42 protein-coding genes, 1 rRNA gene, 1 pseudogene and 1 riboswitch are annotated in these 48,595 nt (G+C 70.2%); of the genes and pseudogenes, 22 read left to right on the top strand and 22 right to left on the bottom strand.

The features are described 5' to 3' along the window. Positions 1 to 104 precede the first annotated feature (104 nt). Complete coding sequence (locus ACIBLA_RS35110; protein ID WP_399200926.1) at positions 105 to 2,114, top strand: beta-galactosidase; 2,010 nt, start codon at positions 105 to 107, stop codon at positions 2,112 to 2,114. A gap of 27 nt (positions 2,115 to 2,141) precedes the next feature. On the opposite strand, the gene ACIBLA_RS35105 is transcribed toward ACIBLA_RS35110, so the two are convergent. Both ACIBLA_RS35105 and ACIBLA_RS35100 read right to left on the bottom strand, forming a co-directional pair. Next, a complete protein-coding gene (locus ACIBLA_RS35105) occupies positions 2,142 to 6,041 on the bottom strand; it encodes an NACHT and WD repeat domain-containing protein (RefSeq protein ID WP_399200925.1) in 3,900 nt (1,299 codons plus the stop codon). Between the two features lie 3 nt (positions 6,042 to 6,044). After that, on the bottom strand, positions 6,045 to 6,458 hold the full coding sequence (locus ACIBLA_RS35100; protein ID WP_399200924.1) for a hypothetical protein: 414 nt from the start codon (positions 6,456 to 6,458) through the stop codon (positions 6,045 to 6,047). Positions 6,459 to 6,726: 268 nt separating this feature from the next. Here ACIBLA_RS35100 and ACIBLA_RS35095 point away from each other — a divergent pair, with 268 nt between their 5' ends. The 13 genes and pseudogenes from ACIBLA_RS35095 (at position 6,727) to ACIBLA_RS35035 (ending at position 19,846) form a co-directional block, all read left to right on the top strand. Further along, complete coding sequence (locus ACIBLA_RS35095) at positions 6,727 to 7,371, top strand: GntR family transcriptional regulator (protein ID WP_363244019.1); 645 nt, start codon at positions 6,727 to 6,729, stop codon at positions 7,369 to 7,371. Next, positions 7,368 to 8,291 carry a dihydrodipicolinate synthase family protein gene (locus ACIBLA_RS35090; RefSeq protein WP_399200923.1) on the top strand — a complete coding sequence of 308 codons (924 nt, stop codon included), beginning with the start codon at positions 7,368 to 7,370 and terminating at the stop codon, positions 8,289 to 8,291. The genes ACIBLA_RS35095 and ACIBLA_RS35090 overlap by 4 nt, the downstream gene beginning before the upstream one ends. Continuing rightward, on the top strand, positions 8,288 to 10,048 hold the full coding sequence (gene araD, locus ACIBLA_RS35085; RefSeq protein WP_399200922.1) for an L-arabinonate dehydratase: 1,761 nt from the start codon (positions 8,288 to 8,290) through the stop codon (positions 10,046 to 10,048). The genes ACIBLA_RS35090 and araD overlap by 4 nt, the downstream gene beginning before the upstream one ends. An 86-nt stretch (positions 10,049 to 10,134) precedes the next feature. After that, on the top strand, positions 10,135 to 11,082 hold the full coding sequence (locus tag ACIBLA_RS35080; protein WP_399200929.1) for a carbohydrate ABC transporter permease: 948 nt from the start codon (positions 10,135 to 10,137) through the stop codon (positions 11,080 to 11,082). Next, entirely contained in the window at positions 11,079 to 11,987 is a 909-nt protein-coding gene (locus ACIBLA_RS35075) for a carbohydrate ABC transporter permease (RefSeq protein WP_363244023.1), read from the top strand. Before ACIBLA_RS35080 ends, ACIBLA_RS35075 begins: the two co-directional genes overlap by 4 nt. Further along, positions 11,984 to 13,168 (top strand): annotated as a pseudogene (locus ACIBLA_RS35070) (Gfo/Idh/MocA family protein); the annotation flags it as partial. The gene ACIBLA_RS35075 and the pseudogene ACIBLA_RS35070, both read left to right, overlap by 4 nt. A 24-nt stretch (positions 13,169 to 13,192) precedes the next feature. After that, positions 13,193 to 14,080 (top strand): PmoA family protein, encoded by an 888-nt coding sequence (locus tag ACIBLA_RS35065; protein WP_399200928.1) that lies wholly within the window; start codon positions 13,193 to 13,195, stop codon positions 14,078 to 14,080. A 28-nt stretch (positions 14,081 to 14,108) separates the two neighbouring features. After that, entirely contained in the window at positions 14,109 to 15,446 is a 1,338-nt protein-coding gene (locus ACIBLA_RS35060; protein WP_363244024.1) for a sugar ABC transporter substrate-binding protein, read from the top strand. Positions 15,447 to 15,588: 142 nt separating this feature from the next. Then, entirely contained in the window at positions 15,589 to 15,924 is a 336-nt protein-coding gene (locus ACIBLA_RS35055) for a polyprenyl synthetase (protein ID WP_399200921.1), read from the top strand. Beyond that, positions 15,917 to 16,972, top strand: a complete 1,056-nt coding sequence (locus ACIBLA_RS35050) for a polyprenyl synthetase family protein (RefSeq protein ID WP_399200920.1) — start codon at positions 15,917 to 15,919, stop codon at positions 16,970 to 16,972. The genes ACIBLA_RS35055 and ACIBLA_RS35050 overlap by 8 nt, the downstream gene beginning before the upstream one ends. A 53-nt stretch (positions 16,973 to 17,025) precedes the next feature. Beyond that, positions 17,026 to 18,189, top strand: a complete 1,164-nt coding sequence (locus ACIBLA_RS35045; RefSeq protein ID WP_363244026.1) for an oxygenase MpaB family protein — start codon at positions 17,026 to 17,028, stop codon at positions 18,187 to 18,189. A 60-nt stretch (positions 18,190 to 18,249) separates the two neighbouring features. Then, positions 18,250 to 19,227 carry an endonuclease/exonuclease/phosphatase family protein gene (locus ACIBLA_RS35040; protein ID WP_399200919.1) on the top strand — a complete coding sequence of 326 codons (978 nt, stop codon included), beginning with the start codon at positions 18,250 to 18,252 and terminating at the stop codon, positions 19,225 to 19,227. Between the two features lie 154 nt (positions 19,228 to 19,381). Continuing rightward, positions 19,382 to 19,846, top strand: coding sequence for a Rieske (2Fe-2S) protein (locus ACIBLA_RS35035; protein ID WP_363244027.1), 465 nt, complete (start codon positions 19,382 to 19,384; stop codon positions 19,844 to 19,846). A gap of 7 nt (positions 19,847 to 19,853) precedes the next feature. Here ACIBLA_RS35035 and ACIBLA_RS35030 read toward each other — a convergent pair whose 3' ends face one another. Next, a complete protein-coding gene (locus ACIBLA_RS35030; RefSeq protein ID WP_363244028.1) occupies positions 19,854 to 20,777 on the bottom strand; it encodes a LysR substrate-binding domain-containing protein in 924 nt (307 codons plus the stop codon). A gap of 73 nt (positions 20,778 to 20,850) precedes the next feature. Between ACIBLA_RS35030 and ACIBLA_RS35025 the strand changes: the two genes are divergently transcribed. After that, positions 20,851 to 21,888, top strand: coding sequence for a DMT family transporter (locus tag ACIBLA_RS35025; protein ID WP_399200918.1), 1,038 nt, complete (start codon positions 20,851 to 20,853; stop codon positions 21,886 to 21,888). Here the strand turns inward: ACIBLA_RS35025 and ACIBLA_RS35020 are convergent. Continuing rightward, positions 21,879 to 23,210 carry an aminotransferase class I/II-fold pyridoxal phosphate-dependent enzyme gene (locus ACIBLA_RS35020; protein ID WP_399200917.1) on the bottom strand — a complete coding sequence of 444 codons (1,332 nt, stop codon included), beginning with the start codon at positions 23,208 to 23,210 and terminating at the stop codon, positions 21,879 to 21,881. The two genes, ACIBLA_RS35025 and ACIBLA_RS35020, sit on opposite strands and share 10 nt — an antisense overlap. Positions 23,211 to 23,245: 35 nt before the next feature. On the opposite strand from ACIBLA_RS35020, the gene ACIBLA_RS35015 reads away from it, so the two are divergent. Next, positions 23,246 to 23,935: a pyridoxamine 5'-phosphate oxidase family protein gene (locus ACIBLA_RS35015; protein WP_399200916.1), complete on the top strand. Its 690-nt coding sequence runs from the start codon at positions 23,246 to 23,248 to the stop codon at positions 23,933 to 23,935. Between the two features lies 1 nt (position 23,936). Here ACIBLA_RS35015 and ACIBLA_RS35010 read toward each other — a convergent pair whose 3' ends face one another. The 3 genes from ACIBLA_RS35010 to ACIBLA_RS35000 form a co-directional block, all read right to left on the bottom strand. After that, a complete protein-coding gene (locus ACIBLA_RS35010; RefSeq protein ID WP_363244032.1) occupies positions 23,937 to 24,920 on the bottom strand; it encodes an EamA family transporter in 984 nt (327 codons plus the stop codon). A 161-nt stretch (positions 24,921 to 25,081) separates the two neighbouring features. After that, the gene (locus ACIBLA_RS35005) at positions 25,082 to 26,065 is read right to left on the bottom strand and encodes an EamA family transporter (protein WP_363244033.1); all 984 of its coding nucleotides are present in this window, start codon (positions 26,063 to 26,065) and stop codon (positions 25,082 to 25,084) included. 84 nt (positions 26,066 to 26,149) lie between these two features. Continuing rightward, positions 26,150 to 26,644 carry a Clp protease N-terminal domain-containing protein gene (locus ACIBLA_RS35000; RefSeq protein WP_399200915.1) on the bottom strand — a complete coding sequence of 165 codons (495 nt, stop codon included), beginning with the start codon at positions 26,642 to 26,644 and terminating at the stop codon, positions 26,150 to 26,152. Between the two features lie 290 nt (positions 26,645 to 26,934). Here ACIBLA_RS35000 and ACIBLA_RS34995 point away from each other — a divergent pair, with 290 nt between their 5' ends. Beyond that, a complete protein-coding gene (locus ACIBLA_RS34995; RefSeq protein WP_363244035.1) occupies positions 26,935 to 27,129 on the top strand; it encodes a hypothetical protein in 195 nt (64 codons plus the stop codon). 64 nt (positions 27,130 to 27,193) lie between these two features. Here ACIBLA_RS34995 and ACIBLA_RS34990 read toward each other — a convergent pair whose 3' ends face one another. Further along, positions 27,194 to 27,796, bottom strand: a complete 603-nt coding sequence (locus ACIBLA_RS34990; RefSeq protein WP_363244036.1) for a PadR family transcriptional regulator — start codon at positions 27,794 to 27,796, stop codon at positions 27,194 to 27,196. Positions 27,797 to 27,946: 150 nt separating this feature from the next. On the opposite strand from ACIBLA_RS34990, the gene ACIBLA_RS34985 reads away from it, so the two are divergent. After that, positions 27,947 to 28,768, top strand: a complete 822-nt coding sequence (locus ACIBLA_RS34985; RefSeq protein WP_363244037.1) for a PhzF family phenazine biosynthesis protein — start codon at positions 27,947 to 27,949, stop codon at positions 28,766 to 28,768. Positions 28,769 to 28,797: 29 nt separating this feature from the next. Here the strand turns inward: ACIBLA_RS34985 and ACIBLA_RS34980 are convergent, their stop codons facing one another. Next, positions 28,798 to 29,538: a CPBP family intramembrane glutamic endopeptidase gene (locus ACIBLA_RS34980; protein ID WP_399200927.1), complete on the bottom strand. Its 741-nt coding sequence runs from the start codon at positions 29,536 to 29,538 to the stop codon at positions 28,798 to 28,800. Positions 29,539 to 29,766: 228 nt separating this feature from the next. On the opposite strand from ACIBLA_RS34980, the gene ACIBLA_RS34975 reads away from it, so the two are divergent. Then, positions 29,767 to 31,536: a substrate-binding domain-containing protein gene (locus ACIBLA_RS34975; protein ID WP_363244038.1), complete on the top strand. Its 1,770-nt coding sequence runs from the start codon at positions 29,767 to 29,769 to the stop codon at positions 31,534 to 31,536. Between the two features lie 34 nt (positions 31,537 to 31,570). On the opposite strand, the gene ACIBLA_RS34970 is transcribed toward ACIBLA_RS34975, so the two are convergent. Beyond that, positions 31,571 to 33,103, bottom strand: a complete 1,533-nt coding sequence (locus tag ACIBLA_RS34970) for a glutamate--cysteine ligase (RefSeq protein WP_363244039.1) — start codon at positions 33,101 to 33,103, stop codon at positions 31,571 to 31,573. Between the two features lie 512 nt (positions 33,104 to 33,615). On the opposite strand from ACIBLA_RS34970, the gene ACIBLA_RS34965 reads away from it, so the two are divergent. Then, a complete protein-coding gene (locus ACIBLA_RS34965) occupies positions 33,616 to 34,233 on the top strand; it encodes a hypothetical protein (protein ID WP_363244040.1) in 618 nt (205 codons plus the stop codon). Positions 34,234 to 34,586: 353 nt separating this feature from the next. Continuing rightward, positions 34,587 to 34,793, top strand: a complete 207-nt coding sequence (locus ACIBLA_RS34960; protein WP_363244053.1) for a DUF5999 family protein — start codon at positions 34,587 to 34,589, stop codon at positions 34,791 to 34,793. Positions 34,794 to 34,864: 71 nt separating this feature from the next. Here the strand turns inward: ACIBLA_RS34960 and gcvP are convergent, their stop codons facing one another. Then, a complete protein-coding gene (gene gcvP / locus ACIBLA_RS34955; RefSeq protein ID WP_363244041.1) occupies positions 34,865 to 37,750 on the bottom strand; it encodes an aminomethyl-transferring glycine dehydrogenase in 2,886 nt (961 codons plus the stop codon). A gap of 178 nt (positions 37,751 to 37,928) precedes the next feature. Continuing rightward, positions 37,929 to 38,026, bottom strand: a riboswitch (glycine riboswitch). A 112-nt stretch (positions 38,027 to 38,138) separates the two neighbouring features. Here gcvP and ACIBLA_RS34950 point away from each other — a divergent pair. Next, complete coding sequence (locus ACIBLA_RS34950) at positions 38,139 to 38,534, top strand: PRC-barrel domain-containing protein (RefSeq protein WP_363244042.1); 396 nt, start codon at positions 38,139 to 38,141, stop codon at positions 38,532 to 38,534. Here ACIBLA_RS34950 and ACIBLA_RS34945 read toward each other — a convergent pair. The 11 genes from ACIBLA_RS34945 to rrf all read right to left on the bottom strand — a co-directional run. Then, positions 38,531 to 39,937 carry a DNA polymerase IV gene (locus ACIBLA_RS34945; protein WP_363244043.1) on the bottom strand — a complete coding sequence of 469 codons (1,407 nt, stop codon included), beginning with the start codon at positions 39,935 to 39,937 and terminating at the stop codon, positions 38,531 to 38,533. The genes ACIBLA_RS34950 and ACIBLA_RS34945 overlap by 4 nt on opposite strands. 48 nt (positions 39,938 to 39,985) lie before the next feature. Further along, positions 39,986 to 40,552 (bottom strand): MerR family transcriptional regulator, encoded by a 567-nt coding sequence (locus tag ACIBLA_RS34940; RefSeq protein ID WP_399200914.1) that lies wholly within the window; start codon positions 40,550 to 40,552, stop codon positions 39,986 to 39,988. 185 nt (positions 40,553 to 40,737) lie between these two features. Then, positions 40,738 to 41,211 carry a bifunctional nuclease family protein gene (locus ACIBLA_RS34935; RefSeq protein WP_031232239.1) on the bottom strand — a complete coding sequence of 158 codons (474 nt, stop codon included), beginning with the start codon at positions 41,209 to 41,211 and terminating at the stop codon, positions 40,738 to 40,740. A 53-nt stretch (positions 41,212 to 41,264) separates the two neighbouring features. Further along, positions 41,265 to 42,017, bottom strand: a complete 753-nt coding sequence (locus tag ACIBLA_RS34930; RefSeq protein WP_363244044.1) for a MerR family transcriptional regulator — start codon at positions 42,015 to 42,017, stop codon at positions 41,265 to 41,267. Positions 42,018 to 42,034: 17 nt separating this feature from the next. Continuing rightward, the gene (locus ACIBLA_RS34925; protein ID WP_363244055.1) at positions 42,035 to 42,946 is read right to left on the bottom strand and encodes an FHA domain-containing protein; all 912 of its coding nucleotides are present in this window, start codon (positions 42,944 to 42,946) and stop codon (positions 42,035 to 42,037) included. A gap of 85 nt (positions 42,947 to 43,031) precedes the next feature. Next, the gene (locus ACIBLA_RS34920) at positions 43,032 to 43,796 is read right to left on the bottom strand and encodes a DUF881 domain-containing protein (protein ID WP_363244045.1); all 765 of its coding nucleotides are present in this window, start codon (positions 43,794 to 43,796) and stop codon (positions 43,032 to 43,034) included. A gap of 5 nt (positions 43,797 to 43,801) precedes the next feature. Further along, entirely contained in the window at positions 43,802 to 44,134 is a 333-nt protein-coding gene (locus ACIBLA_RS34915) for a small basic family protein (RefSeq protein WP_023543062.1), read from the bottom strand. Then, entirely contained in the window at positions 44,131 to 45,060 is a 930-nt protein-coding gene (locus ACIBLA_RS34910; RefSeq protein ID WP_399200913.1) for a DUF881 domain-containing protein, read from the bottom strand. The genes ACIBLA_RS34915 and ACIBLA_RS34910 overlap by 4 nt, the downstream gene beginning before the upstream one ends. A 97-nt stretch (positions 45,061 to 45,157) precedes the next feature. Beyond that, a complete protein-coding gene (locus tag ACIBLA_RS34905) occupies positions 45,158 to 47,653 on the bottom strand; it encodes a mannose-1-phosphate guanyltransferase (protein WP_363244047.1) in 2,496 nt (831 codons plus the stop codon). Between the two features lie 114 nt (positions 47,654 to 47,767). Continuing rightward, entirely contained in the window at positions 47,768 to 48,376 is a 609-nt protein-coding gene (locus ACIBLA_RS34900; RefSeq protein WP_363244048.1) for a CDP-alcohol phosphatidyltransferase family protein, read from the bottom strand. Positions 48,377 to 48,509: 133 nt separating this feature from the next. Next, positions 48,510 to 48,595 (bottom strand): 5S ribosomal RNA (gene rrf, locus ACIBLA_RS34895); the annotation flags it as partial.

Below are 48,595 nucleotides of genomic sequence, written 5' to 3'. Positions count from 1 at the left end.
CAGCCATCTGGCACAACCGCCGCACCAGAACACCGATCACCCGGTCACTGACCGCCTACGACCACTGACCAGCACATCGGACTTACTCATCTAGGAGCTTCGCCATGCCGCGATCCGACCACTCGCGCCTCACATGGAGCCGAATCCCCCGCCCCGCCTACGGCGCCGACTACAACCCCGAGCAGTGGGACAGAGCGACCTGGGAGGACGACGTCCGCCTGATGCGTGAGGCCGACGTCAATCTGGTGACTCTCGGTGTCTTCGCCTGGTCCATGATCGAGCCGAGCCCGGACACCTTCGACTTCTCCGGCCTCGACGAAGTCATGTCTCTCCTGCACGAGTCGGGCATCGCCGTCGACCTGGCCACACCGACCGCGGCACCCCCGCTGTGGTTCTCCCACGCGCACCCCGAATCGCTGCCGGTGACAGCCGACGGCCGACGGCTCGCGCCCGGTTCCCGTCAGGCGTACTGCCCGTCCTCACCCGCGTACCGGGAACGTGCCGCACTGGTCACCCGGCGACTCGCCGAACGCTACGGCGACCATCCGGCCGTGGTGATGTGGCACATCAACAACGAGTACGCCAACGCCAACGCCCACTGCTGGTGCGCTACTTCGGCCGACGCGTTCCGCGACTGGCTGCGCACCAGGTACGGAGACGACCTGGACGCCCTCAACGACCGTTGGGGAACGGCCCTTTGGGGGATGCACTACAGCGACTGGGCACAGGTCATCCCGCCGCGCACCAGCACCGGCCCCCTCTCGCCGGGCCGGTGGCTGGACTTCTACCGATTCAGCGACACCGAACATCTGGCCTGCTTCCGCGCGGAGCGGGACATCGTGCGCGCCCACTCCCCCGGCCGCCCCGTCACCACCAACTTCATGACCGGCGCGCTCCGCTGGACCGACTACTGGCGCTGGGCGCGCGAGGTCGACATCGTCTCGAACGACCACTACCTGATGTCCGAGGACCCCGACCGCGCCGCCGACCTCGCCTTCGCCGCCGACCTCGCCCGCGGTCTCGCGGACGGCCGGCCCTGGATGCTGATGGAGCACTCCACCTCCGGGGTGCAATGGCAAACTCGCAACGTCGCCAAACTCCCCGGCGAAATGACCCGCAACACGCTGACCCACCTCGCCCGCGGCGCGGACGCCGCCCTGTTCTTCCAGTGGCGCCAGTCCGCGTACGGCCCGGAGAAATGGCACTCGGCCATGGTGCCGCACGGCGGAGAGGACACCAGGATCTGGCGGGAGGCCAGAGCGCTGGGCAACACCGTGGCCGGCCTCGCCGACATCGCCGGCAGCATCTGCCCGCCCGCCGACATCGCCCTCCTGCTGGACTACGAGGCCATGTGGGCCCTGCAACTGCCCCACCGCCCCAGCAGCGACCTGACCTGCTCGGACGTTCTTCGTGACTGGCACCGCGCGCTGTGGAGCCTCGGGCTCGCCTGCGACCTGGTCCCCGCCCCCGGTGACCAGCGCCTCCTGCTGGTGCCCTCGCTCTACGCGCTGTCCACCGACACGGCGCGGGCGCTGGAGGAGTACGCGGCACGCGGCGGCCATCTGGTGGTCGGCCCGTTCAGCGGAGTGGTCGACCCGCACGACCGCGTCCACCCCGGACCGTACCCCGGCGCGCTGCGTGACCTGCTCGGCCTGCGGGTGGACGAGTACCTTCCGCTCGCCGCGGGCGAATCGGTCGCCCTGGACGACGACTCGACCGGCCGGCTGTGGGCCGAGCGCGTCCTGCCCGGCCCGGACACCGAGGTGGAGAGCCGCTTCACCGACGGGCCCGCGCGAGGCGGCCCGGCCGTCCTCCGTAACGGCGACACCCGCTATCTGGCCACCCGCCCGGACTTCCCCTCCCTCCTGCGGTTCCTGCCCCGGTGGGCGGCCGAGGCCGGCTGCGCGACTCCCGTCCAGGGGGCGGGCCACGGAGTGGAGGTCACCCGCCGGACCGCCCCCGACGGCAGGACCTGGCTCTTCGCCGTGAACCACACGGGTCACCCCGCCGAGGTGGCCACGACGGGGGTCGATGTCGTGTCGGGCATCCGTTCAGCGGGCGTGATCACGATTCCGCCGGGCGAAGTCGCCGTGGTGGCGGAGGATCCCCGATGACCGCCACCCGCGCGGCGGCGCGCGCCGTCAACAGGGGGAAGGGAAGGGGATGTCGCTGCTGATGTGGCGTCTCCATGCCTCGGCCGTCGGGGACTTACGCGTGCCGGCACAGATCCGCTCGATGTTCCGGCTCGCGTCCATCTCCCACAACTTGACCACCTGATCGCCTCCGCCACTGACCAGAGTGCGCCCGTCGGGGCTGAGGGCGAGCTTCTTGATGCTCTCGGTGTGACCGGTCAGCGGTTCACCGCGGGGCGCCGCCCGCTTGGGTACGGACACGTCCCACAGCTGGACGTTCGTGTTCGCACCGCCCACCAGCGTCCTTCCGTCCGGGGTGAACAGGAGGGAGCCGATGGACTTGGTGTCGAGGGCCAGCGTGCGCACCGCGCGCGCCTTGGCCGGGTCGGAGACGTCCCACAGCCGCACCGCGTCCGTCCCGCCGGTGGCCAGGGTGTGCCCGTCCGGGCTGAAACTGAGCGCGCCGACGCTCGCCGTGTGTGCGCTCAGCGGCTCTCCCAGCGGCGCTGCCTGGCTTCGTTCCGAGACGTCCCACAACCGCACTCGGGCATCACCGGCCCCGGCGGCCAATGTGCGTTCGTCCGGGCTGAATTCCAGCGCTTCGACAGGCCCGTCCACCTCTATCAGGGACCGCCCCAGGCTGCTGGGCCGTGCCGGGTCCGAGACGTCCCACAGGAACACGGACCCTGAACCGGTGCCGGTCGCCAGTGTGCGGCCGTCCTGGCTGAAGTCCAGAGCACAGGCGCCTTCGGTGTGACCGGTGAGTTTCCGCAAGGCCTTGGGCCGCTTCGGGTCGGAGATGTCCCAGAGCAGGACCGTCTCGTCGCGGCTGCCGGTGGCCAGCGTCTTCCGGTCGGGGCTGAAGGAGAGGGCACACACCGTGTAGGTGTGCGCCGTCAGCGGATCACCCAGGGGCACGGGCCGGGCGGGCTTGGAGACGTCCCACAGCCGGACCGACTTGTCGAAGTGCCCACTGGCCAGGGTGCGCCCGTCCGGGCTGTACGCCAGGGCGTCGACGGTGTTGGGCAGGGAGAATCCGACGGTACGGCCGGTCGGGATCTGCGGCGGGAGGCTCCACAGCCGGACCGTCCGTCCCTCGTCACCGGCGATGAGGGTCCTGCCGTCGGGAGCGAAGGCCAGGGCCTCGACCTTCCGGGTGTGGCCGGCCAGCGGAGCCCCGAGGGGTACGGGAGCGGTGGGATCCGAGAGGTTCCAGAGCTGGACGGAGCCGTCCTCGGACCCGGCGGCCACGGAGCGGCCGTCCTTTGCGAACGCCAACGACTCGATGCCATGGGCGAGTTCGGTGACGGGCTGCCCACGGGGCTTGATCCGCTCCGGTTCGGAGATGTCCCACACCCGCAACGTCTTGTCGGAACTCCCGGTGACAACGGTGCGCCCGTCCGGGCTCAGCGCCAGCGCGCTCACCATCCGCTCGTGCCCCTTCGGCGCGGTGCCCAGGATCTCCGGACGCTTCGGGTCGGAGATGTCCCACACCCGGAACCCCATGGCCGCCGGGCTGGTCACCAGCCTCCGTCCGTCGGGGGTGAACGCCAGATGATCGACGTCCATCGCGCCCTCGGCGGTCTCGCTGAGCAGCTCCGGGCCGGCCGGATCCGACACGTCCCACAGACGGAGTCCGGGGTCACCGCCGGACGGCAGCCGCACGGCGGGTTGGCTGCCCGTCGCCAGGACGCGCCCGTCCGGGCTGAAGGAGAGGGCCCGCACGCCCGCCGCGTTCTCGTAGCCGGGCAGGGGCGACCCGAGGGGCGCCGCACGCCCGGCCCGCGAGACGTCCCACAGTCGTACGGAACGGTCGTGGCTGCCGGTGGCGAGTGTGCGTCCGTCCGGGCTCAACGCCAGCGCGCACACGCCGCCGGCGAACCCGGTCAGCGGCTCGCCCCGTGGTCTCGGCCGGGTGCGGTCCGACATGTCCCACAGCCGGACCGTGTTGTCGTCGCTGCCGGTGACCAGGGTGCGCCCGTCCGGGCTGACCGCCACCGCGCAGACGGCGCCACGATGAGCGGCGAGGGGCGTGGACAGCGGCGCGTTGGCCGCCGCGGTCAGGCGGGAGTAGCTGTCCCCGATCGGGTTCATCCGGTGTGCGGCGACGGTGAGCTGCGCCGCGACGGACACGTCGGTGGTACGCAGCCGGTCGGCGGTGGCGAGAATCTGGTTGTAGAGGACGAGGTCCCGCTGGCGTTCCGCCGCCTGCTGCTGGGCGCGGGCCTCGCGCTGTTGGGTGAACGCCGAGACCGCGCCGATCCCGGCCAGCAGAGCGAACACGGCGAGGGCGGCGGTGACGCCGGCGCGCACCCTGCCGCTGCGACGCCGGGCCCGCACAGCCGCCGCCAGGAACTCCTTCGCCGTGCCGCTCGGTTCACCGGGCGGGGCGGTGGCGGCCCAGGACTCGGCACTCTCCAGCCGGCTTCCGCCGTAGAGCAGGGACGACTCGTGGCCGCCCTCGTGCCACGTTGCCGCGGCGTCCTCCAGACGCTGGAGGGTCAGCCGGCCGGCGCGGTCGTCGTCGATCCATCCCTTCAGCAGGGGCCAGCTGTGCAGCAGCACCTCGTGGGAGATCTCCACCGAGTCCAACTGCACCGTGAGCAGCCGGGCCTTGGTGAACGCCTCCAGCACCAGCGCCGCCCTCGGTCCGTCCCCGGTGGCACGGATCAGCCCTTCCCGGCCGACGCGCCGACGGGTGTCATCGGTCCCGTCACCGATGTTGACCAGGCGCAGCAGGAGTGAACGGGCGAGCCGGCGGTCGGTCTCGTCCAGCGCGCCGTACACGGCGTCGGCGGTCCTTGAGACCGCGTTCTTGATCCCGCCGGTGTCCACGTACCCCTGTACGGACAGAACGCGGCCGGTGCGCTGCTGCCAGCAGGAGCGCAGCGCGTGAGCCAGCAGCGGCAGTCGCCCCGCCTCGTAGCCGCCGGTGTCCTCGGCGCCGCCGCGCCACGATGCACCGAGGTCGCGCAGCAGCAGTTCCTCCAGTCCGGCTTCGATCTCCAGACCGACGTCCTCGGCGGGGTAGACGATCGCCTGACGCAGCTCGGCCTCCGACATCGGGCCGACGACGAGCGGGGCGTCCTCCAGGGCGGCGCGAAGCTGCGGCTGATCGACGCATCGCGGGTAGAAGTCCGCGCGGAGGCCGACGACGACCAGGGCGGCCGGAACGGCGGTGTCGGGGGCATCGGCGGCGTTGTCGGCGTGATCGGCGTGATCGGCGTCCCGGACTCCCGCGACCTGGTCGAGCAGTTCTATGAAGGTGCGTCGCCGCTGCTCGTCGGTGCAGACGGTGAACAGTTCCTCGAACTGGTCCACCACGATCACCACACCGTCGCCCGCACGCCCCGGTGACGACAGCCCTGCCAGCGCCGTGCGCGGATCCGCGACGAGGTCCCCGGCGATGGCCCCCGCCTCGCCCCCGGTCAGCGACGCGATACCGGTGGCCAGCGCGTGCAGTGGATCCGCTCCGGGCGTGAGGACGACCTTCGGCCAGCGCGCCGAGCCCGGCAGCGCTCCCCGGTCGAGCCGGGGCAGCAGCCCGGCCCGCAGCAGCGAGGTCTTCCCCGCCCCGGAAGGAGCCACGACCATCTGGATGCCGCCGGTGCGCAGGCGCCGGTCGAGCCGGGCGGTCAGCTCCGCCACGAGGTGGTCGCGCCCGAAGTACCACCGCGCGGAGTCCGCCTCGAAGGCGGCCAGGCCGGGGTAGGGGCACTCGCGGGACGGATCGCCCTTCTCGGAACGCCGCCGGCGCCGGGTGCCGTGCGTGTAGGTGACATACACGTCCCGCCCCGCCACGATCGCGGTGGCACCGCGGGACGCGTGGCCCTCGACATGGGTGCCCTCGCGCGCCCGGTCGGACGCGTTCCGCTCGGGGCTCGCGCCGTTGCCCGTGGGGGAACTCATCGCTCACTCACCGGTGACGTGCACGTCCCGGCCGCCCTGAATCACCCGGCTGCCACCGGACGCGGTCGCGTTCATCGTGATCACGTCGCCGGCCGCTGGTTCCGGCTGCTCGAACTCGTCCAGTACGCGGCGGAGTTCGGCGGCCAGGGACCCGTCAGCGGCGAGCAGCCTGCGCAGCCGCGACTGCCACTCCACGACCAGCCCCTGCTCGGCGTCGGCGTCCTCGGCGTCACGGGCGGCGATGAGGGCCGCGCGTGTCTCCTCCAGGTCGGCCTCCACGGTCCCTGCCCGGTCGGGGTAGACGCGGCGCCACAGGGTGCCGAGGGAGGTCTGCACCTTCTCCCATCCGGTGGTGGCCAGTTGCTGCACCACCACGGTGGCCGCCGACGAGGCGAGTGCCGCCAGCTCAGCTTCCATGACCGCCCCCAGTGAGTCGACCCGACGTCAGACTCCGTGTATAGCCCCATCGTTCGGGCCGCCGCCACCGGATTCACCGATCGCGCACACCGGGGGTGACCGGATTGGGGCCGGAACGATGGTCACGTTCCGTGACGGGCTGCCTCGCCCCTCGGCCTTAAGAACTTCTGCGCGAAGCATTGACGAAACATCCGGGCGGTCCTAGCTTCATCGCGTCGTACTTCGTACGTCATATATGAGACGCGATACGCGAGATGTGAGAGCGCCCATGGCCTTCGCTCCGAGTCCGATCCCCTCCCGCACCCAGTTCGTTCTGGAAGCGATCAAGCACGACATCCTGACCGGCGGTCTCAGCCCCGGTCAGGCCCTGGTCGAGACCGAACTGGCCGCGCGGTTCGGGGTGTCGAAGACTCCCGTCAGGGAAGCCCTCAAGACGCTCGCCGGTACCGGCCTGGTCGTGATGAGCCAGTTCAAGGGCGTCACCGTGCGCACCGTCGACGCGGCCATGGCCCATGAGGTCTACGACGTGCGGCTGCTGCTGGAGCCGGAGGCGCTACGGCGCTCCCTCGTCCGGCACGTCTCGCTGGACGCCGCCCGTGACGCCCTGCTCAGGGCCGACGAGGCGGTGGACCAGGCCGAACGGTCCCTCGCCAACCGGGCGTTCCACCGCGAGCTGTACCTCTCCTGCGGCAACCCGATGCTGACCCGGATGCTCGACGAGGTGCGCGACCAGGCCGCTCTCGTCTCCACCGTCGCCTGGGCCGCCGACCCGTCCTGGGAGCGGGAGGCCGACGAGCACCGGGAGATCCTGCGCCTCGCGCTGGCCGGTGACGCCGCCGGCGCCGCCCTCGCTCTGCACGACCACATCGCCTCCTTCGTACGGATGGCGTTCCCCGAGGGAGAGCACATATGACGAGCCGTACGACCGGTCAGGGTCTCGACGTGTCGCGGGACGCGCTCGCCGATGTCGTGGCGATCCCCGTCACGCCGTTCACCGCCGACGACACCCTCGACACCACGGCGCACCGCGCCCTGCTGCGCCGGCTGATCGACGGCGGGGTGCGCACCCTCACACCGAACGGCAACACCGGTGAGTACTACGCCCTCAGCCCCGACGAGCGCCGTGCGGTCACCGAGCTGACCATCGAGGAGACGGCCGGTCGGGCCGTGATCGTGGTGGGCATCGGACTTGAGGTGCCGACCGCCGTGGCCGCCGCCGAGCACGCCCGGCAGGCCGGGGCCGCGATGGTCATGGTGCACCAGCCGGTGCATCCGTATGTCTCCGAGGACGGCTGGATCGACTACCACCGCTCCATCGCCGAGGCCGTGCCGGAGCTGGGAGTCGTCCCGTACATCCGCGATCCCCGGCTGCGCGGCGCGAGCCTGGCCCAGCTGGGTGAGCTGTGCCCCAACGTGATCGGCGCCAAGTACGCCGTGCCGGACGCCGCGCGCTTCGCGGCCTTCGCGCGTGACGCGGGCCTGGAGCGGTTCGTCTGGGTGGCGGGACTCGCCGAGTTGTACGCGCCGTCGTACTTCGCGGGCGGCGCCACCGGCTTCACCTCGGGGCTCGTCAATGTCGCCCCGGCCGTCTCGCTGGGCATGCTGGAGGCGCTGCGCGCCGGGGACTTCGGCACGGCCATGAAGGTCTTCGAACGGATCCGGCCCTTCGAGGACCTGCGCGCGGCACGGCGGTCTGCCGACAACGTGACCGTCGTCAAGGAAGCGCTCGCCGCGCTGGGGCTCTGCCGACGCGACGTACGCCCGCCGAGCCGTGTCCTGCCCGAGCCGGCACGCGCCGAGGTCGCCGCACTGATCGCGGGCTGGCCGACATGACCACACCCGGCACCCCGGCCACGCCCGGCAGGATCGCCCCCGAAGACCTGCGCAGCCACCAGTGGTACGGCAGCGGCATCTCGTCGGGCCTGCGCTCCTTCAGCCACCGCGCCCGCACCCGCCAGCTCGGCTACCTCCCCGAGGAACACCTCGGCAAGCCGGTCATCGCGATCCTCAACACCTGGTCCGACATCAACCCCTGCCATGTCCATCTGCGCGAACGCGCCCAGGCCGTCAAGCGCGGCGTCTGGCAGGCGGGCGGATTCCCGCTGGAATTCCCGGTGTCCACGCTCTCCGAGACGTTCCAGAAGCCGACCCCGATGCTCTACCGCAACATGCTGGCGATGGAGACCGAGGAGTTGCTCCGCTCCTACCCCGTCGACGGCGCCGTCCTGATGGGCGGCTGCGACAAGTCGACACCGGCGCTGCTGATGGGCGCCGCGTCCGTGGACCTGCCGGCGGTCTTCCTGCCGGCCGGGCCGATGCTTCCCGGACACTGGCGTAACGAAGTGCTCGGCTCCGGCACCGACATGTGGAAGTACTGGGACGACAAACGCGCCGGTCTCATCGGCGACTGCGAGCTGGCCGCACTGGAGAACGGCCTCGCCCGCTCCCCCGGCCACTGCATGACCATGGGCACCGCCTCCACCCTGACCGCCGCCGCCGAGGCGCTGGGCGTCACGGTCCCCGGCGCCTCCTCGATCCCGGCCGTCGACTCCGGACACGAACGGATGGCGGCCGAGTCCGGACGGCGAATCGTGGACTTGGTCCGGCATGACCGCAGGCTCTCGAAGATCCTCACCCGCGAGGCCTACGAAGACGCCGTCGCCACCGTCCTCGCGCTCGGCGGCTCCACCAACGCCGTCATCCATCTGATCGCGATGGCCGGCCGCTCCGGCATCACCCTCACCCTCGACGACTTCGACCGGGTCGCCCGCACCGTGCCCGTACTCGCCAACCTCCGTCCCGGCGGCAAGTACCTCATGGAGGACTTCCACTTCGCCGGCGGACTGCCCGGCTTCCTGTCCCGGCTGACCGACGTCCTGCATCTGGACCGCCCCACCGTCGCGTACGACACCCTGCGCGAACAGCTCCACGGCGCCCTCGTCCACAACGACGACGTCATTCGCCCACGCGACAACCCCCTCGCCGACGAGGGCGGCGTCGCCGTGCTGCACGGCAACCTCTGCCCGGACGGCGCCGTCATCAAGCACATCGCCGCCGAGCCCCACCTGCTGCGCCACACCGGACCCGCCGTCGTCTTCGACGACTACCGGCAGCTCCAGCGCACCATCAACGACCCGGCGCTCGCGCTCACCCCGGACCATGTGCTGGTCCTGCGCAACTCCGGCCCCAAGGGCGGCCCCGGTATGCCCGAGTACGGCATGCTCCCCCTGCCCGACTATCTGCTCAGGCAGGGGGTACGGGACATGGTCCGGCTCTCCGACGCCCGTATGAGCGGCACCAGTTACGGCGCGTGCGTGCTGCACATCGCACCCGAGTCGTACGTCGGCGGGCCCCTGGCCCTCGTCCGCACCGGCGATCTCATCACCCTCGACGTCGAGGCGCGCAGCCTCCATCTCCAGGTGAGCGACGAGGAGTTGGCAAGGCGCCGGGCCGACTGGACACCGCCGCCCGCACGTTACGGACGCGGTTACGGCGCCCTCTACCAGGACCAGATCACCCAGGCCGACACCGGCTGCGACTTCGCCTTCCTGGCCAGGCCCGGGGACGTACCCGACCCGTACGTGAGCTGACACGGCACACACGCACGCCTCTTTCACCGCAGGACTTCACCGCTGGACTTCACCGAAGGAACGGAGAACCGGTCATGGCCTCAGCTGTGGCGCAGGACTCATCAGGCGCCCCGCCCGGGGCGCCGAAGAAGCCGGGGTCCCGCCGGACGGGCACAGGGCTCTCACCACACCGTCTCCCGTATCTGCTGATCGCCCCGGCCGTGCTGCTGATGGTGGGCTTCATCGCCTATCCGATGCTCAGCGTCTTCTACTACAGCCTGCAGAACTACAACGCCACCAAGCCCTGGCGGAACGGCTTCGCGGGCCTCGACAACTTCAAACGGATCTTCACCGAGGACCCGCTGTTCTGGGACAGCCTCGCCTTCTCCGCCAAGTGGGTCTTCACCGAGGTCAGCCTCCAGCTCGCCCTCGGTCTGATCCTCGCGCTCCTCGTCAACCAGACGTTCGTGGGCCGCGCCGCCGCCCGCGCGCTGGTCTTCTCGCCCTGGGCCGTCTCCGGCGTCCTGACCACCACCATCTGGCTGCTGCTGTACAACCCGTCGACGGGCGTGGGCCGTTATCTCGCCGACGCGGGCATCGGCACCTACGGCTCGTCGGTGCTCTCCGACACCGGGACCGTCTTCTGGGCCGCCGTACTGGCCGAACTCTGGCGCGGGGTGCCGTTCTTCGCGATTCTCATCCTCGCCGACCTCCAGTCCATCCCCGATGATCTGTACGAGGCGGCGTCGGTCGACGGGGCGAGCAGGTTCCGTCAGTTCTTCCACATCACCCTGCCCCATCTGCGGGACGCGATCGTCCTCTCCACGCTGCTGCGCGCCGTCTGGGAGTTCAACAACGTCGACCTGCTCCTCACTCTCACCGAGGGCGGTCCGGCGGGCGTCACCACCACACTGCCGCTGTACGTCGCGGTCACCGGGTTCGAGGCACACGACTTCGGCTACGCCACCGCGCTGACGACCGTCGCCTTCGGGATCCTCCTCTTCTGCTCGATTCTCTATCTGCGCCTGAGCAAGTTCGGAGGCGATCACAAGTGACCGCGGTCATGACCGAGAAGGGCACGTCCACGGTGCCCGCGGGCGGCGGCTCCAAGCCACCCGCCGTAAGAAGGAAGCGGCGGCGCGGGCGTGCCTTCGACGAGGTGCCCCGATGGCAGATCTATGTGCCGCTCGGGCTGTATCTCCTCTTCACCCTCATCCCCTTCTACTGGATGGTGCTGTTCTCGCTGCGGCCCGCGGGCTCCACGTCGCTGGTGCCGTGGCCGATGACCTTCGACCACTTCGAGAAGGTCTGGAACGACCGCAGTTTCTCCGTCTTCTTCCAGAACAGCGCGCTGATCGGCGTGTTCACCCTCATCTGTACGACGGGGGTCGCGCTGGCCGGCGGCTACGCTCTGGCACGCTTCAACTTCCGTATCAAACAGGGCTTCATGCTGGCGCTGCTGTGCTCGCAGTTCATCCCCGGCGCCCTGATGCTGGTGCCGCTCTTCCAGATCTTCAAGAATCTCTCGCTCATCAACTCCCCGCTGAGCGTGGTCATCGCGGAGACCGTCTTCCAACTCCCGCTCTCCATCATCTTGATCAGCGGCTTCATCAAGAACGTGCCGTACTCGCTGGAGGAGGCGGCCTGGGTGGACGGCTGTTCACGGCTCCAGGCCTTTCGCATCGTCGTGCTGCCGATGCTGCGGCCCGGTCTGATCGCCGTCGGCTCCTTCGCCTTCGTAGCCAGCTGGAACCACTTCCTCTTCGCCCTGATGTTCCTGATGGACCAGGACAAACAGACGATCCCGGTCGGTCTCTCCACCCTCATCGGGGCGGACAGCGTCGACTTCGGGGCGCTGGCGGCGGGCGGTGTGATCTCCGCGGTCCCGGTCGTCATCGTCTTCGCCTTCATCCAGAAGTGGCTGATCACCGGCTTCAGCGCGGGGGCGGTGAAGGGATGAGCCTGCCTGTCGTGCTTGCGGGGGCCCGTGGCCACGGCCGCTCGCATCTGCGCAACATCCACCGCCTCCAACAGGCGGGCCTGGTCCGGCTCGTGGGCGTCTGCGAGCTGACTCCGCTGACCCCGGCGGAGCTGGACGGCTTCGACGCCCCCGAGCAGTCCGGCGACCTCGGTGAACTGCTGGACCGTACGGGCGCGGAGGCGGCGGTCATCTGCACGCCCCTCCACACGCACACCGATCTCGCGCTCACCGCCGCCGCCCGTGGGGTGCACACCCTGCTGGAGAAGCCGACCACCGCCTCGTACGCGGAGTACGAGCGGCTGCTCGCCGGGCTTGCGGAGAGCGGCACGGTCTGCCAGGTCGGGTTCCAGTCGCTCGGGTCCCATGCCCTGGGCGCGATCAGGAAGTTGGTCCTGGCCGGCGCGATCGGGCGGCCGCGCGGGATCGGCGCGGCCGGGGCGTGGGTACGCGACGAGGCCTACTACCACCGTGTCCCCTGGGCCGGGCGCCGGGCGCTGGACGGCCGGGACGTCGTGGACGGAGTGCTCACCAATCCGCTCGCGCACGCGGTGGCGACGGCCCTGCGTGTCGACGGCAGCGACCTGGCCGAGGACATCGGCCGGATCGAGCTGGAGCAGTTCCGGGCCAATGACATCGAGGCGGACGACACGAGTTGTCTGCGGCTGACGACGGCACGGTCGACGCGGATCACGGTCGCGGTGACGCTGTGCGCGGAGCGGAACTCGGAGCCGTACGTCGTGGTCCACGGCACCGGTGGCCGCATCACCTTCTGGTACAAGCAGGACCGGGTGCGGGTGGAGCACACGGGAGGCGGGGAACCGGCCGAGACGGTGTACGGGCGCACCGACCTGCTGGAGAACCTGGTCGAGCATCTGCGCGGGGGCGCGGATCTGCTCGTACCGCCGCACCGCACCGGCGGCTTCATGCGGATCCTGGAGGCCGTCAGGACCGGTCCGCCGCCGACGCCACTGCCCGCGGACGCCTGGTACGGCGCGCAGGGCGTGAGCGGGGCGAGCGGGGCGAACGGGGCGAACGGGGCGAACGGGGCGAGCGGGGCGAACGGGCCGCGCCGGATCGTGAAGGGCATCGACGAGCTGGTCGCGGAGAGCGCCGCGACGCTGGCCACGTTCTCGGAGCTGGGCGCTGACTGGGCCACGCCCGAACCCGGGCCGGCGGACGCGACGGTGCTGCGCTGCGACGGCCGCGCGGTGGCGGACTACGTACACCGTCCGCGGCTGCCCTCGACGCTGTCCCCGCGCCCGTATCTGCATCCCGTACGGACCTTCGGCGGCCGGGTCGTCACCGAACTGCGGCCCGCCGACCACGCGCACCACCTCGGGGTCTCCATGGCCGTGCCGGACGTGTCGGGCGGCAACTTCTGGGGCGGACGCACCTACGTACGCGACCGGGGCCCGGTGGCGCTCGACAACCACGGCGCGCAGGAGCACACGCGCTGGCTGCGGCAGGACCCCGGCATCCGGGTGCAGGAGCTGTCCTGGACCCGGGAGGGACGCGAACTCCTCACGGAGCGGCGGGCGATCAGCACCTTCGCGCTCTCCGCCGACGCCTGGGTCCTCGACTTCACCTCGGTACTGACCAACGCGTCGGGCGAGGACCTGTCGATCGGCAGCCCGGCCACCAACGGGCGGCCGGGGGCCGGATACGGCGGGTTCTTCTGGCGCGCTCCCAAGGAGGACGCGGCGGACGAGCGGCCCGAGGTGTTCACGGCGACCGCGAGCGGCGAGGACGCGGTGCACGGGACCACCGCGCGGTGGCTGGCGCTGGCGGGCCGGGACTGGACGCTGGTCTTCGCCGGGGCGGACGACGAGACACGGCGGGACCCGTGGTTCGTACGCACCGGCCAGTACCCGGGCGTGGGCTCCTCGCTGGCCTGGGCACGGCGGCTGCCGCTGGCCGCGGGAGCCGACGTCTCGCGGCGCATCCTCACGGTCGTCGCGGACGGGCGGCTCGACCGCCCGTCCGCTGCGGACCTGGCTCGTAAGGCGATCGCCCACGACATCGGTGACATCCGTGATGTCCGTGACGTACCACCGGCTGACACGCAGTCATAGGAATGACCCTCAGAGAGAAGAGCCGATCATGACAGTCTCGAAGGCAAGCAGAGGGCGGACGGCCGCGGCCGTCTCCCTGACGACGGTGCTCGCCCTGGCGGCAACCGCGTGCGGTGACGACGGCAGCGGCGGAAGCGGCAGCGAAGGGTCCGGCAAGGGGGAGATCACCCTCTGGGACAACAACACAGGTGAGCGCAGGGACATCTGGGCGCAGATCATCAAGGACTTCGAGCAGCAGAACAAGGACATCAAGGTCAAGTACGTCGGTATCCCGATCGACCAGGTCCAGCAGAAGTACGACACGGCGATCGACGGCGGCGGGCTGCCGGACGTCGGCGGCGTCGGCACCGCCTATCTCTCCAACCTCGTGGTCCGGGAGGTGCTGGAGCCGGTCGGCGACCGTGTCGACGCCGGTCCGCTCAAGGGCAAGCTGGTCCCGTCGATGGTGGAGAGCGTGAAGGCGGCGGGCGGTCGCGGCGACGAGATGTACTCGGTGCCCAGCTCCACCAACAACGGCACGCTCTGGTACCGCACGGATCTGTTCGCGCAGGCGGGCCTTGAGCCGCCGACGACCTGGCCGGCCTTCTACGAGGCGGCGGAGAAGCTCACCAAGCCCGGTACGGACAAGTTCGGTTACACGATCCGCGGTGGGGCCGGGTCCATCGCGCCGGCGATGGACGCGATGTACGGGCAGTCCGGCATCACGTCCTTCTGGGACGGCGACAAGACGACGGTCAACGACCCGAAGAACGTGGCGGCGCTGGAGAAGTACGTCGCCCTCTACAAGAAGGTGACGCCGTCCGCCGACGTCAACAACGACTTCATCAAGATGGTCGCCCAGTACGACAACGGCACCATCGGCATGCTGACCCATAACCTCGCCTCGTACCAGGACCATGTGAAGTCGCTGGGCAACGAGAAGTTCAAAGGCCTGCCCTATCCGGCGCAGGAGAACGGCGAGCGCGTCCAGGTCTCCAACCCGGTGGACGGGCTCGGGCTGTTCAAGAACAGCAAGAACAAGGCGGCGGCCTGGAAGTTCATCGAGTTCGCGGCCTCCCACAAGTCCAACAGCGCGTGGAACGAGTCGGCGGGCTCCATACCGGCGAACACCGACGCCGCCTCCGACGCCTGGATCCAGAAGGCCGAGCCGACCGCGGCGGCGATGAAGGCGCTGAGCGACGGCTCGACGAAGATCGTCAACCTGCCGTACTACCTGCCCGACTGGAACACGATCAGCAAGTCCGGCAACGAGCCGAACTTCCAGAAGGTGCTCCTCGGTGAGATGTCCGCCAAGGAGTTCGCGGACAAGGTCGCCAAGGAGCTCAACGACGCCCAGGCGGAGTGGAACGAGCAGATGGCGAAGTGATCCGCACCGGGGAATCCGCCGCACACCCGAACGAGTGATCACCTGATGGGATATCCGGAGCACGGGGGCGCCGTCCACCAGGCACTCTGCTGTCAGGGCCGGGCACGAACGTGCCCGGCCGTGGGGCAGAGGGGTGGGGACCATGGACTTGCCACAGGACGTCGAACGGGACGGGAACAGCGGGGGCCGGCCGGTGCTGTTGCTGGCCGGCCTGGCGGATCTGGCGCTGAGTACGTGCGGTTCGGCGGTGCGGGCCGCCTGCGGTCTGCTGGGCCGCTCGGACATCGGCGCCCTGGCCGCGCAGGGCCGGCAGGACCTCCAGGCGCGCGGCCGGCTGGCCCTGGACCGCCTCGGCACGGACCCGCCGGGCGCCGGCCTCCTCGGCACCGGAGACGTCGCGCACATGGAAGTGCTCGCGCGCCACGCGCGACTCCGGCTCGACACGGCTGACGGAACGGTCGGCGGAACCGGTGCCTGAGGCGGCCCGCGAGCAGGCGTCGCTGAAGTCCCGCGTGGACCGGGAACTGGAACGGTTCGTGCGGGCGGAGAGCGAAGCGCTGCTCGCGCTGGACGATGAACTGGCGCCCCTCGTGGACGTCCTGACGACCGTCACCGCCCGCGGGAAGCGGCTGCGTTCGGCCTTCTGCTACTGGGGCTGGCGGGCCGCGGGGCAGCCGGACAGCGACGCGATGGTACGAGCGGCGGCGAGCATGGAGCTGGTCCACGCCGCCGCGGTCGTCCACGACGACATCATCGACGACAGCGGCCTGCGGCACGGTCTGCCGACCGCCCATGTGGCCCTGCGCGAGGCGTTCCTGGACGGCTCGCGCCCCAAAGCGCGGGCCAGGTCGCTGGCCATGCTGGCCGGAGACCTGCTGATGGCGTGGGCGGGCCAGATGTTCGCGGGATGCGGTCTGCCCGCGGCGTATCTGGGGCAGGCCCGTGATCTGTGGGCCGTGCTGGCCCGCGAGTTGATCGCCGGGGAGGCGCTGGAGATCCTGCACACCGGGGGCACGTCCGACGTACGGCGGTCGCTGAAGGTGATCCGCTACAAGACGGCCAAGTACACCGTCGAGCATCCGCTGCACATCGGTGCCGGACTCGCCGGTGCCGATCCCGCCCTGCGCGAGGTGTTCTCCGACTACGGGCTCCCGCTCGGCGAGGCGTTCCAGCTGCGGGACGACCTCATCGGACTGTTCGGCGACCCGGCGACCACGGGTAAGCCGAACACCGACGACATCTCCGGCGGCCGCCCCACCGCGCTCCTCGCCCTCACCCAGCAGGCGGCCGGCCCCGCCGAACGGCGGGAGTTGACGGCTCTCCTCGGCCGCCGGACCCTGACGTGCCCTCAGTTGAGCCGCGTACGCGCCGTCGTGGAGGGCACCGGTGCGCGCGACCGCGTCGAGTCCATGATCACCGAGCGGGTGACGCTCGCCGTCCGCGCGCTGGGCGGCGCCGGACTGCCCGATCTGGCGCACCGCTCCCTGACCCGACTGGCCACCGCGGCCACCAGCCGGCCGGACTGAACTCGCCGTCCGCCGCCGGCTCCCCCGCCCCCCACCTCTCGAAAGGGCCGACCGTGGCCTGCACCGAACAGTCCCTCAACTCCCTGCGCGAGTACGGTGACGAACTCGCCGACGCCACCGTCGCGACCCTCTTCGAGCGCGGCGAGGTGGGCACGTTCAACTCCCTCATGCGCTACGTCTCCACCGTCGGTCAGGAACTGCCCGACGGGCTGCCGGAGGTGGCCCGTGAGTATCTGAACGAGACCAGCGGGCCGCCGGCGTGGGTGGACTGGGACGAGATGGAGAAAGCGCGGCTGTTCTTCATCGACAACAACGTGCACATCTCCACCGCGCTGTCCTTCGCCTCCATGCCCGCCTGTTACGTCGTCCCGCACATCGCGAAGCTGCTGTCTGCGGCCCACTCGCTCAAGTACCCGTCGAAGCGCATGGCCGAGACGGGGCAGTTCACCGTCCATCTCATGCAGCCCAACGCCTTCGAGGCGGGCAGCCGGTTCATCCCCGCCGCCCAGAAGGTCCGGCTCCTGCACGCGTCCATCCGCCATCACCTGGGGCGCGAGGGGCGCTGGGACGTGGCGAGTCTCGGGATCCCGATCTGCCAGGAGGACATGATCGGCGGGCAGATGATGTTCTCCGTCCAGGTCCTGGACGCCCTGCACCGGCTGGGCATCCATATGAGCGTGGACGGCGCGGAGTCGTACTTCTACGCCTGGCGCGTGGTGGGCGCCATGCTCGGTGTCGACCAGACCCACGCGCCCGCCGACGTGGCCGCTGGGCGCCACTTCTCGGATCTGTACATGACGCGCCACATGGGCCCCAGCGAGGAGGGCGCCAACCTCATGCGGCAGTTGATCGACCTGTACGAGGAAGTGGTGCCCGGCACCCTCTTCGACCCCGTCGTGTCCGCGCTCATCCGCTATCTGATCGGGGACACGAGCGCCGACTGGCTGGAGGTGCCGCGCACCCGGTGGGACACGCTCGTGAAGGCCGCCCCCGCGCTGCTGAATGTGCTGGAGACCGTCGAGGACCGCTCACCGCTCGGCGCCTGGGCACTGGACCGCGTCGGCCACTTCACCACCCTGCTCGAACTCTCCTCCCTCACGCGCGGGCGCGTCATGCACTACGCCATCCCGGAGCAGCTCAAGAAGGACTACGGCCTCTCGTCAGCCGTCCCGCGCACCAGCCGCTGGACTCCCCCGGCCGCCACGGTGGGCATGTGAACGGCAACTGCTCCGCCTGCCCGTTCGTCTTGATGGACACGATCAAGCGGATGGGAAGCCATGGTGGAGGACATACGCGGGCACGACGGGCTCCGGTGGGCCGGGACACGGGGACGGGTGCTCGCCGCGCTCGCGGTGCTGACGGCCTTACTCCTGGCGTTCCACCGGGCGGTGCCCAACTCCGTCGGCCGCCTGGGCAGTGCGCTGGAGGCGTTCCTGCCGTGGCTCGGCCTGGTGGTCGTGGTGCTGCTCGTTCTGGGGCTGCTGCGCCGTTCGGCCGTCGCGCTCGTGGCCCTGCTGCTGCCGGTGGCGGCGTGGACGTATCTGTTCGGCGGGCTGTTCCTGCCGGGTGCGGAGGCCGACACGTACGACCTTGTCGTCGTGCAGCACAACGTGAGCGACGAGAACACCGACCCGGCGGGCACGGCCCGCGCGCTGGCCGGCGCCTCGCCCGATCTGATCGCGCTGGAGGAGCTGGTGCCCCCGGCGCTGACGGTCTACGAGAAGACTCTGGCCCCCGACTACCCGCACCACGAGGTCCGGGGCACCGTCGGGCTCTGGTCGAAGCATCCGCTCACCGCCACCCGTCCGCTGGACATCAGACCTCGGGGGATCCCGGAAGGGTGGAACCGCGGACTGCGGACCGTGGTCGACACGCCGCACGGTGATGTCGCGGCGTACGTCGCCCATCTCCCGTCGGTCCGGTTCGGGGCGAGCGGCCTCGCCTCGGCCGCGCGCGACGAGAGCGCTGCCCTGCTGGGCAGGGCCGTGGCCGCCGAGCGGACGGAGGCCGTGATCCTGTTGGGCGACCTCAACGGCACGGTGGACGACCGCGGGTTGGCCCCGCTGACCTCACGGCTGAATACGGCGGAGCGGGGCTTCGCCCTCAGCTTCCCCACGGCCTTCCCGCTGGCCCGGATCGACCAGGTCATGGCCCGCTCGGCGACCGTCGCCCATATCCGCACGCTGCCCGCGACCGGCAGCGACCATCTGCCGGTCGCCGCCGGGATCACGGGTCTCGACCGCGCCGATGGCTGACAGTGACGAGGAAGTCGGCCTGTTCCGGACGTCGGTCTCCACCAGAAGTCCTTGAAACTTTGAGAAAGTCTTCGAGGGCTTGAACACCGCGTCGCAGCGGTGCGTACCCCCTCAAGAGCCGGCCGCCGGAGCCGGCAACGGACAGGGAGCAGACATGACGGGAACGCAGGACACCGCACCGACGGCCACGGGCCGGACGGTGGCCCGCCGTACGGTCGTGGCGGCGGCGGGCGCCGTCGGCCTTGGCGCGGCGCTCGTCGCCTGCGGGTCGGACGACGGATCGGACTCCGTCGCGCAGGCTCCGGCGGACGACGGCGCGAACGGCGAGCAGGGAGAAGTGCTCGCCAGTACCTCCGAGATCCCGGAGGGTGGCGGCAAGGTCTTCGAGGCCCAGGGAGTGGTGGTCACCCAGCCGTCGGCGGGTCAGTTCAAGGCCTTCTCCTCGAAGTGCACGCACTCGGGGTGCGCGGTCGGGAGCATCGCGAAAGGCACCATCACCTGTCCCTGCCACGGCAGTCAGTTCGACGCGACGGACGGCAGCGTGAAGAAGGGCCCCGCCACCGAGCCGCTGGGTGCCAAAGAGATCACCGTCGAGGGGGACTCGATCTCACTCGCCTGACGGGCTGTCAACCCGCCGCCGGTTCCCCGGACTTCACCACTTGCGCCGCTTCCTCCAGCGCCTCGACCGCCGCCCTGATCGACGGGCGGCGGTCGGCGTCGGCGCGCCACACCGCGTACACGTGCCGGAACATCTTCTGCCGTACGGGCACCGCCACGACACCATCGGGCAGCCGCCCGCGCCCCAGCCGTGGCGCGACACAGACCCCCAACCCACCACGGATCAGCTCCAGTTGGGTGTGCTGCTCGCCCGCCAGGTGCTCGATCCTCGGCTCGATCCCCTTCGAACGCAGCGTGAACACCAGCCACTCGTGGCAGAACTCGCCCGTCGGCCACGACACCCACGAGTCGTGGGCGAACTCCTCCAGATCGACGTCCCGCCGCCCCGCCAGCGGGTGATCGGCCGGCATCGCCACATCCGCCGCGTCCTCCAGCAGCGACGCGGTCGCCAGCCCGCCGGGCACCGGCAGCCGCTTGTTGTTCCAGTCCAGTACGACGGCGAGATCGAGATCGCCCCGCAGAACCTGCCGGATCGCGCCGTCCGGCTCCAACTCCATTGACCGCACCCGCAGATCGGGATGCGCCTTGCGCAGCGACGCGAGCGCGACGGGGAACAGACCACGGGCCGCCGTGGGGAACGCGGAGATCCGTACCTCGCCGACCGCCTGCCCGCGCTGCGCCTCGATGTCCGACTGCGCGAGTTCCACCTGGGAGATGATCCGTGCGGCGTGGTCGGCGAGCAGCCGCCCCGCGTCGGTGAGCCGGACACCGCGCCCGCGCTTGGCGAGCAGTTGCTGGCCGACCTCCCGCTCCAGCTTGGCCATCTGCTGCGAGACGGCGGACGTGGTCACATGAAGCCCGTCGGCGGCGCCGCTCACCGAGCCGTGCCGGGCGAGGGCATCCAGGATCCGCAGCCTCTCCAGATTCAACATGTAAGCGATGCTACGTGAACGAGTCGAGTTATTCTCGCTTGTCCTAAGAGGTGCCGAGCGTCATCGTTGCCGTATGAGCACAGCGACCCCGCCCCGCACCGGGCCCGCCGGATCGTCCTCGGCCGCCACTCCCCGCCGTACCACGATCGACTGGCGCATCCGGTTCTGCGTGCTCTCGCTGATCTGGGGCTTCAGCTTCCTGCTCATCAAGGTCGGCACCCAGAGCTACGCGCCGTTCCAGGTGACCTTCGGCCGGCTGTTCTTCGGTACGGCCGTCCTGGCCGTCGCGATGGCCGTACGGCGCGAGCGGCTGCCACGGGGCCCGCGTACCTGGGGCCATCTCACGGTGGCCGCGTTCATCCTCAACGCCGTTCCGTTCTCCCTTTTCTCCTACGCGGAGCTGACCATCCCGTCGACCCTCGCGGGCATCTGCAACGCCACCTCTCCGCTGTGGGGCATGCTGCTGTCGCTCGTGGCGCTGTCCGAGGACCGCCCCACCCGGCGCCGGGTCGGTGGCCTGGGCCTCGGCTTCATCGGCGTACTGACCGTGCTCGGCGCCTGGCAGGGCTTCTCCGGGCTGGACTTCACCGGTACGGCGATGGCCCTGCTGGCCTCGCTCAGCTACGCCGTCGGCTGGGTCTACGTCCGCCGTACGCTCGCGGGCAACGGCAGCTCGCATCTCTCGCTCACCGGGGCGCAGTTGTTCATGGCGACGCTGCAACTGGGCGTCGTCACACCGCTGTTCACCGATCTTCCGACGTCCTTCCCGGTGCTGCCGCTCCTCGCCGTGGTGGCGCTCGGCAGCCTGGGGACGGGCCTGGCCCTGCTGATCCAGTACGGCCTCGTCGCCGAAGTGGGTCCGACGACCGGCCAGATGGTCACCTACTTCGTCCCCGTCATCGCGACGGCCGCCGGTGTGGCCGTCCTCGACGAGCCGCTGCACTGGAACACCCCGGTCGGCGCGGTCATCGTGCTCGTCGGCGCCGCGCTCACCCAGCACCGGGCCGACGGCTCCCGCGTCACACACGCCTCCGAACCGGCGCCCGCGCCCACACGAACGGCGTCGGCATCGGCTACGGCTACGGCCCCGCTCACCGCCGATCAGCCGTAGCTACGCGCCGGCGCGGCCCCCGCCGCGTCGGCCACCGCGTCCGCGACCGCCTCGATCTCGTCCCCCGTCATGGCCGACACCGTCAGCCGTACGCCGGGCCCCGCCGCCAGCCGGAAACGCGCGCCGGGCGCGACCGCCCATCCCGCGTGCAGCAGCCGCGCCACCGCGCCGGTCTCCTCGGCCACCGGCACCCACACGTTCATCCCGCTCCGCCCGTGCGCCTCGACGCCCCGCTCGGCCAGCGCCCGTACCAGCGCGTCCCGCCGCCGGCCGTACGCACCGGCGACCGTACGGGGGTCGACCGCGTCCGTCCGCCACAGCTCGACGACCGCCCGTTGCAGCAGTCTGCTCACCCAGCCCGGCCCCAGTTGCTGACGCCCCGTCACCCGGTCGACGGTCACGGTGTCCCCGGTCATCACGGCGAGCCGCAGATCGGGGCCGTACGCCTTCGCCGTGGACCGGACGAGCACCCAGCTGTCCGTGACGCCGGCCAGCGGACGGAGCGGCAGATCGACGATCCGATGCCCGTGGTCGTCCTCGATGAGAAGTACATGGGGATGCGCCGCCAGCACCGTACGCAGCTCCCGCGCGCGGGCCTCGCCCACCGCCGCCCCCGTCGGATTCTGCGCCCGGTCGGTGACGACGACCGCCCGCGCCCCGCCTCGTAGCGCCCGTTCCAGCTCCCCCGGCAGCGGCCCGTCGTCGTCCAGCGCCATCGGCACGGGCCGCAGCCCGAGCGCGGGCACCAGATCGAGCAGGCCGCCCCACCCCGGATCCTCGACGGCGACGGCGTCCCCCGGCCGCAGGTGGGCGGCCAGTACGCGCTCGATCGCGTCCAGCGAGCCGGAGGTGACGGCGATCGGACCGTCGGGCACGCCGTCCTCGTCCAGCCCGGCGCGGGCGAGACGGGCCAGCTCGGGGAGGACCGCAGCGTCCCCGTAGCGCCCCGGACGCTCCGCGTGATCACGCGCGGCGACCGCGAGCGCGTCGTGCAGCGGCGGCAGCAGGGCGGGGTCCGGATTGCCGTCCGACACCTCCCGTACACCCTCGGGCACATCGACCCGGATGGAGCCGCGCGACGTGCTCGACGGCCGCGCGCGCACGCGGCTGCCCCTGCGACCCGCCGTCTCGATCACGCCTCGGTCACGAAGCGTGCGGTACGCGGCGGCCACCGTATTGGGATTGACGGCCAGCTCCAGCGCCAACTCCCTTAGAGGCGGCAGCGGTTGGCCGGGCGCCAGATGTCCGGCACCGATCCCCCGCTCCACGCTCGCGGCGATCTCGGCAGCACGCCGACCTTCGATCCGATACTCTCCTAGCACAAAGACAACTATGCACTAGTACATAGGAGAACGCAATGCCGGAGCCCGCGTCCACCTCCCCATCGACCTCTGCCGCCTACCGCCCCACCGACCGCACCGTCCCCACCCGCTCCGCCGACCGCGCGTCGTACGACCGCGAGCTGGTGCACGGAATACTCGACGAGACCTACCTCTGCCATCTCGGATTCATCCGCGACGGCGCCCCCGTGGTCCTGCCCACCCTCTACGCCAGGGTCGGCGAGCGGCTGTACGTCCACGGGTCGACCGGCTCCCGGCCACTGCGGATGGCGGGCGACAAGGCGGACCCGGGGCTGGCGGTCTGTCTGACGGTCACCCATGTCGACGGTCTGGTGCTGGCCCGGTCGGCGTTCCACCACTCGATCAACTACCGCTCCGTCGTGGTGCACGGCACCGCGTACCAGGTGACGGACCTCGATGAGCGCCGCACGGCGCTGGACGCCGTGGTCGACCACGTGGTGCCGGGCCGCTCCCACGACTCGCGGCCCGCCAACGCGAAGGAACTGGCGGCGACCGCCGTGCTGAGCCTCGATCTGGCGGAGGTGTCCGCCAAGGTCCGCACCGGCGGCCCGAACGACGAGCCCGAGGACCTGTCGCTGCCCCACTGGACCGGTGTGGTGCCCGTCGTACGCGGACACGGCACACCGGTCCCGGCCGACGACCTGGACCCGGCCGTCGGCCTGCCGGACTATCTCTCGGTGCTCTGAGTCACGCGAGGACCGCCGCCTTCCGCCGGTCCGACGCGAGGCGCGCCTCGGCGGTGGCGAGCCCCACCACGGCGGCGAGCAGCAGCAGCGTCCCCACCACCGTCGCGGCGGTGAGCCGCTCGTCCAGCAGCGCCACCGCGATCACCGCCGCGCTCACCGGCTCCAGCAGCATGATCACGGAGACCGTCGCGGCGCGAACGACCGCCGCGCCCGCGAAGTACAGGGCGTACGCGAGGGCCGTCGGCACCGCCGCGACGTACAGCAACAGCCAGAGGACCTGGGCCGGTTCGGCGGTGTGGGGCAGCAGTCCTTCGCCGGCCGCGAGCGGCAGGACGCACAGCGCCGCGACGGCGAAGGCCCAGGCGGTGGTGGAGAGCGCGTCGGCCTTGCCGCCCTCCCGGCCGAGCCGACGGGTGACCAGGGTGATGGCCGCGTAACCGGCCGCCGCCAGGAGGGCGTACGCGATACCCAGGGGGCGTACCGTCGCCCCGTCGCCGCCGAGGACAAGGACGGCGAGGCCCGCGAGAGCGCCGACGACGGCGATCAGCCCGCTGCCGCCGAGCCGTTCGCCCATGGTCAGGCGCGCTCCGAGCGCGATGAGCACGGGTCCGGCGCCGAGGGTGACCACGGTGCCGACGGCGAGCCCGGTCTCCTCGACGGCGGCGAAGTAGGCGGTCTGGAAGACGGCGAGGCCCACGCCCGTGACGAGGACGCGGATCAGCCGGCGGCGGCGCGGCTCGACGGGGGTCTGCGACGTGGCAGCCGTCGCCTCGGGCCTGCGGCGCAGCGCCAGTGCGCCGAGCAGCAGCACGAGCCCGCCGACGCAGCGCCAGAAGGAGAGGGAGAGCGGGCCCATGTCGCTGACCCGGTAGACCAGCGAGGCGGCGGCGCCTGCGGTTCCCCAGGCGACACCGGCGACGACGAGATAGAACAGGCTGCGCCCGACCGACAGGCCGTGGACAGCTGCGGATGCGGAAATCGACACGTGACTTCTCCGTGTGAAGAACGGGTTGGTGGTCGCTCACTCCGTGTTGCGGGCAGCGACGAGCCGCTCGGGGACTGCCCGAGCCCGGTCTTCGTCAGCGGATGGCCGCCCGCGGTCAGGCGGCGGGAGGCGGAAGTACGGTCAGATGCATGATCGGCAGCCTACGTCGTGCTCCGCCCGGCGGACAACCCGTCCCCTTCGCCGACCACTTCAGCCACTGTCGACGTCGGTGTCGACGTCGCCGTCTGAGCGATGAACGCCCCCACGAGCACGACGAAACCACCGAGGATCTGCGGCGCCGAAAGGTGCTCGCCCAGCAGGATCCACGCCAGCACCGTGGCGACGACCGCCTCCAGACAGGCGACGACCCCGGCCACCTGCGGCGAGAGCCTTCGTACGCTGATCACGCCCGTGCCGTACGCGAGCACGGTCGCCAGGAGCACGAACCACGCGACCAGCAGCGGCGCGCCGACCCGCGACCCGCCCATGTCGACGTCACCGGCCAGCAGCGACCACTCCATGCCCCAGGGCCGGGCGACGACGGTGAGGACGACCGTGCCGATGAGCAGCCCGTACGCGATGACTCCCAGCGGGTCGACGGCATCCGCCGGGTCCGCGGGGTCGCCACCCTGGTCGGCGAGGAGAAAGTAGCCGACCTGGCAGCAGGCCGCGCAGAGCGCGAGCAGCAGGCCGACGGCGTCGAAGGAGAGCCCGGCCCACACCTCGACCACACAGGCGAGTCCACCGACGGCCAGGACGACGCCGACAGCGGCGGCGCGGCTGACGGGCCTGCGTCGGACGAAGCGCACCCAGAGCAGGAGCAGCGCCGGCGCCAGGTACTCGACGAGCAGCGCGACACCGACGGGGATACGGGAGAGGGAGGCGAAGTAGAAGGCCTGCACACCGGCCACGGCGAACACCCCGAAGCCCACCAACAGGGCGGGCCTGCGACGGACCAGATCGCGGTGGCGCCAGACGAGAGGCAGCATCACCAGCGCGGCTCCGGCGACCCGGAGCCAGACGGCATGGAGCGGATCGAGCCCCGCCTCGATCAGCGGCTTTGCCGCGACACCTGATCCACCGAACGCGAAGGCCGACAAGAGCGCGAGTCCCAGGCCGACGCTTCTCCCCTGAGACGCGTGCATGGACGCATCATGCCAGGAGGCGTCAGGAGCATCAGCACGTTCACGCCTGTCGAGACAGGTCATGACGGTGGGCTTGCCGGACGGTCACACTCCGTGAGTCGCGTCCGCTATCCGGCTGGTGAGCGCCCGTGCGTCCACTCCGGCCCGCCCAAGAACCTCGACCGCGCGGCACGCGGGGTCACACGCCAGCGCGGTGAGCAGATCGAGACCGCCGGCCTGCGGCTCGCCGCGCCGCCGGGCGCGTTCGACGGTGCCCGCCATCACGGCGACCGCCGACGGCGACCAGCCGGGGACTCCGGGCACCGACACGACGGGGACCGCACCCGAGTCCTCCACCGTCCCCTGCCAGCGCAGCCCGTAGCCGATGCTCCGCTGGACGAGATGGCCGAGGACACGGGCGACCTGCGGCCCGCCGTCGAACGCCGCGCGCACCTCGGAGTCCGATTCGAGGAGCGAATGGAGGAGATGGGCGGTGTCGATCTGCCGGTCTCCGTCGCGGTGCGCCCTTCTGCGGGCTCCCGACACGACGGCCGCGAGCGCGGCGGAGAGTCCGGCGTCGATGTCCGCGCGGATCGACACGGCTGAGACAACGGTCGAGTCGGACTGTCCGGGCAACCTGGGGGTAGGGCTCTGCACTCTCCCACCGCATCAGCCGATCGGCGGGCAGGACATCCCCGGCGGGGAGCATTCCGGCATCCCACGGAGGGTGGGCACAGGCACGCGGCCTCTCCTCCTTACGTAGGAGATCCGGCCGCGACGCACGACCGGGGCGCGCGCCGCCTTGCCCTACGCCTCGTACGCAACCGTCACACGGGACCGCTCGTCCCTCTCGTACAGAGATGTCGCGACGACCGCCGGGAGCAGATCCGATGTGCTGGATGGTGGCCCTGCTCGCCGTCGACGGTCAGCAGTACGTGTACCGCGTGTACGCCCCCGCCGACGCCCTGCGCGGTGATCTCTTCCGGGCGGCGTTCCACTGCCACGACGAGGGACCGCACCCCCGCGCGAGCGACCGTTTCGACTCGGCGCAGTTCTGGCGGCTCCTGCCGACGGCCCGGACATGACGAAGGGGCCCCGCGCCGATCTCGATGATCGTCACGGGGCCCCTCGCGGCTCGTGTCCTGTCGCTCAGTCGTCGTCGGCGAGGATCAGATAGAGCTTCTTGCGGGCCTCGTTGATGACGGCCAGGGCCTTCTGACGCTGGTCGGCGGAGCCGGTCTTCCAGACCTGCCCGAACGCCTCCATCAGACCGAAACCGGCCTGCCGGATCTCGTTCATGGTCTCCCAGTCGACTCCGCGCCCGGCCTCTTCCCACGGGGCGTCCGGGCCGGATTCGGCCTCGGCACGACCGGCGTCGGTCAGCGTGAAGAGGTTCTTGCCGCCCTCGCTCCGGCTGGCGATGAGACCTTCGTCCTCCAGCAGCTGGAGGGTCGGGTAGACCGAGCCGGGGCTGGGGCGCCAGGCGCCTCCGCTGCGCTCGCCGATCTCCTGGATCATCTCGTAGCCGTGCATCGGCCGGTCCTTCAGCAGCGCCAGGATCGACGCGCGCACATCGCCGCGCCGCGCCCTGCCCCTGCCTCCGCCGCGCCCCCGGCCGCCTCCGAACGGCGGTCCGAAGTTCGGCCCGAAGGGCCCGAAGGCCCCGCGTCGCCCTTCGGCATCACCCCGACCTCGATGGCCGGGCCCGCACTGCCCATGTCCGTGATCGTGTTCGTGTCCATGTGAACGCATCGCTACGCTCCTTCCATCAGTGATCAGTCGCGAATCAATCGCGATACCTCGACGATATATCGGAACAGTTCGTTAAGCAACACCCTTCGGTGCCAGCCGTCCCGAATTGGCCTTGGCCTGCGACTTCCGCCGTCTCCTACGGTCAGGGGCATGCGAATCCGAATCGTCGACGCGTTCACCGACCGCCCCTTCGCCGGCAATCCCGCGGGGGTGCTGATCCTGGAGTCCGGCCCGTTCCCCGACGACACATGGCTCCAGCGGGTGGCCAGGGAGGTGAACCTCTCGGAGACGGCGTTCGCCCACCCCCTGCCGCCCGGCGGCGAGGCGGACTGGGCCCTGCGCTGGTTCACCCCGGCGACCGAGGTCGACATGTGCGGGCACGCCACACTCGCCACCGCCCATGTGCTGCACACCAACGGACTGGCGACCGGCGCGATCCGCTTCTCCGCGCGCTGCGGATTCCTCGGCGCGACGGCGCACGACGACAGCAGCCTGACGCTCGACTTCCCGACGTCGCCGCTGACGCCGGTACCGATCCCGGACGGCGTCGAGGCGGCCCTGGGCGCCGTCCCGCTCTCGGTGCACGACACCGGGGCTCACATCGGGGACCTGGTGGTGGAGCTGGCCGACGAGCGGACCGTACGGGAACTGACCCCGGACCTCCGGTCGCTCGCCGTCCTCTCACGACGCGGCATCGTCGCCACGGCGGCGGCCGAGGACCCGGCCGGCGGCTACGACTTCGTGTCGCGCGGCTTCTTCCCCGGTGTCGGCATCGACGAGGACCCGGTCACGGGCAGCGCGCACACGGCGCTCGCCCCGTTCTGGTCGGCGCGGCTCGGCCGCACGGAACTGACCGGCCTCCAGGGATCCGCCCGCACCGGCCTCGTCCGTACATCACTGCGCGGTGGGCGGACGCTCCTCACCGGCCACGCCGTCACCGTCATCGACGGGGAACTTCTCGCGGCACCCTGAGACCCCCTGAGCGCCGCACGGGCTGCCCTCTACGGCGTGGGCAGCCACCCCACATGACCGGCGAGCAGCGCGTATCCGACGAACGCCACGATGTCGAGCAGGGCGTGCGCCACCACCAGTGGCCCGACCCGACCCCAGCGCCGGTAGGCCAGGACGAACACCACGCCCATCACCATGTTCCCGATGAAGCCGCCGATTCCCTGGTACAGGTGGTACGACCCGCGCAGCACCGAACTGGCCACCAGGGCGCCCATCGGCGTCCACCCCAACTGCCCGAGTCTGCGCAGCAGATACCCGACGACGATGACTTCTTCGAGTACGGAGTTCTGCACCGCGGACAGGATCAGTACCGGGAACTTCCACCACACCTCGGGCAGTGATTCCGGCACGACGGTCAGGTTGAACCCGGCCGCGCGTGAGCCGATGTAGAAGGCGAGTCCGGCGCTGCCGATGCCGGCGGCGAGCAGCGCACCGCGGCCGAGATCGAACACCGGCCGGCGCCGGTCGAACCCCAGATCGCGGAGACCGCTGCCCTCTCGGAGCAACAGGTGCGCCACCAGTACCACAGGCACCAGCGCGCTGGCGATGCCGAACAGTTGCCAGGCGAGATCCAGCCAGGGCCGTCCGGGTGCGTGCGAACCGTTGAGCGTGGCCGCCTGATCGCTCAGCCCGCCGGGCTTGGTCACCGATCCGACAAAGCTGATCAGCGCCGATACTCCGCTCGCGCCCAGCGAGAGCGCCAGGACGATCAGCACCTCCCACCGCAACATCCCGCGCGACAGGTCTTTTTGGGGAAGGAAATCGGCCACGCCGCCCGCCTCCGACTGCACAGCTGCCTCCGGTTGACTCATCGCGCCTCACCGCCCCTTCCCGTCCCGCTAGGGTCTCGAATGCGGGTACGAAGATCGCGCGCGACAGGCCGGGGGGCGGGCGTCATTCAGCTGGCCGAGGTCCCCCCTTTTTTTTCCTTGTTCAGGTCAAGGAGGGGCACCACCGCCATGGAACGTCACAGCTTGCCCGACGACGAAGCGCCGGACAGCGGCAGGGGCCGTCGTCCACGCCAACGCAACGTCCTGATCGCCACGACGCTCGTGCTGAGCCTGGCCGCGGGTACCGGGATCGCGGCGGGGAGCGGTCTGCTGCCCTTGGACGGCGGCTGCGAGGGCTCTGCCGTAAAGATCGATCTGGCGGCCTCGCCGGACATCGCCCCCGCCGTGCGGGCCGTCGCCGACAGCGCCCGCGAGGACGAGGTCACCTCCGCCGGCCGCTGTATCGACGTCCGGGTCAAGGCACGCGAGAACTACGAGATAGCCGACGACCTCGCCACCGGCACGGCCGCCCCGGACTACGAGGTCTGGCTGCCCGACTCCGACGTCTGGGTCGAGCGCGCGCTGGGCGCCGACGACGACATCGAGCTGACTCCGGCGGGCAGCGCCGCGACCACACCGGTGGCCCTGGCCGTGGTCCCGTCCGCCGGCACGACGCTCGGCTGGCCCGAGAAGACGTACACCTGGGCCGAGTTGACGGCGGCCTCCGCCGGCAAGGACGGGATACGGCTGGGAGCGGCCGACCCCGCGCGCAGCGCCACCGGTCTGCTGGCGTTCAGCAGCGTCGTCGCGTCCATGCGGCACGCCGACCCGGAAGGTGAGGCCAAGATCGCCATGACCGCCGAGGCGCTGGCCACGCGCGTGTCCGACTCCGACAGTCAGGTGGTCCGGTCCCTGGCGCGGGCCGGGTCGGACGGCGCCAAGGACAATGAGGCGGTCTTCCTGACCGAGCAGGCCGCGTTCGCCCACAACTCCGCCGACGACGACGCGCCGGACCTCCAGCTCCTCTATCCGAAGGACGAGGTCCCGACCCTGGACTACCCCATGAACCTCGTCAACGAGGCCGAGCTGACCACGGACGAGAGCCGCGCCGCGATGCGGTTCATCTCCCTCCTCAACGAGGAGGGGGCCCAGCGCACCATGTCGGAGCACGGTTTCCGTACGGCGCACTCCCAGGTGAAGGACGAACTGGTCCGGACGGCCGGTGGCAGCAAGCCTCAGCCGTACACCCTGAGGGTGACGCAACCGCCGGCGATGGACATGATCGAGGAGTCCCTCGGCATGTGGACGGTCACGGTGCAGGACGCCCGGCTGACCGTCGTCGTCGACGCGTCGGGCTCGATGGCCCAGCCCGTACCGGGACGCCCCGGTGAGTCGCGGATGGACGCCACGAAAGACTCGATGCACCAGACGCTCTCCCACTTCACACCGGCGGACGAGGTCGGTCTGTGGGACTTCGCGGCCGGCCTCGACGGCGGCAACAACTTCCGCAAGCTGGCCGAGACGGCGCCGCTCGGCGAGCGCGTCAAGGGCGGTGCCACCCACCGCGAAAGCGTCTCGGACGCCGTCTCCGGACTGGCTCCCGTGGGGACGGGGTCCGTCGGGGCGGCGGCCGGTATGTACGACACGACGCTGGCGGCCTTCAAGGAGGCCCAGTCGTCGTACGTGAGCGGCAAGTGCAACGCGGTCATCCTCCTCACGGGCGGGACGGACGCTGACGACGCGGCCCGCGCGGCCCTGGTGGACGAGCTGCGGAGGCTCGGCGACCCGAGGCGTCCGGTCCCACTGATCGCGATCGCCGTGGGCCCGGGGGCGGACCGGGACGAGATGCACGACGTCGCGAAGATCACCGGCGGCGCGGGTTACGAGGTGAGTGACCCGGCCCAGATCCAGGCGGTGATGATCGAGGCGATCCTGGCGGTGGGCGGAAACAAGGAGTAGGAGGCGGCCTCAGGTCCCCTCCGCTCCCCCGGCGTCAGACCCTCAGATCCGGCATCCGCGACGGCGCGGGGAAGCCCACCGGCCAGGTGTGCACCGGCTCCCCCTGGTGCATCAGCTCGGCATAGCGCCGGGTGGTGGCGGCGAGCGCCGCCTCCCGGCGGAGCCCGGCCTCCTGCGCCCGGTGGAAGGTGTCCACCTGCCACGAGGCCCCGTTCACACGGCGCGCGCAGCGCCCCTCGATCACCCCGAGGTAGAAGTCACGGTCGGCCGGCTCCACGTTCCACGCGTCGAGCCCGGCCGCCGCGAGCGGCAGCAGTTCGTCGCGGACGAGCTGGACCGCCGACACCTCGGCGACACCGTTGCCCGCCCGGCCGTTGCGCGGCCACCGCAGCCGCGCCTCGATCCCGTCGCGGCACGCGGTCTCGAAGTTCCGCTCGGCGGTGGCGAACGGCAGCCGGGTCCAGACGGGCCTGGCGTCCTCGGCGAGCGCGCGCACGAGCCCGTAGTAGAAGGCGGCGTTGGCGACGACATCGGTGACGGTCGGCCCGGCGGGCAGGACGCGGTTCTCGACCCGTAGATGGGGCTGTCCGTCGGCGACGTCGTACACGGGTCTGTTCCACCGGTAGACGGTGCCGTTGTGGAGAACCAGCTCCGCGAGGCGCGGCGTACCGCCCTCGTCCAGGACCTGGAGCGGATCCTCGTCGTCCCTCATCGGCAGCAGTGGCGGGAAATAACGCAGATTCTCCTCGAACAGGTCATAGGCGGAATCGATCCAGCGTTCGCCGAACCAGGTCCGGGGCCTTACTCCCTGCGCCTGGAGCTCCGGCGGCCGGGTGTCGGTCGCCTGGAGGAAGAGCGGCGGGCGGGACTCACGCCACAGCTCTTTTCCGAACAGGAAGGGCGCGTTGGCGCCGAGGGCGATCTGAACGGCGGCGACGCACTGCGCCGCGTTCCACACGTCGGCGAAGCGGTCGGGCGTGACCTGGAGATGCAATTGCACCGACGTACAGGCCGCTTCGGGCGCGATCGAGGGGGAACTGCAGGTGAGCCGCTCAACGCCCTCGATGTCGAGCGCGAAATCCTCACCACGCGCGGCCACCATCTCGTCGTTGAGAAGGGTGTAGCGGTCCGCGTCCGAGAGGTTCGTCGAGACCACGTCGTCGAGCGAGAGCGTCGGCAGAATGCCGATCATCATGATTCCCGCGTCGACCTCATTCGCTTTGCGATGGGCATATCCAAGACCCGTGCGCAGTTCTTCGGCGAGCTGGTCGAGAACGCGTCCGCCGAGTCGGTGCGGGGCGATATTCACTTCCAGGTTGAACATTCCGAGTTCCGTCTGAAAATCACGGCTCGCGATCCGTTCAAGGACTTCCGCATTCATCATCCGGGGCATCCCGTCGGAGCCGGCGAGATTCAGCTCGATCTCCAGACCCATAAGATTCCGGGGCCGGTCGAACCGCTTCTCCCCCAGGAGCCGCCCCAGCACCGACAGGCACTGCTGGAGCTTCCTGCGGTATTTCTGCCGATCGGACAGGCCGGTACCGCCCGATTCGACCTTCTCCCCCATCGGAGGGTCCCTCCTTCGCCTCGGCCTCCCGGCGGCACCGGGGATCGCTTCACGATCGATAGTGCCCAGACTGAGTGATCCATAACGCCCCCGTTTGCCTGCCGCGCCGGGTAGAGTGGACGGAACGGCCTGTCGGCACATTCCTTTGGCATGGGGCAGTGAGCAATTTCACTCGCCCACTCGCCCACGAAAAACGTCGACGACTTTCAGCCTACCGCTCCGGCCGAATAACCCCAGGCCACGAGCCCGCGTTCGCCGTTCATCTCGCGGTTCACCGACGCCGATTCCGTGCGAGATGGACCGGATTTCTCCTTGCGTGCAATACGGGCGACAGCTAGAAGAAACATTCTGTGAACACGTATCGTATAAAGTGTGTTCGAACGAGGCAGAGAGTCGGAGCCCGGCCACAGCCCAGGGCCCTCCTCTGACCACGTGCGCCGACAGCGACGTCTGCACCCGCATCCCGCACCACCGACGCTTCACTGTGCCTACTGAGCGAGAGGCAACCCACCATGCCGCTGCATGTCCCCCTGGCTCCAGCGCCCGCCCTGCGCAGCGTCCTCGCGGCACTCGGTTCTCCCACCGCCGTGCGCGAGGCCCGTACACCCGCTCTCCGGTCCGTCCAGGGACCGCTGAGCCCCGAACTGCCCCTTCCGGTACATGTACTGGACCAGATCGCCCCGAGCAGCGACGCGCCACAGACCCGGCTGGCCGGCTGGCGCTTCCTGATCCACACCGGCGATCGCGCCGTAGCGGCGGCCGACACGATGCTCACCGCGGACGGCTGGGCGTTCTCGCGCTTCTTCGAGGGCCCCTACATCTCCGCCACGGAACGGGCGGTGCGCCAGGCCGAAACGCTGAAGTCTCCGTACCAGCCGCGGCTGCTCTCGGTGCCGGGGCTGTACATGCTCACGCTCTGGCTGCACCAGGACACCGAGGCGGACGCATCGGCCGGCGCTCCCGCCCCGGCCGACCTGCTGATCCCGCTCGCTCCCGCGCCGCCGGGCATCGTGGCCCACCGGCCGCACCGGGTCGCCGACCTGCTCCCGATGATGGGTCTGCGGCTGACCTCGGGGCCCCCGCCGACGGCAGGCGCCGCGTCCGCGCCGCTGCTGAGCACCGCGGGCTGAGCGGAGCTCCGCCGGCCGCCCGTCATCGGACCGCCGACGTCCGGACCGGATCCCCACCACCCCACGCGCCATACACTGCCCCGTGACCGCTTTTCGGTCACGGGGCTCTGTGCGCTGGCCCTTCCGGACTAGTCCGGAAGGGCCACCCCGAACCACCCGAAGGGACAGCCAAGTTGGGCTGAACCGTCCGGGCGGGTGACACGTCCTTAAACAGAGACAAGCGCTGCCGCGAAATGCCTGCGGATCGACGCCCGTGGGGCAACACTGGGGTACGGACCAATAGAAAACGGGGGGCGGCCATGACCACATCGAGCCGCAGGACACTCACCACGACGCAGCGAAAGAACCCACCCATGTGCCAGCATCAGCCATCCTGCCCGACAGCCGAGTCAGCCGACCGGGAAGCCGCCCGTCTCGCGGCCCACCACCCGGAACAGGGCTGGAGCCTGCTGTGCAACGGCGTTCTCCTCTTCGAGGACACCGGTGAGCTGCTGCCCGACGGCCAGATCATCGCTCCGCACCGGCCGTCCGGGACCGGACAGGTGATGACGGCGGCCTGACGCCGTCCGTACGAAGGGGGCCGGCCCGGAGAGTTCACTCCGCACCGGCCCCGACGCAGTTACGCCGTCCGTCAGTTGTCGTACTCGTCCAGCGGCGGGCAGGAACACACCAGATTGCGGTCCCCGAACGCCCCGTCGATCCGGCGGACCGGCGGCCAGTACTTGTCGGCCGCCGAGACCCCGGTCGGGAAGACCGCCTCCTGACGGCTGTACGCGTGCTCCCACTCCCCGCCCAGCGCCGCGGCCGTGTGCGGAGCGTTGCGCAGCGGGTTGTCGTCCGCGGGCCACTGGCCCGACGCGACCTTCTCGATCTCGGCACGGATCGCGATCATCGTCTCGCAGAACCGGTCCAGTTCGGTCAGGTCTTCGCTCTCCGTCGGCTCGATCATCAGTGTCCCGGCCACCGGGAACGACATCGTCGGCGCGTGGAACCCGTAGTCGATGAGCCGCTTGGCGATGTCGTCGACGCTGACGCCGGTCGCCTTCGACAGCGGGCGCAGATCCACGATGCACTCGTGCGCCACGAGCCCGTGCGGCCCCGCGTACAGGACCGGGAAGTGCGGCTCCAGACGCTTGGCGATGTAGTTGGCGGCCAGTACGGCGACCTGCGTGGCACGCTTCAAGCCCTCGCCGCCCATCAGCCGGACGTACGCCCAGGAGATCGGCAGTATCCCCGCCGAGCCCCAGGGGGCCGCCGAGATCGGCCCGACACCCGTCTCGGGTCCCGCGGCGGGCTGGAGCGGGTGGTTGGGCAGGTACGGCGCGAGATGGGCGCGCACGCCGACCGGGCCGACACCAGGACCGCCACCGCCGTGCGGGATGCAGAAGGTCTTGTGCAGGTTCAGGTGCGACACGTCCGAGCCGAACCGGCCCGGCTTCGCCAGCCCCACCAGCGCGTTGAGGTTCGCGCCGTCGACGTACACCTGACCGCCGGCGTCATGCACGGCCGCGCAGATGTCGGTGATGTGCTCCTCGAACACCCCGTGCGTGGAGGGGTAGGTGACCATCAGGACGGCCAACTCGTCCCCGTACCGCTCGATCTTGGCGTGCAGGTCCTCGACGTCGACGTCGCCGTCCTCGCGGGTCTTCACGACGACGACCTTCATCCCGGCCATGACCGCGCTGGCGGCGTTCGTGCCGTGCGCGGACGACGGGATGAGGCAGACGGTGCGGCCGGTGTCGCCGTTCGCGCGGTGGTACGCCCGTACGGCCAGCAGCCCGGCGAGTTCGCCCTGGGAGCCCGCGTTGGGCTGGAGGGACACCGCGTCGTAACCGGTGACCTCCGCCAGGCGCTCCTCCAGCTCGCGGATCAGCGTGAGATAGCCCTGCGCCTGGGCGGCCGGCGCGAAGGGGTGCAGCCCGGCGAACTCGGGCCAGGTCACCGCCTCCATCTCGGTGGTGGCGTTGAGCTTCATGGTGCAGGAGCCGAGGGGGATCATGCCGCGGTCCAGCGCGTAGTCACGGTCGGCGAGCCTGCGCAGATAGCGCAGCATCGCGGTCTCGGAACGGTGCTGGTGGAAGACGGGGTGCGTGAGGTAGTCGCCGGTGCGCAGCAGGGCGTCCGGCAGAGCGTCGCGGGACGCGGCGTCCAGCGTCTCGATGTCGCCCTTGACGCCGAAGGCGGTCCACACGGCGGCCAGTTGGGCGCGCCCGGTGGTCTCGTCGCAGGCGAGCGAGACCAGGTCGGCGTCGACGAGGCGGAGGTTGACCCCACCTTCGCGGGCGGCGGCCACCACCTCGGCGGCGCGGCCCGGAACGCGTACGGTCAGGGTGTCGAAGTAGGCCTCGTGCACGATCTCGGCTCCGCCGGCGCGCAGGCCGTCGGCGAGGACGGTCGCGTAGCGGTGGGTGCGCTGGGCGATGGCGCGCAGCCCGTCGGGACCGTGGTAGACGGCGTACATTCCGGCCATCACGGCGAGCAGCACCTGCGCGGTGCAGATGTTGCTGGTGGCCTTCTCGCGCCGGATGTGCTGCTCACGGGTCTGCAGCGCCAGCCGGTACGCCTTGTTGCCGTCGGCGTCCACGGAGACCCCGACGAGCCGTCCGGGCAGGCTGCGGGCGAACTGCTCGCGTACGGCCATGAATCCGGCGTGCGGTCCGCCGAAGCCCATGGGGACGCCGAACCGCTGGCTGGTGCCGACGGCGATGTCCGCGCCCAGCTCACCGGGCGAGGTGAGCAGCGTGAGGGCGAGCAGGTCGGCGGCGACGGTGACGATCGCGCCGAGTTCGTGCGCCTGCTCGATGAGGGGCTTGATGTCCCGTACGGCTCCGGAGGCGCCCGGGTACTGGACGAGTACGCCGAAGACACCGCGCTCGGCGGCCTCGGCCGGGATCCCGTCGGTCAGATCGGCGACGACGACTTCGACACCGGCCGGTTCTGCCCGCGTGCGGATCACGGCGACGGTCTGCGGCAGCGCGTCGGCGTCGACCAGGAAGACGCCGCCCTTCACCTTGCCGACCCGGCGGGCGAGCGCCATGGCCTCGGCGGCGGCCGTGCCCTCGTCCAGCAGGGAGGCTCCCGACGTCGGCAGACCGGTCAGATCGGCCACCACGGTCTGGAAGTTGAGCAGCGCCTCCAGACGGCCCTGGGAGATCTCCGGCTGGTACGGCGTGTACGCCGTGTACCAGGCCGGATTCTCCAGCACGTTGCGCAGGATCACCGGCGGCGTGAACGTGCCGTAGTAGCCGAGACCGATCATCGGGGCGAGGACCTGGTTGCGGTCGGCCAGGGAGCGCAGCTCGGCCAGCACCTCGGCCTCGGTGCGCGCGTCGGGCAGCCGCAGGGCCTCGGCGCTCTTGATCACGTCGGGCACCGCGGCGGCGGTCAGCTCGTCGAGCGAGCCGTAGCCGACCTGGGCGAGCATCTTCGCCTGCGCGGCGGCGTCGGGGCCGACGTGGCGCCGCTCGAAGGGGATGCCTCGCTCCAACTGTGAGAGCGGTGTGCGGTGGGCTGTCATACGGGAGGCCTCCTGGTCTGGCGCGACCTGCGAGGGGCACCGTTACATGGGTGCCCGGACGGCCTCCCCCTCTGTCACATCAACCTGAGAGTTTCACCGGTCCGCCGCGAGGCGGGCCGACTTTCACCGTCGGTGAGAGCGAATGCCGTCCGACACTTGCTCTGCTTTCCAGAGTGACCTCGTCCATGCGGTACGGGGGCCTGAGAGTTTCCGGGGAGGATTTGCTCCTTCGGCGCCTCCGGCAGTCTCACCGGATGGCTCTCCCGCACGGGGTCGACAGCCACTGGCAAGCCTACCAGCGAGCTTTCGCGAGGGACTTCGAGTGGCCGATACCCCAGATGTGCCCTTTCGTAGGGTGAGGGAGCATGTGCGACCAGTTGGAGGGACCGTGCAGACCGACATCGATCCGCGCAGCCTGATCGGCCGCAAGGCGTACGACCGCGACGGGCACAAGATCGGAACCGTCGACGAGGTGTATCTGGACGACGCCACGGGCGTCCCCGAGTGGGCGGCGGTACGCACCGGGCTGTTCAGCCGGGACGCGTTCGTACCCCTGGCCCCCAGCACCTACCGCGACGATTCCCTGCACGTCCCGTACGAGCGCGGCCTGATCAAGGACGCCCCCGACTTCGGTGTCGGCCGCCATCTCTCCCCGGACCAGGAGATCCAGCTCTACCACCACTACCAGCTGGCCCTGCCGGAGCCCGCGGCCCCGGAACGCCCGCCCCGCCCGGCCGACCACGACTTCGGCCACGTGGCCGGCCAGGACGACTCGGCCGGCTAGGCACTGTCCGGCGGTGGCGCCACCAGGGGCAGCGGTTCCGACAGCTCCAGCTCGGGATCATCCGTACGGAACGTCCGCACCCGCCCAGGACCGGCCGACGTGGGCTCCTCGAACCGTACGGTGACCCGCCCCACGCCACTGCCCTGCACCCATCCCGCACCGAACTCCGCATGGCGCACGTCGTGCCCCGCCGGCCAGCGCCTCTCGGCGCCCACGTCGGCCTCCTGCTCCGCCGGTGACTGCTCGGGCTGCTCCGCTGCCACCGCGGCGTCCTCCGGCTCGTGGACGGCGTCCTCGCCGCCGTCGGCCCGCGCCACGTCCGCCGCGTCCGCCGCAGCCTGTGCGAACAGGTCCTCCTGCGTGTAGTCGGTCAGCCCTGTCACCCCCACCCCCAGCAGCCGCACCCCTCCCGTGGTGTCCAGGGACTCCAGCAGCCGCCCCGCGGCCTCCCGCACCACGCCCGGGTCGTCCGTGGGCCCGCGCAGCGTCTCGGAGCGGGTGAGCGTCGAGAAGTCGTACCGCCGCACCTTCAGGACGATGGTCCGGCCCGAGTGCCCGGACTCCCGCAGCCGCCGCACACACCGCTCCGCCAGCCGGTCGACCTCCGTCCTGACCCGGACACGGTCGTGGAGATCGACGTCGAAGGTGTCCTCGACGGAGACCGACTTGGTCTCGCGCTCGGCCACCACCGGCCGGTCGTCGTACCCGGACGCCATCCGGTACAGCGACGTGCCGTGTGCCTTCCCCACGAGCCGAACCAGTTCGTCCTCCCCGGCCTCCGTCAGATCCGCGATCGTGGTCATCCCGGCCCGGCGCAGATGCTCGCCGGTGGCGGGCCCGACGCCGGGCAGGGTCCGTACGCTCATCGGCCCCAGCAGCTCACGCTCCGTGCCCGGCTCGATCAGCACCAGACCGTCGGGTTTGGCCTGCTCGGAGGCGATCTTCGCGAGCATCTTGGACCCGGCGAGCCCCACCGAGCCGGTCAGCCCTGTCACCGCCCTGATGTCCTGCCGCAGCCGCTCGCCCGCCGCGCGGGCCGAGACCGAGTCGGAGGCCGAGCCGCCCGCCTCCAGATCGACGAACGCCTCGTCCAGACTCAGCGGCTCCACCAGCGGTGACAGCCGGCCCAGCAGCTCCATCACCTGCTCGCTGACCGTGCGGTAGAGCGCGAAGCGCGGCACCAGATACGCCGCGTTCGGCGCGAGCCGCCGGGCCTGCGCCATCGGCATGGCCGAGTGGACCCCGAACCGCCTCGCCTCGTACGACGCAGTGGCGACGACCCCGCGCGGACCGAGCCCGCCGACGACGACGGGCTTTCCACGCAGGCTCGGCTTCGCGGCCTGTTCAGCGGCGGCGAAGAAGGCATCCATGTCCAGATGCAGGATGGTCGGCGCGGGTCTCACCCCACCGATGCTCCCCTACGCCACTGACAATCGCCCCTGACCGAGGGGTCAGACGGCCCGGTCACGGCGTCGGCGGGCGAGTTCGTCGGCGGGGTTGTGGCCGATCAGGGTCTCGCCGGTGTCGACACGCTCCCCGTGCAGCTGGGAGAGCGCCGTCTCGACGTCCCGCCACACCACACCGACGGCGATCCCGAAGATGCCCTGACCGCCCTGGAGCAGGTCCACGACCTCGTCCGGCGACGAGCACTCGTACACCGTGGCGCCGTCGCTCATGAGGGTCATACGCTCCAGGTCACCCGCCCCGCGATCGCGCAGATGCTGGACCGCCGCCCGGATGTTCTGGAGAGCGACACCGGTGTCCAGGAAGCGCTTCACGATCTTGAGGAACACGACGTCGCGAAAGCTGTAGAGCCGCTGGGTCCCCGATCCCTTCGCGGGGCGCACACTCGGCTCGACCAGCCCGGTACGCGCCCAGTAGTCCAGCTGGCGGTAGGTGATACCCGCCGCCGCGCACGCGGTCGGTCCCCGGTAGCCGACCATGTCGGTCGTGGGATCGGACGTACTGCCGTGAAGCGGGTACGGGCCGTTCGCCGTACCGTCGCCGCTGCTTCTCACACCGACCTCCGTCCTTGACCTGCCCCGTCGACGGTAAGCAGTCCCTCCAGGTGCGTCAACGATCGCCACGCTAGGCACGCCGAGTGATAATCACCCTGAGGGTGGTTTACCGCGTCCCGCCACCGGGAACGGCTGGTCGAATGCGCGGACGGAGTCCGGTATGACGGTCTTCGGCCGTTCAGCGCTCACTGGCTGTTGGTCCCGAAATCCTCCGGAGAGATCTGGTCGAGGAATTCGCGGAACTTCTCCACCTCGTCCTCCTGCTCGTCGGGGATGGCGATGCCCGCATCGTCCAGCACCCCGTCGCTGCCGTAGATGGGCGTGCCCGTACGCAGCGCCAGCGCTATGGCGTCGGACGGCCGGGCACTCACCTCGACACCGCTCGCGAAGACCAGCTCCGCGTAGAAGACTCCTTCGCGCAGGTCGGTGATACGCACCTGCGTGAGTTCCTGGCCCACTGCCTCAAGGACATCCTTGAAGAGGTCATGGGTCAGTGGTCGGGCCGGTGCCATGCCCTGCTGGGCGAAGGCAATAGCGGTAGCTTCCCCAGGCCCGATCCAGATGGGAAGGTACCGGTCGCCTCCCACTTCACGCAGGAGCACGATCGGTTGGTTGGAGGGCATTTCCACCCGGACACCCACGACGTCGAGCTCGTTCACACAGCAACCCTAGGTCGTGCCCGGTCGGTTTGGGTAGTCGGACTCCCCCAAGATCAGGTAAGCCGGACTCCGAGAGCCGTCTGCACCAGTGCCGCGTGGAGCCGTACCGAGAGGGCGGCCAGCTCTTTCGTCGCGGCCTCGGCATGGGCCCTGGTCTGCGGATTGCGGTGTCGGCGCAGGGGCGCGACGACCTGCTCGACCAGTCCGGCCTCGCGGTCGGCGGCGGCTTTCACCGTGCGCAGATGGCGTGGTTCCAGACCGAATCTTCCGAGTTCCGCGACAAGTTTCGCCACGGTCACGGTCTCGGAGTCGTAGCCGCCCTCCGCCGTCGGGGCGATGAGGCCGTACGCCTCCCACTCGTCCAGCTCGCTCTCGCCCGCCTCGGTGGCGGCCAGCAGCTCGGCGCGGCCGATCTTCGGGGCGGTGGGCCGCTCGGGCTCCGCGTCCCACCTGGAGCCGGGGAGTTCCCGCTGAGGGCCTTGGGGGACCTGCGAGGGCAGCTGGAGCCGTTCACCGCGCGTGACGGCGTCGAGATGCTCCCTGATGACCTTGAGGGGCAGATAGTGGTCCCGCTGCATGCGCAGGACCCGGGCGAGGCGCTCGACGTCCTCGGGGCTGAATTTCCGGTACCCGGAAGGGGTCCGCCGGGGCTCGACGAGGCCTTCGGCCTCCAGGAACCGGATCTTGGAGATGGTGACCTCGGGGAACTCGTCCCTGAGCTGGTTCAGCACCATGCCGATGCTGACCAGACGGTCGCCATTTGGGGCGGTGCCGTGGCCGGCACCGCCCGTCTGTGGTCGCAGCATGGACCTTCCCTGAAGGGTCACACGCCCCGCTGGCTCGCGTAGAAGACCAGCCGGTACTTGCCGATCTGGACCTCGTCACCGTTCGACACCGCGACGGCGTCGATCCGCTCCCGGTTGACGTACGTACCGTTGAGACTGCCGACATCGGAGACCGTGAAGTGACCCTCCGGGCTCCTGCGGAACTCGACGTGCCGCCGGGACACGGTGACGTCGTCGAGGAAGATGTCGCTCTGCGGGTGCCTTCCGGCCGTCGTCAGGTCGCCGTCCAGCAGGAAGCGGCTGCCCGAGTTCGGGCCGCGACGCACGACCAGCAGCGCCGAGCCGGCCGGAAGCGCGTCCACCGCGGCCTGCGCCTCCGGCGAGAGCGAGGGAACGGCCGTCTGGCCGGTCGCTTCCGCCTCGTACGCCTCAAGGCCCGAGATGGAGATGGTCGAGGTCGTCTCCGAAGGACGCTCCGCGGGGGCCCCGGCCCTCAGCGGCGCACCGCAGTTGGAGCAGAACCGACTGTCCTGGGTGTTGCGGTGACCGCACCTCGTACAAACCGGCAAGGCCGACATGGGCGGACCCTCCTGACCGGGGGGAAACCCTCCACCCGTACTTGAGGTTGATGGTTCACCGAAACCTATGCCGCCAGAACTGGCGGGGTCAACAGACGACGCGCCGTGACCGCCCGTACTGTCCCCACCGGGGCTGCCGACCTCGTCGCGGAAGAGCGGGCGCTCGCCGCCCTGCTCCTCCTGGCCGTGGCGCGGTGCGCGATGCCGGGCGTTACCGCCGTCCTCGCGTGCACTCCTGCCGAACAACTTTCCAAACAACTTCACGGGCGATTCCCCTTGACCTGAACAGACCCGCCCGTGGGGCAGGACGAACCCTGAATGAACACACCTGCCGACTCGGACATCTTCACAACGTCCGTATCCACCAGACAGTTTCCACCACGCACCACACGGAATGTGCGCCGACCCCCCGGAACCTTCTGCCCTGGTCCCGGGGTCCGCATGCGCCCCCGCCCCACTACGACGACGACCGAGCGTAGTCAGGCCGCTTCGCCGCCCGCAAGGCGTCGACAACGATCTCGTCAGCAGCCGCCACCGTGGCCGTGGCCTGCTCCTTCTCCAAAGTCTGCACCACACCTCCGGGGATGTTGAGCGCCGGCTCCAGATCCTGCGGTTTGCCGATCACCTTGAAACGGTACGGCGCGCTGATCCGCTTCCCGTCCACCTCGATGTCGCCGTCGCTGCCGGAGAAGTACGTGGCAGCGACCACCCGGACCCCGTTCACCTGGATCGCCTCGGCACCGGCCGCCCGCAGCTCCTGGATGGCGTCGAGCAGCATGTCGGAGTCGATGGTGGCACCGTCGTCCTGAACGGTCAGCGTGATACCGGGGCCCTTCGCCGCGACCGTACCGGCCAGGATGCCGAGCTGCTGCTCCTTCTCCCGCGTCTGCTTACGCGCCTCCTCGGCCTGGTCGGAGCTGGTCTCCAGCTCCGTCTGCTGGTCGTCGAGCCGCTGCTTCTCGTCCTCCAGCCGCTCGGTGCGGCCGTCGAGCTCGTCCAGGATCCGTACCAGGTCCTCCTGGCGCGCGCCGCGCAGGGCGCTGTCGTCGTTGGTCGAACGGACCTGAATGGCCAGACCCAGTCCCAGCACGAACAGCAGGACGGCGACGATGAGTTGGGCCCGCGTGACACGGGGCGGCCACAGGCCGGCGGCGAGCCGCTGACGGCCCGTCATCTGGGGCGGCTCCGGGGACGGCGGGGGCGGGGTCTGCTCGCTGGTCATCGGCCTCACGCCCGGAAGACGTGCCGGCGGATCGCGGCAGCGTTGGAGAAGATCCGGATACCGAACACGACGACCACACCGGTGGACAGCTGCGCGCCGACACCGAGCTTGTCACCGAGGAAGACAATGAGCGCGGCCACCACCACGTTCGACAGGAACGACACCACGAACACCTTGTCGACGAAGATCCCGTCGAGCATGGCCCGCAGCCCCCCGAAGACCGCGTCGAGAGCGGCGACGACGGCGATCGGCAGATAGGGCTCGACCACCGCCGGCACTTCCGGGCGAACCAACAGTCCGACCACGACTCCCACGACGAGGCCAAGTACCGCGATCACGATGTGCCCTTCCCTGTGTCTGCCGTGGCCCCTCCGTCGCCCTTCTCCGGGTCGGCGGCCTTCGGCTCTGCTGTACGTACGATCAGGCTCGGTGCGGCAGGAAGACGCACCGTCCCCTGATCGGAAATGCTCGTGCGGACACCGAAGTTCTCCTGCAGCGAGTGCAGGTACTGGCCGTCAGCACTGTCCTGAAATGCGGTACTCAGGTTTTTCCCGTCCCCCACGGCCAGCACCGTGTACGGCGGCACCAGCGGCTTGTTGTCGACCAGTATGGCCTCACCGGCGGCTCTGATCGCCGAAAGGGCCGTCAGACGCTGGCCGTTGATGGACACCGCCTCGGCCCCGGACTCCCACAGACCGTTGACGATCTGCTGCATGTCCCGGTCCCTGACCCGCCCCGTGTCCGAGAAGTTGTTGCTCTCACGCGGCCCGCCGGCGCTCTCGTCGGCGGACTTGGCATCGTCCACGACGAGCTTCACGCCCGGTCCCTCGACCTCCGTGGAGCCCGACAGGAGAGCCACCAGCTCGCCCTGTTCGCCGCCGTGGTGCCGCAGCGCCTCGCGCTGCATGGCGCCCACCTCGTCACGGAGCTTGTCCACCGTGCGTTCGAGGCTGTCCGCGGAGGCCGTCTCGGCGTCGATCCGGTCGATCAGCTCTTCACGTTCCTTGGCGACGACCGGTGCGTCGATCCGCGCCTCGGCCGCTCCCACGGTGACGACCAGAGCGGCCAGTACGAGCCCCGCCGCAAGGCCGAGCTTGGCACGGAGCGTACGGGGCAGTCCGCCGTCCTCGGCGTCCCTGCGGGCCGCCGCCTCCGCGTAACCGTCATCCAGGCTGTGGTCCATCACGTTGTTCAGCAGCGACATGGACGCGTCGGGACGCCGGGGTGGCGAGGGTGTACTCCGAACGGGGGGCTGCTGCGGCATGCCGCACATCGTCGCACGGCGCGGGCACTACCGCCGAATGGCCCTACCGGTGTGCCGGAGGGCGTCGGCCGCCCGCCTCCGGCACACCGCCGTCAGGTCACTGACCTGCGCTGTCCACAACAGCGGACCACTCGTCGAGCAGCGCCTGGGCGGAGGCGTCGTCCGGCCCCTCGGCCCACAAATGGGTGACCGCCTCGGCGGGTGCCGGAAGCACCATCACCCACCGCCCGTCGGCCTCCACGACCCGCACGCCGTCGGTCGTGTCGACGTCCCGCTCCCCCGCCGCCTCCACGACCCGCCGCATGACCAGACCCTTGACGGCCCAGGGGGTCGCCAGATCCCTGCGCAGCACATGGGCGCGAGGGATACGGGCGTCGATCTGGCTGAGCGTGAGCTGCGTACGGGCGACCAGACCCAGCAGCCGTACGAAGGCCGCCGTGCCGTCGAGGAGGCTGCTGAACTCGGGAACGATGAACGCACCACGGCCGTCGCCGCCGAAGATCGTGGCATCCTCGCGCCCGACCCGCGTGAGGTCGTCGGGCGATGTCGTCGTCCACTCCACCTGGGTCCCGTGGTACGCGGCCACCTGCTCGGCGATCCTGGTCGTCGTGACGGGCAGCGCCACCCTGCCGCTGCGCCGCTCGGCGGCGACCAGGTCGAGCAGCACCAGCAGGGCACGGTCGTCCTCGATGATCCGTCCGCGCTCGTCCACGAGCGACAGTCGCTCGCCCACGGGGTCGAACCGCACCCCGAAGGACGCCCGCGCGGAGGCCACGATCTCGCCCAGCCGGACCAGACCGGACCTGCGTGACTCGACGGTCTCGGTGGGCCGCGCCTCGTCCAGGCCGGGGTTGATGGTCAGCGCGTCGACTCCGAGCCGCCCGAGGAGGCTGGGCAGAACAAGCCCGGCGCTGCCGTTGGACGCGTCGACGACGACCTTCAATCCGGCTTCGGCGATCCCGCTCGTGTCGACATTCCTGAGCAATGAGCCGGTGTACGAGTCGAAGACACTCGCCGGGAAGTGCAGGTCCCCGATCTCGCCCGGAAAGGCCCTGCGGTACTCCTGCCTCGCGTACACCCGGTCCAGCTTCCGCTGCCCGCCCTGCGACAGGTCGGCGCCCCGTTCGTCGAAGAACATGATGTCGACGGAGTCGGGCACACCGGGCGTCGTCCGGATCATGATGCCTCCGGCACTGCCGCGCCCCGTCTGCTGCCGGGCGACGGGCAGCGGTACGTTCTCCAGGTCCCGTACGTCGATGGCGCTGGCCTGCAGCGCGGAGATCACGGCCCGCTTGAGAGCACGCGCGCCACGCGAGTGGTCTCGTGCGGTGGTGACGGTGGAGCCCTTCTTGAGCGTCGTGGCGTACGCGCCCGCCAGCCGCACAGCCAGCTCCGGCGTGATCTCGACGTTGAGGATCCCGGAAACCCCGCGCGCTCCGAAGAGATGCGCCTGCCCCCGGGACTCCCAGATCACCGAGGTGTTGACGAAAGCGCCGGCCTCGATGGTCTTGAACGGATACACCCGGACATTGCCCTGGATGATCGATTCCTCGCCGACCAGGCACTCGTCACCGATGACCGCGCCGTCCTCGATGCGCGACGCACGCATGATGTCGGTGTTCTTGCCGATCACACAGCCACGCAGATTGCTGTGCTGGCCGATGTACACGTTGTCGTGCACAACAGCTCGATGGAGAAAGGCCCCGGTCTTCACGACCACGTTGGACCCGATGACCGTGTGCTCCCGAATCTCGACGTCGGCCTCGACCTTGGCGTAGTCACCGATGTAGAGCGGACCACGCAGAACGGCGTCGGGATGGACCTCGGCGCCTTCGGCAACCCACACACCGGGCGAAATCTCGAAGCCGTCGAGATCGACATCGACCTTTCCCTCCAGGACATCCGCCTGGGCCTTCACATAGCTCTCGTGCGTACCGACGTCTTCCCAGTAGCCCTCGGCGATATAGCCATAGATCGGCTTGCCCTCCTTCATGAGCTGAGGGAAGACATCACCGGACCAGTCGACCGAAGTGTCGGCCTCGACATAGTCGAACACCTCGGGTTCCATCACATAGATTCCGGTGTTGACCGTGTCCGAGAAGACCTGCCCCCAGGTGGGCTTCTCCAGGAAGCGCTCCACCTTTCCCTCTTCGTCCACGATCGTGATGCCGAACTCCAGGGGATTCGGCACCCGCGTCAGACATACCGTGACCAGCGCGCCCTTCTCCTTGTGGAAGGCGATGAGGTCGGTCAGGTCGAAGTCGGTGAGAGCGTCACCGGAAATGACGAGAAAAGCGTCGTCCTTCAGCGCCTCTTCGGCATTCTTCACACTCCCCGCAGTGCCGAGCGGCTTCTCCTCATTCGCATAGGTGAGCTCCATTCCAAGCTCTTCGCCGTCGCCGAAATAGTTCTTCACGAGAGAAGCGAGGAACTGAACGGTGACGACGGTCTCACTGAGTCCGTGCCGCTTCAACAAACGCAGCACATGCTCCATGATTGGCCGATTCGCCACCGGCAGCAACGGCTTGGGCATGCTTGAGGTCATGGGACGAAGGCGCGTGCCTTCGCCGCCAGCCATCACGACGGCCTTCATGTCGGAAGCGTCCTCCTTGAAGAGACGGTCTCGCCGACGTCACCCATCTGGACAGGCCGTATGGCAGGCATCAGGTGCGGGCCGGCGACTCTGCACGGCACCACATCGACGAGCTCAATCGGCCACTCTGTCCGCTCTGACGAGCCGGCGGACCTGGACCACGTAGAGGATCCCTGCCCACCAGTAGAGAGTTGTACCCCATCCAGCGAACGCCCATCCGAAAACTTCGGCAAGTGCTGCGAGCCATCCGCTCCCGTCGCTGAGTAGCAGCAACGGGAAGGCATACATCAAGTTGAAGGTAGCCGCCTTTCCCAGGAAGTTCACCTGGGGAGGCGGATAGCCATGTCTGCGGAGGATTCCCACCATGACCAGCAGCATCAGCTCGCGCGCCAGAAGCGCCGCGGTGAGCCACAGAGGCAAGATCTCGCGCCAGGTCAGGCCGACCAGAGTGGAAAGGATGTAAAGCCGGTCAGCCGCAGGGTCCAGGAGCCGCCCCAGGCTGCTGATCTGGTTCCAGCGGCGAGCGAGCATGCCGTCGAGATAGTCGGTGACCCCGCTGAGCATCAGGACGAGCAATGCCCAGCCGTCACTGTTCGGCCCGCCGAACTCCGGACGAAGGATGAGCCACAGGAAGAGCGGCACGCCCAAGAGGCGAGCCATGCTCAGGATGTTGGGGATGGTGAACACCCGATCCGTCTGGACGCGGGTCTCCTGAACCTCCACCCGAGGGCCTCCTGTGCGGGGACGTACCAACGATGCCCCCTGACCCTACCCGGACGAACCGCCGTCGGACGCCATGGGGTCTTGAACGCAGAAATGCCCCGTACCAAAAGGTACGGGGCACTCCCCAATAATTGTTCGGCGGCGTCCTACTCTCCCACAGGGTCCCCCCTGCAGTACCATCGGCGCTGAAAGGCTTAGCTTCCGGGTTCGGAATGTAAC

Origin of the sequence: Streptomyces sp. NPDC050433 (genome assembly GCF_044458565.1) — a bacterium.
Taxonomy (GTDB): Bacteria; Actinomycetota; Actinomycetes; order Streptomycetales; family Streptomycetaceae; genus Streptomyces.
Note: the sequence above shows the minus strand (reverse complement) of the source record. Positions and strands in the feature narration are given on the sequence as shown.

Bases quoted from the DNA above. Each gene is read 5' to 3' on its own strand.
- ACIBLA_RS35110 (WP_399200926.1), top strand. From the start codon at position 105: ATGCCGCGATCCGACCACTCGCGCCTCACATGGAGCCGAATCCCCCGC.
- ACIBLA_RS35105 (WP_399200925.1), bottom strand. From the start codon at position 6,041: ATGAGTTCCCCCACGGGCAACGGCGCGAGCCCCGAGCGGAACGCGTCC.
- ACIBLA_RS35100 (WP_399200924.1), bottom strand. From the start codon at position 6,458: ATGGAAGCTGAGCTGGCGGCACTCGCCTCGTCGGCGGCCACCGTGGTG.
- ACIBLA_RS35095 (WP_363244019.1), top strand. From the start codon at position 6,727: ATGGCCTTCGCTCCGAGTCCGATCCCCTCCCGCACCCAGTTCGTTCTG.
- ACIBLA_RS35090 (WP_399200923.1), top strand. From the start codon at position 7,368: ATGACGAGCCGTACGACCGGTCAGGGTCTCGACGTGTCGCGGGACGCG.
- araD (WP_399200922.1), top strand. From the start codon at position 8,288: ATGACCACACCCGGCACCCCGGCCACGCCCGGCAGGATCGCCCCCGAA.
- ACIBLA_RS35060 (WP_363244024.1), top strand. From the start codon at position 14,109: ATGACAGTCTCGAAGGCAAGCAGAGGGCGGACGGCCGCGGCCGTCTCC.
- ACIBLA_RS35055 (WP_399200921.1), top strand. From the start codon at position 15,589: ATGGACTTGCCACAGGACGTCGAACGGGACGGGAACAGCGGGGGCCGG.
- ACIBLA_RS35040 (WP_399200919.1), top strand. From the start codon at position 18,250: ATGGTGGAGGACATACGCGGGCACGACGGGCTCCGGTGGGCCGGGACA.
- ACIBLA_RS35035 (WP_363244027.1), top strand. From the start codon at position 19,382: ATGACGGGAACGCAGGACACCGCACCGACGGCCACGGGCCGGACGGTG.
- ACIBLA_RS35030 (WP_363244028.1), bottom strand. From the start codon at position 20,777: ATGTTGAATCTGGAGAGGCTGCGGATCCTGGATGCCCTCGCCCGGCAC.
- ACIBLA_RS35025 (WP_399200918.1), top strand. From the start codon at position 20,851: ATGAGCACAGCGACCCCGCCCCGCACCGGGCCCGCCGGATCGTCCTCG.
- ACIBLA_RS35015 (WP_399200916.1), top strand. From the start codon at position 23,246: ATGCCGGAGCCCGCGTCCACCTCCCCATCGACCTCTGCCGCCTACCGC.
- ACIBLA_RS35005 (WP_363244033.1), bottom strand. From the start codon at position 26,065: ATGCACGCGTCTCAGGGGAGAAGCGTCGGCCTGGGACTCGCGCTCTTG.
- ACIBLA_RS34995 (WP_363244035.1), top strand. From the start codon at position 26,935: ATGTGCTGGATGGTGGCCCTGCTCGCCGTCGACGGTCAGCAGTACGTG.
- ACIBLA_RS34990 (WP_363244036.1), bottom strand. From the start codon at position 27,796: ATGCGTTCACATGGACACGAACACGATCACGGACATGGGCAGTGCGGG.
- ACIBLA_RS34985 (WP_363244037.1), top strand. From the start codon at position 27,947: ATGCGAATCCGAATCGTCGACGCGTTCACCGACCGCCCCTTCGCCGGC.
- ACIBLA_RS34980 (WP_399200927.1), bottom strand. From the start codon at position 29,538: ATGTTGCGGTGGGAGGTGCTGATCGTCCTGGCGCTCTCGCTGGGCGCG.
- ACIBLA_RS34975 (WP_363244038.1), top strand. From the start codon at position 29,767: ATGGAACGTCACAGCTTGCCCGACGACGAAGCGCCGGACAGCGGCAGG.
- ACIBLA_RS34970 (WP_363244039.1), bottom strand. From the start codon at position 33,103: ATGGGGGAGAAGGTCGAATCGGGCGGTACCGGCCTGTCCGATCGGCAG.
- ACIBLA_RS34965 (WP_363244040.1), top strand. From the start codon at position 33,616: ATGCCGCTGCATGTCCCCCTGGCTCCAGCGCCCGCCCTGCGCAGCGTC.
- ACIBLA_RS34960 (WP_363244053.1), top strand. From the start codon at position 34,587: ATGTGCCAGCATCAGCCATCCTGCCCGACAGCCGAGTCAGCCGACCGG.
- gcvP (WP_363244041.1), bottom strand. From the start codon at position 37,750: ATGACAGCCCACCGCACACCGCTCTCACAGTTGGAGCGAGGCATCCCC.
- ACIBLA_RS34930 (WP_363244044.1), bottom strand. From the start codon at position 42,017: ATGCTGCGACCACAGACGGGCGGTGCCGGCCACGGCACCGCCCCAAAT.
- ACIBLA_RS34920 (WP_363244045.1), bottom strand. From the start codon at position 43,796: ATGACCAGCGAGCAGACCCCGCCCCCGCCGTCCCCGGAGCCGCCCCAG.
- ACIBLA_RS34910 (WP_399200913.1), bottom strand. From the start codon at position 45,060: ATGCCGCAGCAGCCCCCCGTTCGGAGTACACCCTCGCCACCCCGGCGT.
- ACIBLA_RS34905 (WP_363244047.1), bottom strand. From the start codon at position 47,653: ATGAAGGCCGTCGTGATGGCTGGCGGCGAAGGCACGCGCCTTCGTCCC.